Source organism: Streptosporangium sp. NPDC005286, assembly GCF_040607515.1.
Classification (GTDB): domain Bacteria; phylum Actinomycetota; class Actinomycetes; order Streptosporangiales; family Streptosporangiaceae; genus Streptosporangium.
In genome coordinates, this window is the sequence record NZ_JBEXGU010000010.1 from 54913 (window position 1) to 106471 (window position 51559).

Genomic DNA, 51559 nt, shown 5'->3' on the forward strand with positions numbered 1-51559 from the left:
AGGAGGCCGTCGAGTGGACCTCCCGCTTCCTGAAGATCCACCGGGATCACTGGGCGGGCTGGGAGGGCGAGGCCGACGTGCTGCGCGTCTTCGGCCCCGAGGACTTCGCCGCCCCCGCCTGATCCCACCACCGTGCACGAGCCCCCGGCCGGGAACCCCGGCCGGGGGTTCGTGCGTTTCCCGGCACCTTCGCGGCCGGACGTACTCACGGGCTGGACGCGTACACCGGGAGTCGTTCGCGGGATCGCCGGCAGGCGAGGTCGGGCGTCCCGGGGAAGGGAGCGCGCGGCCGTGACCTCCACCTGGGGCCATGGGATCCGGCTGATATCGTCTCCCGAGATCGGAAGGCGGACGATGGGTTTTGGCGAGTTGATCGTGCCTAGCGGACTGGAGCAGGTCATCGGTCCGGAGGAGCTCTTCTTCTCCACGACGGATCGGCACGGGTTGATCCGCAGCGGGAACTCCGTCTTCGTCCGGACCTCCCGGTTCTCCCTGGACGAGCTCACCGGGGCATCGCACAACATCGTGCGCCACCCCGACATGCCTGCCGGGGTCTTCCGGTTGCTGTGGGACCGCTTGCTCTCCGGGCGTCCAGCGGGAGCCTACGTGCGGAACCTGGCCAAGGACGGCAGCCACTACTGGGTTTTCGCCACCATGACGCCCTCGGCGGAGGGTTTCCTGTCGGTTCGGATGGCGCCGCGGTCCGAGCTGTTCGAGGAGGTCAAGCGCATATACAAGTATGTCGCCGACGTCGAGTTCGAGGCGGCCGAGCGCGGTCGGATGAACCGGCGTGACGTGGCGCTGTTCGGTAGGGAACAGATCGAACAGCTGCTGGGAGAGCGCGGATTCGGCTCGCATGACGACTTCCTCACCGAGGCGCTGACCGCCGAGGTCGCGGCGCGCGGCCGGTTGGCTTCCGCGACCTATGCCCGGTCCTGGGCGCGGGGACCGATCGCGGAGGTGCTGGCCGGGGTCGGAGCGCTGGAAACGCTGCTGACCGGCCTGGTGGAGCGGCTGGAGAGCTATCGGGTGTTCAGCGACCGGCTCATGCGGTCGTCCACCCAGGTGCTCGACGTCGCCCGCCGGCTCGACGAGGTGGTCGCCGGAGCCCAGGTCGCCTCCGAGACGGTCGCCGACACCGTACCGGTGCTGAGCAACGTCGCCCGGGTGATGGCCACGCCGACGCGCACTGCGATGGGCACGCTGGAGCGGCTGGTGCCCAGGCTCGCCGCGCTGCGCTCGTACGTCACGGACCTGCGCTTCCGGATCGTGCTGGCGAGCCTGCACAACGACATGGTCGCCGCGTTCGCCGCCGAGGTCGCGGACGGTATCGCGCCGCGTACCTCGCTGAGCGAGGTGCCCCGGCTCTGCGATGCCGTGCAGGAGAGCGTGCTGGAGATGTCGGCCAGGGCACAGCAGGTGAACCGGACACTGCGCGAGGTCGTCTCCGAGATCGCCGAGGCGGGCGAGCGGCTCACGGAGTTCCGCTGGTTCCTTGGGAAGTGGCGGATGCTCGTCCTGCGTCACCGGGTCGAGGGCGCACTCGGTGATCTGGTGCGGCCGATCGACGACGAGTTCGCCGCGATCTGGGACGGCCTGGACATGCTGCACGCGCTGGGCAGGAAGTTCGAGGCCTCGGCCGTGCCGTTCGATGTCCGGGAGCTGGAGGCGCAGGTGGACCGGATCAGGGCCGCGGCCACCGGGTACCGCGACGCGTTCTGAGCCGGGTCCGGCCGCGAGGTTCGCGCTGATCCTCATGAAGTAGGGCGCATAGGCCACAATCGGTCTCGTGCAGTTCGGGATCCTGGGGCCGTTGGAGGTGCGGACGGAGGAGGGGGAACCCGTCTCCGTCGGCGGCCCCCGGTCGCGTGCCCTGCTGGTGCTGCTCCTGCTCGACGCGGGCCGGCTGGTCAGCGTGGACCGGTTGATAGACGGGCAGTACGGTGACGATCCTCCGGCCGGTGCGGCCAACGCGATCCAGGCCCAGGTGTCCCGGCTCCGCCGCGGCCTGCCGCCCGGCCTGATCACGTTTCACCGGGCCGGATACCGGCTCGCGGTCGACCCCGATGACGTCGACGCGCACCGGTTCGAGCGGCTCGCGCGCGAGGGGCACAGGCTGCTGACCGCAGGCCGGCATGAGCATGCCGCGAGGGTGCTCAGCGAAGGACTGGCGCTGTGGCGAGGGCCCGCGCCGGCCGGCATGCCGCAGGCGGCCCGGCTGGAAGAGCTACGGCTGGCGGCGCGGGAGGACCTGGTCGAGGCCGAGCTCGCGCTCCCGGAGGGCACCTCGATAGCCGAGTTGCGGCAGTTGGCGGCCGAGAACCCGTTGCGCGAGCGGCTGTGGGGCCAGCTCATGCGGGCGCTGCACGCCTCCGGGCAGCAGGCCGCGGCGCTGGCCGTCTTCGACGAGGTCAGGCGGCTGCTGGCGGACGAGCTCGGCGCCGATCCGGCGCCGGAACTGGCGGCGCTTCACCTGGCGATCCTGCGCGGCGCGGAGAGGCCCGGGACGGTACGGCACCGGCTGCCCGCGCAGCTCACCGGCTTCGTGGGCCGCGAGGCCGAGCTGGACCGGATCGACTCGCTGCGGGACTCCCGTCTGATCACCCTGACCGGTACGGGCGGCACCGGCAAGACGAGGCTGGCCATCGAGGCGGCCCGCCGCCTGACGCGGGACGTGTGCTTCGTCGATCTGTCCCCGCTCGACGACGGAGGTCAGATCCCCCTGGCGGTGCTCGGCGCGCTCGGTCTGCGCGAGGCGGGGCTGCGGTCACCGGTGCCGGGCCGGCTCGACCCCACGGACCGGCTCGTGGCGGCCCTGGCAGACCAGGAGCTCCTGCTCGTCCTGGACAACTGCGAGCACGTGATCGCTCCGGCCGCGGCGCTCGTCCGGCGGCTGCTCGACGCCTGCCCGGAGCTGGCCGTGCTGGCCACCAGCCGCGAGCCGCTTGGGCTCACCGGCGAGATGCTCGTCCCGCTCTCGCCGCTGGCCGTACCGCCCCCCGGCACGGATCTCGACGACGCACTCGGCTATCCCTCGGTGCGGCTGTTCATGGAGCGAGCCGCCGCCGTACGTCCCGGCTCCGTCATGAGAGCCGAGGTCGCCGAGATCTGCGGCATGCTGGACGGGCTGCCGCTGGCCATCGAGCTGGCGGCGGCGAGGCTGAGGTCGTTCACCGTCGAGGAGATCGTCGCGCGCCTGAAGGAGTACGGCCGGTTCACGCTGCTGTCCCGCGGTGATCGCACCGCGGCGGCACGGCATCGGACGCTGTACGCGGTGGTGGACTGGAGCTGGAGCCTGCTCAGCCCCGAGGAGCAGGCGCTGGCCGCGCGGTTCTCGGTGTTCTCGGGCAGCTCGTCCCTGGAGGCCGTCGAACGGATCTGCGGATCCGGCGAGGTGCTGGCCGGCCTGGTGGACAAGTCACTCATCGAGGCAGGCGACGGCCGCTACCGGATGCTCGACACGATCCGCCTGTTCTGTGCGGAGCGGCTGGCCGAGGCGGGGGAGCGGGAGCGGGTGCGTGCCGGGCACGCCGCCTACTTCCTGGAGCTGGCACAGCGCGCCGATCCGTGGTTGCGCCGGGCCGAGCAGCTCGAATGGCTGGCCCTGCTCTCCGCCGAGCAGAGCAACCTGCGGGCCGCGCTGGGCCGTGCCGTACCGGATGACCCGGAGACGGCGCTGCGGCTGATCGCGGCCCTGGCGGCGTACCAGTGGCTGAGCGGGCGGCGGGAACAGGCGGTCTCGTCGGCGCGCCGGCTGCTCGAACGGTTCGGCACCGAGCCGCCCGAAGGGCTGGAGGAGGAGTACGTCCTGTGCGTGTTGCAGGCCGTACCGCATATCCTGCCGGCGCAGTGGGCGCGGGCCGAGGAGATCATGCGGTCGCTGGACCGGGAGCTGCGCTACCCCTTCACGTCCGTTCTGTGGGGCATGGTCGCGGGGCCACCGGCTCCCGGGGCCGGCCTGATGCGGGAGCGGCTGCTCGGCTCCGACCCGTGGAGCCGAGCCGTGGCCATGCTCGGGGCGTCCCTGATGCACCTGCTTGACGGCCACGTGGCCGATGCCGAGGGAGAGCTGGAGTCGACACTGGCGAGCTTCCGCTCCGTGGGCGAGCGCTGGGGGATGGCGCAGGGGCTCGAATGGCTGGGAGTGATCGCCGGCTGGCGGGGGGACTGGGCGCGGGCCAGGCGGCTGTGGGGGGAGGCACTGGATCTGCACGAACAGCTCGGCGCTCTGGACGAGATGGTGGACGTGCTCTGCCGGAGGGCCGACGGGCTGCTGCGCGAGGGCGATGTTCCCGCGGCCCGCGCCGACCTGCGGCGCGCCACCGAGCTGGCGCGCGAGACGAGCGCGTCACACCGGTCGTCGCCGATCGAGCTGGGCTGGGGTGAACTCGCCCGGCGGTGCCGCGATCACGCACGGGCGCGCGAACACTACGCGGCGGCGCTGGACGCCGTCGGCCCAGGCGGTTACGTCACCGAGAGCATCGCGTCGCTCGTGCTCACCGCGCTGGGACGGCTGGCCGAGGCAGAGGGCGACCACGCGGAGGCCGGGCGCCGTCACGGCGAGGCGCTCGCGCTGGCGCGCACGTCACCGGCGGTGACGATGGATCTCGCCCAGGTCACCGAGGGGTACGCGGGGCTTGCCCTGCTCGAAGGCGCGGCGGAGCGGGCCGCGTTCCTGCTCGGTGTGGGGGTGGCGTTGCGCGGTGCGGCCGTCACCGGCGACCCTGATGTCGCGAGGGTCGCCGCGGGCGCCACGGAGCTCATCGGCGCGGAGGCCTTCGCCGCGGAGTTCGCCAGGGGCGCCGCGCTGAGCCGGGACGATGCGCTGACAGCCATCTCCTGACTGTCAGCCGGCTGTCACCGGCCTGTCAGCGCTCCCGGTGAGGCTCGGGGACATGAGGAACAGCAACGTCCTGATCTCCGGCGCCAGTATCGGCGGCCCCGCTCTCGCCTACTGGCTCAACCGCTACGGCCACACCGTGACCGTGGTCGAGAAGGCCCCCGCCCTGCGCCTCGGAGGCCAGGCGGTCGACTTCAAAGGCGAGACCCACCTGTCGGTGCTGGAGCGGATGGGCATCCTGGAGGACGTACGGCGGTTGCAGACCGGCGGGACCGACCAGGAGATCGTTGACGCGAACGGCCGCAGGCTGGCGGTGATGCCCGGCGAGTTCACCGGTGGCGAGCTGGAGATCCCGCGCGGGGAGTTGTCCCGGCTGCTGTACGACAGGACGCTCGCCGCCGGGTGCCGGTACGTCTTCGGCGACTCCATCACCTCGCTCACCGAGACCGAGGGCGGTGTCCACGTCACGTTCGAGCACGGCGCTCCGCGGGTCTTCGACCTGGTGGTGGGCGCGGACGGCATCCACTCCAACGTTCGCCGGCTGGCCTTCGGCCCCGAGGCCGACCATGTCCGCTTCCTCGGCCACTACTACGCCCTGGCCGACCTTCCGCAGCGCTTCGGGAAGATCGCGAAAATGTACAACGAGCCCGGCAGGCTGGTCGCCATCGGGGGGCCCGGAGCCGATGCCTTCTTCGCCTTCGCCTCGCCGCCGCTCGACTACGACCGCTACGACGTGGAGGCGATGAAGCGGATCGTGATCGACGCCTATGCCGGGATGGGCTGGCAGACCCCCGCGGTCCTCGACGCGGTACGGCAGGCGGACGACTTCTACCTCGACTCGATCAGCCAGGTCCGGATGGAGCACTACGCCAGGGGCCGTGTCGTGCTGCTCGGTGACGCCGCCTACGGCAACACGCTGGGCGGTTTCGGCACCGGCCTGGCCATGGTCGGCGCGTACGTCCTGGCCGGAGAGCTCGCGGCGGCGGACGGGGACCATCAGATCGCCTTCCGGCGCTACGAGGAGGGGTTCCGCGGCTACGCCAGGATCGCCAGGAACGGCAACGCCGGTCCCTTCCTCGCCCCCGGCACCCCGGGCCGGATCCGGATGCGCAACTGGATTTTCCGCTACGGATTCCTGCTGAAGCTGATGCTGAGGCTGACCGACAGGTTCGCGACCAACATAACCCTCAAGGACTACCCGTCGATGGTGCGCCGCTGACCCGGCGCGGGTCAGGACGCCGGTCATCGGCGGGCTCCTTCAGGTGGAGGGTGTCGGGGCGCGCTCGCGGTCGAGCGGCGCGTACATCGCGCTCCGCCTGTCGAAGAGTCCCACCGTGGCGAAGTAGACGTTGGCGATCACCATGAGCGTGATCGACGTGCCGGCGTACAGAGCGGTGCCGAGCGCGGGGACGGCGTCGACCGGCAGCGTGTAGGCCATGACCACGCGCGCCGCGGAGTCGAGGAGGGTGCCGGCGCCCCACAGGACGGTCGTGACCCGCCAGGCCCTGCGGAAGCGGGGGATCCGCTCCCACAGCACATCCCACGTCTCGCCGGTGCCGCGGACCGGGAACCTGTGCTCCAGCAGCGGCCGGCTGAACAGGAAGGTGAGCGGCATCCCGACCCGCAGGCTGGCCAGGAACCAGAGCCCGACGGCGGCCGTCAGCCACCCTTCCCTGGCGAGCAGGAACCGCTCGTTGCCGCTGATCAGCGACGCCCCCACGCCCAGCACCATCATGGCCGTCATGAAAACGGAGAGCCCGTCGACCCTGCGCTCCCTGACCAGCGTGTAGGTGCCCATGGCCGCGGGCACCACGCTCGTGACGAGCAGGGACAGGTAGACGCTCATCCCGGCCGAGCGCAGCACGTAGTACAGGGCGGCCGGTACGAGCAGGTCGGCCAGCAGGCGCAGCAGCGTGCGCCGCCCGCTCGGGGCGCTCACGGCTCGCTCCTGGTCGCCAGGTCGAACAGCGTCACCAGTTCCTCGGCACAGGCGGTGAGGTCGAGATCGGGTCTGGCCTCCAGCAGGAACGGCAGGCCGTCCAGGGCGCGCTGCACGGTCGCCGCCATGACGAAGGTGTCGAAGTCGCGGAACTCGCCGCCGCGCTGCCCGTCGCGCAGGATGCGCTGGAGGTGGCCGAGGACCTCGTTCTCGTCGCCCTCGTCGTAGGAGCGGCTCGCTCCGCCCTCATCGCGGAAGTTGAGGAAGATCTCCATCATCGCCCGCATTCGTGGGCGGTTGTCCGCGATATACGCGACCAGCGCGGTGATGTAGGTGCGCAGCGCGTCACGGGCACAGGTCACGCCGGCCATCCGCTCGGCCATGAACCGTCCGATGTGATCGTAGAACTCGGCGACGGCCGCGCTCATCAGCTCGTCCTTGCCGGCGAAGTGGTACGAGATCAGGCGGGTGCTGCTCAGCCCCGCCCGTTCGGCGATCCGGGCGAAGGACGCCTGGCCGTAGCCGAGCTCGGCGATCGTCTCGATGGTCGCCTCGATGATCTGGGCGCGCCTGGCCGCGCCGGTGAAGGAGCGCTCGGCGGGTGTTTCCCTGCCCTGACTTACTTGCATGAGTAAAAAATACGTCATACGAGTAATGCGGGCAAGCGTGCCGGGCCCGGTAAGGCCGGCTGTCCCGTCCGATTCGGGTGCCGCTCGCCGGCCGGTGAGCGGCACGCGTTCCGTGCGCGCCCGCGTCGTGTCCGGGGGCCTCGGGCGACGGGATCGAAAGGTGCCGCGAGTGCGGGCGGGATGGTTGGATCGGGAGGCATGGCGGTTGGTGATCCTCATCGGGTGGTCGAGGCGGTCTGGCGGATCGAGTCCGCGCGGGTGATCGCGGGGCTTGCCCGGATGGTGCGCGATGTCGGCCTGGCCGAGGAGCTCGCGCAGGACGCCCTGGTCCTGGCGCTTGAGCAGTGGCCGAAATCCGGCGTACCGGATAATCCCGGAGCCTGGCTCATGCTGACCGCCAAGCACCGGGCGATCGACCTGCTCCGCCGCAGGACCCGTTACGAGCACAAGCTCGAAGAGGTCGGCCGGGACATGGAGATCCGTCAGGAGGCGGCCGAGGCCGAGCTGGACGACGCCCTCGACGACCACATCGGTGACGACGTGCTGCGCCTGCTCTTCACCGCCTGCCATCCGGTGCTGTCCACCGAGGGGCGCCTGGCGCTCACCCTGCGCCTGCTCGGCGGCCTGACCACCGAGGAGATCGCGCGTGCCTTCCTGGTGCCGGAACCGACGGTCGGGCAGCGGATCTTCCGGGCCAAGCGCACCCTCGCCGAGAAGCGGGTGCGCATCGAGCTGCCCGCCCCGGCCGAGCTGGGCGAGCGTCTCGCATCGGTGCTGGAGGTCGTCTATCTCATCTTCAACGAGGGCTACTCGGCGACCGCCGGTGACGACTGGATGCGCCCCTCGCTCTGCGAGGAGGCGCTGCGCCTGGGCCGGATCCTGGCGGGCCTGATGCCGCGGGAGGCCGAGGCGCACGGCCTCGTCGCCCTGATGGAGATCCAGGCGTCGCGCCTCCGGGCCAGGACGGGGCCGGGCGGCGAGCCGGTCCTGCTCCCCGACCAGGACCGGAGGCTGTGGGACCGGCTACTGATCCGCCGGGGGCTGGAGGCGCTCGAACGTGCCGAGGCGCTCGGCACGCTCGGTCCCTACGGCCTGCAGGCCGCGATCGCGGCCTGCCACGCCCGCGCGCGGTCCACCGACGACACCGACTGGGAACGGATGGCCGCCCTCTACCGGGTGCTCGCCCACCTCGCCCCCTCACCCGTGGTGGAGTTGAACCGCGCGGTCGCGGTGAGCAGGGCGTACGGCCCGGCGCGGGGCCTGGAGATCGTGGACGGGCTGGCGGCGGAGCGCGCGCTGAGGGGCTATCCGCAACTGCCCGCCGTACGGGGTGATCTGCTCGTGAGACTGGGCCGCCTCGACGAGGCGCGCGAGGAGTTCGAACGGGCCGCCGAACTCACCCGCAACGAGCGCGAGCGGACCCTCTTCCTCGCCCGGGCGGCCGCCACCCACGGGTGAGCGAAAGCGGAACCCCCGTCGGGCGATGTCAGGGGCGGTCCGTGGCCTCGAACCTGCTCCTGCCCTCCCGCTCCAGCCAGGTGGCGAAAATTACGAGCAGCTGCTGGCAGTCGCCAGGGAGGCCTTCGCCGAACACGGGACCGACGTCTCGCTCCGGGACGTCGCACGCCGGGCGGGCGTCGGCATCGGTGAACTCCTCGCCCTCGTGGCGGGCATCGCCTGGGCGAGTGAGCAGTCGACCGGCCACGACCTGATCGAGCGCCTGCTCTCCCTGTCCGCCACGGGCTTCGCCGCGGACCGGTCGCCGGACTCCGCTCCGGCCTGACCTCACCCGGGGGCGTCCCTGGTGTTCGACGGGCTCTGGCCGGTCGGCACGGTCGGGCTGAACCGTACGGGCAGGGCCTCCAGGCTGCGAACCCACAGCGAAGGGCGCCATCGTAGCGCGTCCGGTTTCACGGTGAGATAGACGTCGGGCAACCGGTCGAGGAGGACCTCCACGGCCGTCTTGGCGATGATCTCGCCGAGCTCGGGCGCAGGGAAGGGGCAACCGTACTCGCCGTGGCTGAAGGACATGTGCGCCCGGTTGGCGCCGGAGCCGGCATGGGCGGCCGGTTGCACCTGCGGATCGGCGTTGGCCGCGGCGACGCCGAGCACCAGCATGTCGCCCCGGCGGATGCGCCGCCCGGCCAGCTCGCAGTCCTGCACGGCCCAGCGTGAGGGCAGGTTCGGCGAGGGAGGATCCTTCCACAGCACCTCGTTCAGCGCCTCGCCGACGCTGCTGCGGCCACCCTGCAGGCTCATCGAGAAGTGGTCGTCCACCAGCATCAGCCGCAGGGTGTTGCCGATCCAGTTGGCGCTGCTGTCGTGGGAGGCGATCATCAACACGATCAGGTCCTGGACGATCTCCTCGTCGGTGAGCCGTGCGGCGTGTGCCAGCAGATGCGAGGTGATGTCGTGGCCCGGCAGGGTGCGCCTGTCGGCTATAAGCCGGCCTATTTTGTCCAGAATTCGGGGAAGCGCCGAGGCGGCCTCCTCGCTCCCGCCCAGCACGTGGTTGACGTCCTTGACCAGGTCCGGCAGGTCGGTCTCCGACAGCCCGAACAGCCGGGTGACGACCTGAGCCGGAATCCGGTAGGCGTACTGGGAGATCAGGTCGGTCTGGCCGTCCCCTGAGAACCCGTCGATCGCGAGGTCGGCGACCTGCTCGCAGATCAGGGTCAGCTCGGTGCGGTCGACGGTGTCCAGCGCGTCGCTGATGGCGCCACTCCGCCGCTGGTGCTCGACCCCCTCGGAGTACATCACGGACGGCTGCCATGTCACGTACGGGAGCGACGGCCAGTCCGGGGGGAGGTGATTCCGCATGTTCCAGCGCCTGGGGTCGCGGCCGAACAACTGTGGCTGGCTGGTGACATGGTGCAGCTCGCGGTAACCGATCACGAACCAGGCGGGCATGTCGTCGAGGAGAATGGGGACGAGGGGCCCGTGCTCGCGGCGCATCTCCTGGAATATCGCGGCCGGATCGTCGTCGATCAGCGACGCGTGCAGCCGTACGGCATCGGCGTGGTCGGTGTATCCCTCCAGCGGCCCTCGTCTCGGCTCGGGATTCTGAGATGTGGGCGAGGCGGCGGACGGGGCTGTGGAGTCGGGCGGGGGAGGGGAGTTCGTCACGGCATGCTCTCTCAGGCGGGCGACTGGTCGTGGGTGCGGGTGAGGTGCTCCATGAGCGTGATCAGCACGTGCTTGCACGAGGACCGCTCTCTCGCGTCGCAGTCGATGAGCGGGACCTCGGGCGACAGCGCCAGCGCCTCGCGCACCGAATCCAGGGTGGGCCCGTCGGTGAAGCGGTTGACTGCGACGACGAACGGGGTCCGGTGGTGCTCCAGCCGGTCGATGGAGTACCAGGAATCCTCCAGGCGGCGGGCGTCCACCAGCACGACCGCGCCCAGGCTGCCGGCGAACAACTGGTCCCACACGAACCAGAACCGCTGCTGACCGGGTGCGCCGAACAGGTAAAGCACCATGCTCGCGTTCAGCGTGATCCGGCCGAAGTCGAAGGCCACCGTGGTGGTCGTCTTGGTCCGTACCCGGCTGGCGTCGTCGATGCCCACGCTCGCCTGGGTCATGACCTCCTCGGTGCTCAGCGGGCGGATCTCGCTCACCGAGCCGACCATGGTCGTCTTGCCCACCCCGAACCCGCCGACGATCACGATTTTCAGGGCGTCCGCGGCGGTCGTGCGTAGCGGCGTTCGCACGGCGGCCGCCATCTGGTCAGAGGTTGTGGAGTGCAACGAGCACCTGCCTCAGGATTTCGGGATCCGGTCGTTCGGCATGTGCGGCGATCGACGGATGACGGACGGTGATGCGACCGGTGTCCAGCAGGTCGCGCAGCAGGATCTTCACCACGCTGACCGGCAGTCGCAGCTCCGCCGAGATCTCCACCACCGCCGTCGGCCGCTGGGCCATCCGCAGGATCTTGATGTGCTCGGACTGCATACCGGGGGTGGGGGCGCACTCGCTGACGATGAGGGAGACGGAGTCGAAGGTTTTCTCATCGGCGCTGGTACGCCCCCCGGTGACCGTGTAGAGCCGGTCCGGGTCTTCTCGGTCGATGGCTCGCCGTGTCATCCGCGGTCGTCGCTGTTCTCCGTTTGCCGAGGTGCCGCGGTGAGGTACACCCCGATCTGCTCCACCAGTTCGTTCATGTTGTGCGCGATAAGCCCCACCTCGCCGTCCTCCTCGGCCACCACGGCCAGGTGGGCGCCGTCCCCGGCCGGCACGATGAGCAGCAGCCCGCCGGCGAACTCCACCATCGCCTGCCCCGCTCCGATGCCGTCCCCGAACTCGGCGGAGGCGCTCAGCGAGAGGCTCTGGATCCCGGCGGCCAGGGCGGAGAGCTGGTCGGCCCCGTCCCGGCCGAGGCCGGCGGTGAAGCACATCTTCAGGCCGTCCCTGGTCAGCACCAGCACATGCCTGATCCCCGGGGTCTTCTCCTTGAGGTTCTCCAGTAGCCAGTCGAAGTCACGATCGGTGGTGTGCGAAGCGTCGGTTGTGCTCATAGAAACGACGGGGTGCCCCTTCGGCGCGGGCGCGGGAGGGACGGCCCCTGCCTCCTCATCTGTGAATCCAAAGATGTCCGGTGGTCGGCGGACGCGTGTCAGGAGTCGCCCGGGGCCGGGGAAGGGGCCGAAGAAGAAGTACGCCCACGGCCGCCGGCTTGGCGGAACGCGGCGAACCTCGCCGCCGAGTCACGCCCCTCGCGCGCGGGCTTGGTCGGCGATGTCTGCCGCGCCCTGGTCGCCTCAGCCAGCGTCTGCCCCCGCCGCCGCCTGGGCAGCAGATCCTCGGACTCGTCGGCCGGCCCCTCCTGCGCGGGTAGGGCCGGTGCCGGTACGGCGGCCTTCACGGGGCGGCGGACCGACGACTCGACGACGGGCGGCACGGTGGCCGACAGGGGCTGCGTGATCAGCAGGCGCGGGATCAGCATCACGACCCCCATGCCACCACGGGCGGACGACCGGAAGCTGACCGTCAGGCCGTACTTGTCGACCAGGCGTCCCACGACCGCCAGGCCCAGCCGGGTACCGGACAGCGTCCGCAGGTCGAGCGGCTCGGATACGAGCCTGGTGGCGTGCTGCCGCTCGCGCGGGCGCATCCCCAGACCACTGTCCTCGACCGTGATCACGACGCCGGCGTCCTCCTCGTCCACGTACACGTGGACCTCGGTGCCGTGCGCCGAGAACGTGGCGGCGTTGTCCATCACCTCGGCCAGCGCGTGCATCACGCCCTCGGCCGCGTACCCCGCGACGGCGACGGTGCTGGTGGAGTGCAGCCGGATGCGCCGGTAGGCGCCGATGCGGCCCATCGCGCCGCGCAGGACGCTCTCCATGACGATCGGCCGGGTCCATCGCCGCCCGGAACGGCCGCCGCTCAGCAGCGCGACGTTGTCCGCCAGCCGGCTCATCTGGGAGATGCGGTGGTCCAGGTCCAGCAGGTCGGCGAAGATCTCCTCGTGCTCGCCGTACTGCTCCTCCAGTTCGCGCAGCCGGGCGAGCAGGCTGGTGGCCTGTGCCTGCACCCGGGCCGCGGCCCCGGCGCACGCCGCCATCACGGCGGTGCCCCTGCGCTCGCTCTCGGAGAGCTGCCGCGCCGTCTCGCGCAGCAGGTCGCGCAGCGGGTCGTGCCCCGGCTGGTGTATCTCGGCCAGTGCGGCGCTCACCGACATCCGGTTCGTCTGGATCCGCCTGACCAGCTCCGGCAGCGTGTCGTCGATCAGCCGGGAGATCTCGTGCTCGGTCGCCTCACGGGACACCTGGGCGATGGCGCGCTCGCGTTCGAGCAGTTCGAGCTCGTGCCCGGCCGCGTTGAGCAGGTGCCGCAGCGGGCCGTCCGGAGGCTGCGGCACCTGGGAGAGCGCGTCGGCGACCGAGGCGCCGTCCCGCACCTGACGCCCCAGCGAGGGCAGCGACTCCTCGGCCATTCGCAGCGCTTCCCGCTCCAGCCAGGTGAACCGCGCGCCGGCCCACTCGGCCTGCTCACGCAGCCGGCGACCGGTGCCGGAATAGTGGACGATGGCCGCGGCGGCGCCGGACAGCAGTACGGCCGAGACCCCGCCGACGAGCGCCATCAGCTCTCTGGCCTCGTAAGGGGCGGCGGACATCGCCCACAACCACGCGCAGACCGTAATGATCATGGTGCCGAGAGAGGCGAGGACCGCCAGTTCCCCCGGTGAAAACCTTCTCTGCGCCCGGCGGGGTACATCTACTGACATCGGCGTCCTCGGGGGTGGCGGCAGAGCATGACAAGGCCGCGTCGAACCTGCTGTTCCCCCTGCGAGACAGGACGGCCATGCGGTGCCGTTTCACAGCAGAGCGTGAACAGGCACATACCGTAGCACCATGCCTACGACTAAGAACAGACAGTCACTCTCGAACCATGTGTTTCAGTTTTAATCAACCACGAGTCAATGCTTCCATTGACCAATGCTAGCCATTCGGACATTTATGGATATGTGGTGATGATTTTCCGTGGGGGTTCGAGGTGCGCGGCCTTGCCGCCTCGATGGAGACGGGGGTGGGGGCTGTTCTGCTCTCGCGTCGGGAATGGGGCCGCCGGTTCGCCGCGCTTTTCCCCGTCGCTCATCCGGGTCCAAGTATCCGCCTGAAAAAAGGACAATCATTTCTATATCGTACATTTGGCTTATTGTGAGCCGTTGGGTTGTGTGGCCCGGGACTCTCCCCGGTCCCGACGGTTCGGCGCTCCGTCGCCACGCCGAAGCCGTGGGCCTCCCTGCGACAGCGGAGACCCACGGCGTGGGGGTGAAGCGCCTGATCAGCGAGGAGAGCGCGTTGACCACCGCTGATCAGGCGGGCTCAGAGTGCCTCAGGGGTAGGAGACGAGCTTGGACGGGATCGTGGCCGTGCCGAAGGCGGGGCCGCCGGTGCCGTTGATCACGTGGTTGATCCGCCCGTTGCCGCCGAGGGAGACGGTGAGCAGGCTGTGGAACTTGACGCCGGGCTTCACCGGGGTCTCGAACGCGTTCTCCACCTCGATCGTCGGGTCGACGTTGAAGTAGACGTAGCTGCCGAGACCCCAGCCCTCATGGGTGTTGACCGCGGGGCCGACCTTGTAGGCGGCCCAGCCCTTGGTGCTGCCGTTCATGTAGGCCGCCTGGTTCGGCGGGTCGTACGCCTTCTCGTTCTGGAAGAAGATCGTCCGGCCGCGCTCGCCGTACCACTCGACGTCGTACTTGCGGTAGTGCTCGACGAACAGGCCGGTCGCCAGGACGTCGTCGCCGTTGACGATCAGGCCGGTCTCGGCGGTGTTGACGTTCCAGCCGATGCCGTCGCCGTGGTCACCGCGCCACAGCCAGGTGTGGTCGATGATCACGTCGTCGCTGTTGACGACCACGCTGGTGGTGGCGTTGCCGGCGAAGGCGCCGCCGATCCGGACGAACACGTCCTGCAGCGTGGTCGGGTTGGCGGCGTGGTCGGCGCTCGACCCCGGCGGGCCGACCTCGATGAGCACGTCGGACTTCTGCGGGCCCGCGTCGACCAGGAAGCCGGCGAGCCGCACGCCGTCCACGTCGGCGACCTTGACCGCGCTGACGCCGCCGTCGGGGATGATCGTGGCCAGGCCGAGACCCAGGACCACGGTGTTCGCCCTGGTCACGTTGATCGGCTGGTTGACGTGGTAGATGCCGGGGGTGAGCAGCAGGTGCAGGCCCTGGCTGAGCGCGGCGTTGATGGTCGCTGCCGTGTCACCGGGCTTGGCGACGTAGAACTGGCCGAGCGGGATCGAGGTTCCGGGGGTGGCGCCGTTCGCCCAGCTCACGCCGCGCGCGTCGGTCCGCTTGGCCGGGACGAACACCCGGTACTCGTTGCCGGAGACGTAGAGGTACGGCTTCTCGCGGCTGATCGGGGTGTTGTCCAGCGTGGTGTAGGACTTGTCGGCGAAGGCGGTGGCGGGAGCGCCCTGCACCCCGGAGAACACCATGTTCCACACGCCGTTGACCCAGCCGCCGACGGAGCTGTCCCGGGTGTACCACTGCTGCTGCGAGTACGGGCCGACGGCGCCGTCGATCTTACTGTCGGCGATGTAGCCGCCGCTGGCCCAGCCGTAGCCGGTGGGGGCCAGGTTGAGCGCGCCCTTGATGTGCATGCGACGGAACGGCGCGGCCTGGGAGACGGCCCACTGGTTGGTACCGCCGGGCGGCTGGACCGACAGGTTCTCCGTCGAGCGCCAGAAGTTCTGGGTCGCGTTGCCGCCGAACCAGCCCGCGTCGACGGTCACGCCGTTGACGGTGACGTCGTCGGGGGACTGCCCCAGACCCATGATCGAGGTGTAGAAGCCGACCTTGGCGTTCACGTTGTAGGTGCCCGGCTTGAACAGGAAGGCGTGGCGCCCGGTGCCGAACTGGGCCGACTCCTGCTGCTGGAAGACGGCGTCGAGCTGGCTCTGGATGCCGGCGCTGGACATGGACGGGTCGAAGACGTGAACGTTCGGTCCCAGATCCCCGCCGCCGGGGATCACCGGACCGTCAGACGTGGTGTAAACGGCGAACTCCCACAGTGAGTATCCGTAGCCGGTGGCTCGGGTGGTGCCCTGCATCCGGACGTACCGGGCGGAGCCGCTCACCTCGTGCGACTGAACGCCGCCGGTGGCGCCCGTGACGGTCTTCAGGTCGGTCCAGGTGGTGCCGTTGGTCGACCCCTGGAGCTTGAACGCGCTCGCGTACGCGGCCTCCCAGCGCAGGTCGATCTTGCAGATGGTCTGGGGCGAGCCCAGGTCCACCTGGATCCACTGCGGGTCGCTGGCCGCGCTGGACCAGCGGGTCCCGTTGTTGCCGTCGAAGGCGGCGCTCGCGGGGGTTCCGCCGTTCTCGGTGGACGACGCGGTTGAGGGCTTGTTCAACGCGGCGTTGGTGGTCCCGCACTGGCCCACGGGGTTCGAGCCGCCACCGAAGACCTGGAACTCCCACAGTGAGTATCCGTAGCCGGTGGCCCTCGTGACGCCCTGCATCCGGACATACCGGCCGCTGCCGGTGACGTCCCAGGTGTCGATTCCGCCGTCACCTCCGGTGACGGTCTTCAGGTCCGTCCACGTGGTCCCGTTCTCGGACACCTGGATCTTGTATCCGCTGCCGTACGCGGCCTCCCAGTTCAGCACGACCCTGCTGATGCTGGACGAGGCGCCCAGGTCCACCTGGAGCCACTGGGAGTCGCCGACCGCGCTGGACCAGCGGGTGCTGGTGTCGCCGTCGACCGCGGCGGCCGGCGGGGTTCCGCCGTTCTCGGTCGAGGAGGCCGTCGCGGTCTTGCCCTGCGACAACAACGTGTCGGCGAAGGCCGGGCTCGACGGTACTGCGAGCAGAGCCGCCACGACTGCCGTGGCAGTCCATAAGGCGGCAGGACGGAACAGACCTCTCATGCTTGTCTCCACAGTGGATCCGGGGGGTGGAAGGTCCGACAGCAGATGAGGCGCGACTACGGCACTCGTAAATCAACGCCTTATTTCTACACTTAATTTAACTCGTCGGAAACATGGGGTCAATAGGTCACGCGTCACGGATGGGGCGGATCGGGGCTCCGTCCCCGCGCGTGGGAGACGCCTTGGGCTGCCGAGGTCTGTGCGCTGTCCCCGCGGGTCCCCTGGGCTCCGCCGGATCCCGCCGCCGTGTCCGATCCCCGCGGGCCGGTCTACAAGATCACGTACTGGGTGCCGGTCGAGGGTGTCCCGCCGAGCACCCCGCGGCGGCGGACTCCGAGGATGCTGGCTCAATTAATGAGATTAAGTGATATAAGTGCGGATTAATTATTTATCTATAGGAATTCTGATATGCGGGATATTTGTGGTGCTATGAAAGCTTTCGCGTTGTCCACCGCGGCTGTCGCGGTTCTTGTCGCCGTCATCGGCTGCCTGGGGGCCATCGACGCCCGGAGCACCTTCTCCGCCTCCGCCGCGAGTTCCGCCGCCGGCGTGGACGGGCAGGCGGCCGGGACCTCGGCGGCCAAGCGGGTGGTCAGGACCTCGGTGGTGAGGGCCGGCGGGAAGTCCTACCTCAGGGTGCGGGTGACCAGCGGGTACGGCAGCACCAGGCGGTTCGCCGTGAAGCAGCGCGTCTGCGGGAAGGGGGCGTGCCGGACGGTCACGACCACCCTGTCGGTGCAGGCAGGCCGGACGGCCTGGCAGGAGAGGTATCTCGGCACCGGCACCTACCGGAGAAGCGGTGCGTTCTCCACGTCGGTGACGGTGCCGCCGGTGGCACGCTCGACCCCCGCGGCCAGGGTGACGGTCACCGCGACGCCCTCGGTGACCCCGACCGTGCACACCACGGTCACGGTGAGCACGACGGTGACCACCACTGCCACCGTGACAGCCACCGCCACGGCCACCGCCACAGTGACCGCCACGGTGACCGTGACCGCCACCCCGACCGTGACCGCCACCGTGACCGCCACCCCCACGCTGCCCGCACTGCCGACCGGCCCGCTCTGCGGAGCACCCGCCAACGCCTACGGGTTCACCTTCTGTGACACGGGGAGCAAGGTTCACCAGCCCGCGGACGACGCCTGCGCGGTTTTCCCGTGCATCGAGAACTTCCGCGACGGGACGGGCTATCTGGTCATGTGCAATGACGGCATGGTGAGCATGTCGGGCGGGATCCAGGGGGTCTGCTCCTCCCACAGCGGGTGGCAGCGGGACGTGTACCGCAACACCGTTTAGGTGGACACGCGCACGATCGTCACGCCGGCAGGCCCCCTCGCCTGCCGGTGAATCGGAGCGTTCAGACGCGGGGCACGACGTGGCCGAAGCGGAACACCCGGGCCGGGTCGTAGTGGTCCTTGAGGGCGTTGAGCCTGCGCAGTGTCGGCTCCGGCCAGGCGCGGGCCAGGTCCTCGGGGGCGAGCATCGGCCCGTGGAAGTTGAGCTGCGTCCCGCCGGTCTGCCAGGGAGCCAGGGCGGCGAGCACGGCACCGCCCACGGCCGGGATGACCGTGTCGAGCAGTTCGGGAACGGGGGCGCCGATCACCATCACGCCGAAGGCGGCGTCCCGCCCGCCCACGGCGTTCGGCCGGCGCGGCTCGCGGCCCAGCGCCCCGCCCAGCTGGCGCACCTCCACGACGGCCAGCGGCACGTCGGCCGTCGGGCCGGCCGCCGCCAGGAGCGCTTCCACGGTCTCCGCGCCGAGCTCGTGCAGCAGGGCACCGCGATCCCAGCTCGGCATGGGGTGCACCGGGTCCCGGTGCACGGAGTCGATCGCGCTGAACGGCATCTGCGCGATCTCGCCGAAGATCGGCTCGGCGACGGCCCGCATCGGGGCGAGGAGGGCCTCCGCCTTGTGGGCGTCGCCGAGGTGGGCGAAGCGCAGGTGGGTCACGAAGCGGCCACGCAGCTGCGGGGGGAGCTCGGGCACCGGGGGCAGGCGCAGCATCGCCACCGAGGTGGTCGTGGCCTCCGGCAGCGTGCCGGCCCAGGTCCGGTAGGCGTGCAGGACGGCGGGGGTGTCCTCGGCGCTGAAGTAGAGGCCGCCCCCGTACAGGGTCGACACCGGGAACAGGTCGATGACCATGGAGGTGACCACGCCGAAGCTGCCCTTGCCGCCGCGCAGTCCCCAGAACAGGTCGGGTTCGGTGTCCGGGTCCGTCACCCGGACCAGGCCGTCCGCGGTCACCACGGTGATCTCCCGTACGTGGTCGGCGGCGAAGCCGAAGGTCCGTGAGATCGGGCCGATGCCGCCGCCCAGCGTGTAGCCCACCGCCCCCACGCCCGAGGACGAGCCGCTCAGAGGCGCCAGGCCGTACGGGGTCGTCTGCGCGATGACGTCCGCCCAGCGGCAGCCCGCGCTGACCCGCGCGGTGCGGCTGGACGAGTCGACGGTGACCTCGCGCATCCTGGAGGTGTTGATCAGCAGTGCCCCGTCGGAGGCCTGGACGGCGCCGTGCCCGGTGGCCTGCACGGCGACGGGAAGGGAGTGGTGGACCGCGAAGCGGACCGCCGCCATGACGTCCGCGGTGCGGGTGGCGCCCACGACGACGGCCGGGCGGTGCCGGACCGCGGTGTTGAAACCCGCGGTCTCCTCGTCGTAGCCGTCCTGACCAGGAGACAGGACAGGGCCGGCGACCTGGCCTCGCAGGACTTCCAGCTCTCCGCCGAGCTGCTCGGCTGTGGAAAAGGCGGTACTCATGAGGGTTCTCCCGATGGTGTGAGACGACTCGCGGCGTGGGGCGAGGTCGCAGGGCCTCGGTCGGCCCGGTCCTCCAGTTATCGCAGCCGGCACTAGGAGACGGCTGGGTTGTTACTGGGCGCCCGGCGGCCACGGCGATCGGAGTGGTGCCGCCGGTCCCGGCCGAGGGCCTAGAGGTCTCCTAGCCGTTTCCTAGACGGCCGTGGGACGCTGCGCGCATGTCGTCGCCACTGGAGTCCCAGCCCTCCAGCACCCTGCTGTTGCGGGAGGTCCTGGCATACGTGGGTGCGACGGGTCCCGATCTGCTCGACGAGGCCCTGGCGGAGGCCCTGTCCGAGGTGTCGGTCGCTCGCTGCCGGGTGTACGTGCTGGTCGATCTGGCACGGCCGGTGGACGATCCACCGGTGGCCGGTGCCCTCGTCGAGCTGGGGCAGCCCGCCCGGGACGCCCGGCTGCGAGCCCTGGCCGTCGCGCTGCCACACCGGGGACGGGGGCTCGGCCGGAGGCTGCTGGGTGACCTGCTGACGGAGATGCGCGCGGACGGCGTCCAACGGGTGCGCTACCGGGTGGCGGCGGCGGATCCGGGAACGTTCTCACTCCTTGGCTCCTTCGGTTTCGTCGCCGCGGACAGAACCCCCATCGCGGCCTGCCGATACGATGAACCCGCGATCGAGGCATTGGCGGTCGCGTGGCTCGTGCGGGAGTTGTGATGCTCGCGAACGGTGGCGAAGCACCGGATACCGTCCAGGCTGTGGCATGCCTGGATTTCCGCATCCTCGGACCGGTGGAGGTGGCCGACGGCACCGGTGCGCTCCTCGACCTCGGATCCCGCAAGCAGCGGGCCGTGCTGACGCTCCTGGTGCTCAACGCGCCCCATGTCGCACCCCTCGACCAGATGATCGACCGGCTCTGGGCGGACGAGCCGCCGTCCAGCGCGACCGGAACGCTCCAGGCGTACATCTCCCAGCTCCGTAGGATCCTCGAACCGCTGCGCAGCCCTCGGTCCCCCGCTCGCGTCCTGCGGACCCGGGAGCCTGGGTACCTGCTGGACATCTCGCCCGATCAGGTGGATGCCAACCGCTTCAGCCGGGCCGTCGAGGAGGCGCAGGCCGCCCTGGCCGATGGGCGGGCGTGGGAGGCCGAGCGGTCTCTGGACGCGGCACTCGGCACCTGGCGAGGTGAGCCGCTCGCCGACTTCTCCGACCGCTCCTTCGTGGGGCCCACCGTGGCCCGCCTCACCGAGGCGCGCCTGTCGGCGCTGTCCACGCGGGCCGAGGCGTGGCTGCTGCTCGGCAGGTTCAGCGAGGCCGCCGTCGAGGCCGGGCATCTGCTCGATCTCGATCCCTACCGGGAGGGGTCCTGGGCGCTGCTCATGCGTGCCCTGTACCGCGACCGCAGGCAGGCCGAGGCGCTGGCCGCCTACCAGCGCTGCCGCACCCTCCTCGGTGACGAACTCGGGCTCGATCCCAGCCTTGAGCTGCGCCGTCTCGAACAGGCCATCCTCGACCAGGACGAGTCTCTCGAAGGCTCCTGGCCGTCGATCGCGCGCGGGGAGGAGATCTCGCCCGCGCGCGGGGACGGATCGTCTCGCGGAGAAGACGTCGTGGCTCCCCGGGCGGCAAGGGAGTGGCGCGCCCCAGCTCCGCGCGGGCGCAGGCTCGTGGGCAGGGAGCCCCACCTGCACCGGATCCGGGAGCGGGTGCGGGACACGGCCCGTGGTGCGGGAGGTGTGCTGCTGGTCAGCGGTGAGTCCGGCGTCGGCAAGACCCGTCTGGCGGAGGCCGCGGCCGAGATCGCCGGGGAACTGGGCGTCACCCCGGTGTGGAGCCGGTGCGTCGAAGGGCGTGGCGCGCCCGCGTTCTGGCCGTGGATCCAGGTGCTGACCGCCCTCGAAGAAGAGGCGGAGGCCGGAGCCGGAGGGCTTGAGGCTGTGCCCCGGGAGGCAGCGGAGGTCGAGAACGTGATCCGCCGGTTGACGGGCGCGGACGGGGCCTCGGTCGCGGATGATCCCGACACCGCGCGCTTCCTGCTGTACGACGCGGTGGCCAGGGCGCTGTCACGACGGGCGGGCGCGGCACCGGTGCTCATCCTCATGGAGGACGTCCACTGGGCGGACGCCGCGTCCCTGAAGCTGCTGACCTTCCTCGGCGGCGACCTGCACCGGGTGCCGTTGCTCGTGCTGGCGACCCTGCGCCCCGAGGCCGCCGAGGCGCGGCCGGCGCTGACGGACGCGCTCGGCGATCTGGTCCGACAGCGCGGTACCGAGCGGATGAACGTCACCGCGTTCACGCGGGAGCAGGTCGCCGACTACCTGGACGACGCGGGCCCTGACGATCCGGGCCGGTCCGGCCGTGCGGACATCGGCCCCGACCCGGCCCTGGCCCGCGCGCTGCACGACCGTACCGGTGGCAACCCCTTCTTCCTCGGCGAGGTGCTCCGCCTGCTGGACAGCGTCTCGCCCCTGGACCAGGTCGCCGCCGCGGACGTCACCTCCCTCTCCGTCCCCGAGGGGGTGCGCGACGTCATCACCCAGCGGGTCTCGCGGCTGCCCGAGGACTCCCAGACGCTCCTGCGGGCAGCCGCGGTGATCGGCAGGGACGTCGACGCGGACGTGCTGGAAGCCGCCACCGGGATCGGCGGCGCCCGGATGATGATGCTGCTCGAACCCGCGGTGGCGACCGGCCTGCTCACCGAGGTGGCCGGAGGCTGGGACTATCGCTTCTCGCACGCGCTCGTCCGCGAGGCTCTCTACACGGGGCTGAGCCGGCTGCAGCGGGCGCAGATCCACGGGCGGGTGGGCGAGGCGGTCGAGAATCTTCACCCGGGAAACCTGGAGCCGCGGTTGCCCGTGCTCGCCCACCACTTCGGTATGGCGGCCAGGATCGGCCACTCGGCCAAGGCGATGTCGTACGCCGTCAGGGCGGCGGTACAGGCGGCGGCCCGCCTCGCCTACGACGAGGCGGTCATGTTCTGGGAGCAGGCGCTCGCGGCGCTCGATCCGCAGTCCGCAGATTCGGCGTTCAGCCGCGGTGCCCTGCTCATCGAGCTGGGACGGGCGCGCAGGGTGGCCGGCGACGTGATCGCGGCGCACACCGCCCTGGACGAGGCCGTGACCCTCGCCACCCGTATGGGCGACGACGCGGCGGTGATCGAGGCGGCGACGGTCTTCGGCGGGGTGACGCTCTGGCACTGGCGGGCCTACGGCGTGGCGGACACGCGCATGATCGACGTGCTGGAGGACCAGCTGGGCCGGTTGCCGCCAGGGCGGGAGGCGGTCAGAGCCGAACTGCTGGGAACCCTCGGAGTGGAGCTCTACTACAGCGAACGGCGCCAGGAGGGAGCGCGTCTCGCCGCCGAGGCGGTCGCGCTCGCCCGGCGGACCGGTGACCACCGCCTGCTCGCGCGCACGCTCAACAACTTCGTCATCGCCTCATGGACCCCGGAGAACGAGGAGGAGCGCTACCGGGCGGCGGAGGAGACCCTGTCCCTTCCCGACCTGCCCCGGGCCGCCGAGATCATCGCCCGGCTGCACCGGATGCCGACCTTCCTGCGCGAGGGAAGGCTGGCCGACTACGACGCCGAGCTGGCCCGCTGCCTGCGCCTGACCGGTGAGGTGCGGATGCCGGAGATCGAGATGCAGGTGATCTACACCGCGACCGCGCGGGCGATGCTCGACGGCCGCTGGGAGGAGGCGGATAGGCTTGCCGCGACCGGCGCCGAGAGCTACCGGCGCATCAGCCTCTGGGGCCCGGAGTTCGTCCATCTTCTCTGCGCCTTCTTCTCATCCTGGGCCCAGGGCCGACACGGGGTGCTGCTGCCGGAACTGCTTGAGGCCGCCGAGGACGACTCCAACAGCCTGCTTCGCCCCACCGCCGTACTGGCGGTGATCGAGGCGGGGGACGAGGCGCTCGCCCACCGTCTGATCGACCGGTGGGGCGTCGCCGTCGAGCGTGACTGGGCGTGGCAGTTCGTCACCTGGCAGTGGGGTCTCGTCGCGGCCAGGATCGGCCGTCCCGATCCGTACGGGCTGCTGGAGAAGCTGGAACCCATCGCCGGACAGCTGGTGATATTGGGAACGGGGTGCGTCTCCTGGGGGGTGATCCACGACGTGGTCGCCCAGCTGCTCCACAGGACCGGTCGCGTTGAGGACGCCCTGGCGCACGCCGAGCGAGCGCGGGAGATCCACCGCCGCCTCGGGCTGCGGCACCTGGAACACCGCAGCGCCGCGCTGGCCAGGGAGATCCGCGAAAGCTGATCCCTCCGGCCGGAGCCCTCACATCGGCGCCGAGGCGGGCGGGCGGCACCCCATAGTCGCTCTCACAAGATCTTCCGATGGGTGGGCTCCGTCCCGCCGGTGTCGGATCCGGCGCCGGTGGATTTCGCGGGACGGTCGCCGGGCTACCCTGCACGGCATGATTGAAGTGGAGTTGCGTGGATGGCGACCCGACGACATGTGGGTCGTGCTCGACGCGTTCAGCTCCCCGGACATGGCCGAGCAGGCGGCCCGGCCCATCGACACGGCTCAGGCGGCGCTGGAGTGGATGGGGGTCTGGGGCTTCCGCGATGACGCGCGGGCGTTCGCCGTGGTGTCCAACGGCGAGGTCGTGGGGAACGTCGCCGTGAGCAACATCGACGCGCACGAGACCGGCTGGGTGTCCTACTGGACGATCCCGCGTGCCAGGGGACGGGGCGTGGCCGTGGCCGCCGCCAGGAAGATGGCCGAGTGGGCGTTCAGGGAACGGGGGCTGTTCCGCCTGGAGCTGGGACACCGGGTCAGCAACGCGGCCTCCTGTGCGGTGGCCATCAGGGCCGGATTCCGGTCCGAGGGGGTTGAGCGGGCCAAGCTGAGTTACCAGGGCGTCCGCTATGACGTGGAGCGGCATGCTCGCCTGGCCACCGACTGAGCGGTGATGCTCGGCGCACAGGTGTAACGCGGGCTCAGAGGGCTTTGTGTGCGGTGGCCATCAGGGCCGGATTCCGGTCCGAGGGGGTTGAGCGGGCCAAGCTGAGTCACCAGGGCGTCCGCTATGACGTGGAGCGGCACGCTCGCCTGGCCACCGACTGAGCGGTGATGCTCGGCGCACAGGCGTAACGCGGGCTCAGAGGGCTTTGAGCCCGGCGAGGAGGTCGCGGAGCAGGTTCTCGCGGGGGATCGCGGAGGGAGCCGCGGGGAGCCGTACGGTGATCAGGTCGTGGTCGCGCAGGTCGCCGAGGAGCACCCGGAGCACTCCGACGGCCAGGCCGGTCTCCCCGGCCAGCTCGGCGACGGAGATCGGCGCGCGGCAGGCGTTCAGGATCGACATGTGCTCGGGCGGCAGGTCCCGGCGCGGGGCCCTGACCGCCACCACCATGGCCATCAGGTCGAAATGAGCCCCCGCGGCCCTGGTCCTGCCGCGGGTCATCGTGTAGGGGCGGACGATCGGACCGGCCTCCCGGTCGAGCCAGCGCTCGGTCATCAGGGCCCACCCTCCTGCCCGGTGCGCCGCCGTTCGTCGCGGAACGACGCGAGCACGCCGCTCGGGACGGCTCCCCTGCTCTCCGGGGTGGTCTCCGCGGCGGGGTCGCCGGAGGCGGCCCGTTCGGCGGGTACGGTCTGGCGCACCCGTTTGGGGAGGCCGTTGCCGGAGGGCAGCCTTTCGACCTCGACCGAGTAGGTGAACCGGGGATCGAGCGGTTCGACCACCAGCTCGCCCGGGAGCAGCACGATCGCCGTGGTACCGCCGAAGGGGGAGGTGCGCAGGGAGACGCGGATGCCGTGCCGGATGGCGAGCTGCGCGACGACGAACAGGCCGAGCCGGTCGCTGTCGGCCAGGTCGAACTCCGGCGGGTCGGCCAGCCGCGCGTTGAGCCGGGCCATCTCCTCGGCGGGGATGCCGAGCCCCCGATCCTCGACCTCGATGGCGTAGCCCTTGGCGACCGTCTCGCCGTGCACGCGTACCGAGGTGTGCGGGGGAGAGAACATGGCGGCGTTCTCGACCAGCTCGGCGACCAGGTGGATCACGTCGGTGACGACCGCGCCGATCACGGACGGGCCGTGCGGAACGCTGATCGTCACGCGCGGATAGTCCTCGATCTCCTCGACCGCGGCGCGGACCACGTCGTAGATCGTGACCGGTGTCCGCCAGCCCCGTCCGGGGACGGCGCCGGACAGGATGATCAGGCCCTCGGAGTGGCGGCGCATCCGGGTGGTCAGGTGGTCCAGGCCGAACAGATCCTCAAGGGTCTCCGGGTCACGGGCCCGCCCTTCCATGGTCTCCAGCATGGCCAGCTGCCGGTGCAGCAGGGACTGGCTGCGCCTGGCCAGGTTCACGAAGACCTTGTTGACGCCCTTGCGCATCTCGGCCTGACCGACGGCGGCCTCGACGGCGGTCCGTTGCACGGAGGAGAACGCCTCGCCGACCCTGGCGACCTCGGTGGTGCTGCCGACGTTGATCTCGGGTGCCTCCGAGCAGACGTCCTCGCCCCGGCGCAGCCGCCGGACCACGTCGGGCAGCCGCCTGTCGGCCAGGTCGAGGGCCGCCTGCTGGAGGTCGACGAGCTCGCCGCCCAGCCGCCGGCCGAACCGTACCGAGACGAAGACGGACAGTCCGACCGCGACCAGGCCCAGCCCGCCGGCGAGGCCGATCTGGGTCAGGATTCCGGTGGCGAGCGGCGTGGACCGCTCGCTGATGCGTTCGCTGACCTTTCCGGCGCGGCTGTCGAAGCCGTCGGAGAGACGGGTGGCGACCTCGGCCCAGGCGGGGGCCGGGACCGCCGACGTGGCGATGGCGTTCTCGATCCCCTCGAACGAGGAGTAGTCGGGGGAGTCGTGCAGGGGGGTGTAGAGGGCCTGGAACTCGGCGTCGAACTGGTCGAAGCCCAGGGAGTAGAGGAGCCTGCGGCCGGTGACCAGCTCGCTGAACCTGGCACGTTCCGAGGGGCTCATGGCCCCCTCGACCACGGCTCCGGAAATCAGGGCGGCCTGCTGGCTGAGGATCTCGCGGCTCCGCCCGACCATGACGACGGCCCGCGCCTGGTCGGTCAACTCGATGTCGGTGGATATCCGCACCTTCTCGTAGACGTCAAAGGCGGCCTCGATGATCCCGGTGTAGGCGTCGAGCGTCTGCAGCCGGGTGTCGGTGCGGGTGTCGACGCCGCTGCGGATCTCGGTGAGCCGGTCCATGGTGCGAAGGAGCCGGTTCAGCCGCTCCCAGGTGCCCGGGACGAGGTCGGAACGGGCCTCGGTGATCAGCCGCTCCAGCTCGGCTCGCGCGGCGTTCGTACGGACGCGCTGGGCGTCCAGTTCCGCACGTGAGACGTCGATGTCTCCCAGGACGGACAGCGACAGCAGCCGTTCGTGCTGGAGCGCGGTGGTCACCGTTCTGGCGGGCAGGACCGCGTACGCGTAGCCGTCGCGGATCTTGAGGAGTTCCTGGCCGCTCTGGACCGTCAGGCTGGCAGCAAACGCCCAAATGACTACAAGGGATATAATTGGTACCAGAAGTAAGGTAAAAATTTTCACCCTGATTGAGTATTTTCGGCCAGCCATAATACCTCGCACTACTGAGATGCGTGGTCAACAGTCGCCAAACATAGCAATGCGGGTCACTTGGTGCTAGATGTGCATGTGAGTCACGTTGGGATGATTTATCGTGCTGTATCGGTTTGGAACCTTCCATACCTCAGATACGTCTCTTTAGGTAGGAGGGGAGCATTCAATGCAAACGATTGCGGAGCTGGTCAAAGCCGAGGCTGAGCGGGCGGGACAGTCGGCGCGGGCCCAGGGCGGCACGCTGGCGGTGCAGTTGGTCCGTTTCAGTCCGCGGTTGGTGACGGCCGAGGTCGACGAGGGTGCCGCGTGCGTCGAGTTCCGGATCGTCGACGAGACGCTGGACTGGCGCTGCAGCTGTCCCGAGGGTCGTGGCGGTGCCTTCTGTGCGCACTGCGTGGCGACGGCTCAGTCGGTCAGCACGAGAACGGACAGGAAGGACTCTCCGGGTGTGTCATCGGCGACCGCCTCGGTGAGGACGGTCCGGATGGCGTCGTAGGTCTGGCGGTCCTCGCTCCGAAGCGTCGACGGCTCCGACCAGAGCAGCAGGTGCTCGCCCGGTGGCAGCCACGACAGGTCGGTCAGCACGTCATAAAGCGAGTCGAGGGTGTGCCCGAAACGATCGGGCAGGTCGAGGGCCTCGGCGATCGCGTCCATCGCCTCGGCCGAAGTGGTGATCTTCGCGCCGTTCAGCGGGTGCGGCGTCGCGGTGCCGAGCATGGACTCGACCTCCTTCGCCGACCCCTGGCGGAACGTTCCCCTGGACAACGCGATCATCCCCGCCCGTCGCAGCGGAGGGGTGCGCGGCGGCCGTCGTCCCGGCTCACCGTCGACCACACGCCCTGAGCTGCTGGTTCGCACTGCTTCTCGGACATCTCACCTCGCCGAACTACCCGCGCGCGCCCGCTGGAAAACGGGACGGCGGCGTGTCTTCCCGCCGCTCGCTGGAATGACATTGTCTGATTGTCAGACAATATGCCTACAATCGCCCCATGAAACTCGCCGTGATCGGAGCCGCCGTGCTCTGGGGGACCGCGGGAACCGCGGGCCTGCTCGTCACCGGGGTCGATCCCGTCTCCATGGCCGCCGCACGCCTGGTGATCGGTGGCCTGGTCCTCGCCGCCGTCACCGGCCCCGCGCGGCTCCTGCGTCTCCCCCGCGGCCCGCTCCCGGCGCGTGGGCGCCGCCTTCCGGCGCGCCTCGGCCCGCTCGCGGCGGCCGCGATGGCCGTGGCGGCGTACCAGTTGTGCTTCTTCGCCGCGGTCAGCAGAACCGGAGTGGCCGTCGGCACGGTGGTCGCCATCGGCAGCGGTCCGGTTTTCACCGGGCTGCTGTCCTGGCTGCTCGACCGCGTGCGGCCCAGCCGCCGCTGGGCGACGGCGACCGCGGTGGCGATCGCCGGCTGTGCCGTACTCACCGGAGGGGGAGGCGAGGTGCGGGCCGACGGTGTCACCGACGGTGTCACCGACGGTGTCCTGTTCGCGCTGTTCGGCGGCCTGCTGTACGCCTTCTACGCGGTCACCGCCGCGCGGACGATCAGCGCGGGGGCGCCCTCCGACGCGGTGATGGGGCTGATGTTCGGCGGGGCGGCGGTCGTCATGGTGCCCGTCCTGCTGTGGACCGGCACCGGCTGGCTCGCCGAGCCGCGCGGCCTGCTCACCGCCCTCTACCTGGGCTGTGCCACCACCGCGCTGGCCTACCTGCTGTACGGAAGGGGCCTGCGCACCACCCCGGTCGCGACCGCCGCCACCCTCGCGCTGGCCGAGCCCGCGGTGGCGACGCTGCTCGGCGTCGTCGTGCTCGGCGAGCGGCTCGGGCCCGTCTCGGTCACCGGCCTGCTGTTGCTCGGCGCCAGTCTGGTCGCGGTCTCCCTGCCCGAGCGCGTCTCTCCTTCTGGCCGGGACAGAAGGGCAATAGGGTCGTCGGCGTGACCCTCCCGCTCCATCCCGTCTCCGCCGTCGGCGCGCTCGCCGACGCCCTGCGCCGGCGGGTGCTGTCCGGCGAGATCGACCCGGGCACCACGCTGCCGGAACAGGAGCTCTCGGCCCTGTACGGGGTGGCTCGCCCGACGGTCCGCGAGGCGCTCGCCGTGCTCGTGCACGAGGGGCTGCTCAGGCGCGAGCGGCACCGTAGCGCCCAGGTGGCCGAGGTGACCGTGGCCGACCTGGACGACCTGATGTTCGTCCGGCGCCCGCTTGAGGAACTGACGGCCACCGCGCTGGCCGGCCGGCGGGTCGGGGAGGCGGACGCGGCACTGGCGCGGATGGCCGCGCTGCCCGCGGACGCCCCCTGGTCGGACATGGTGGCCGAGCACATGGCGCTGCACCAGGCGCTGGTCGTCGCGGTGGGCAGTCCCCGGCTGGAGCGGCTCTACGGCATGCTGGCCGTGGAGACCAGGCTCGGCCTGGTGAGGCTGCGCGCCGTCTACTCCGACCGGCACGTGCTGGTCGCCGAGCACCGGAACCTGCTCGACGCGATCGGCAGCGGCCCCGCGGAGGCCGCCAGGGAGGCGGTCGCCGCGCATCTCGATCACGGCTGGGGCGATCATTAGGCACTGACTTGCACGGTTCTATTGCACGCGGAGCCCCGGAGTGGTCACAATCGCGCCCATGCACGGCAACTCAGTGCCGGACTCCTACGTGTATGTCACCGAAGAAGGCGTGACCCGTCACTACGAGGACGGCAGCGTTGACGCCCTCGCGTGGGAGGACGTCGTCGAGGTGCGGGTAGTGGGCGATACGGACTCGGACATCCTGTACATCCTTCTTGATCGAGGGGGCCAGGGGTGCGTGGTGCCCAGCTCGGCGACCGACGCGACCTTCCTCGCCCGTCTCCGGTATCTCCCGGATTTCGATCTCGATCGGCTCGGTGCGGCGGTGGAGGCCGCGCGCGACGACTACGTCGTCGTATGGCGCAGTCCAGAACCACCTTCCGCTCTTCCGGATTTTGAATACGACTAATTTCACATTATTGACAAATAATAAGCGGTCAAACGTACACGTTTGAACCGCTCCGTCAAGATGTCATCTCCGTTGCACTTCGGCCAATAGTGGACAGTGGCCGGTATTCCCCTGCCCAATGGTGATCACTAGGATTTCCATGGGTATCCACGCTCCTGATGCATTAGGGAATACTGTCAACTATTGAAATGAGATGCGTGGCACCTTATCCGGACGAGTCGGGGCATCTTGGGTGGGGTGGTATGAGAGTGGGAACTGAGGAGCTCGTCATCGGGCTCCTTAAGAGTCCAGTGCGCACTTCTCCGAGTATTTGGACACGCCCTTATGTGCGTATTCTCCTGGTCGGAGATGTCGCGTGTTCGGTGGTCGCTTGCGGAGTCGTTCTCGGAATTCGAATCTGGTTCGGTGCTTTCATTCCCGAGACGGAGGCGCTGCTCGGACTGGGGCTCGCCCTGGTGTGGCCACTGGCCCTGGCCGCGGGGGGCGCCTATCGCAAGCGCACCTACGGTGAGGGAACGGATGAGTTCCGGACGGTCTTCAACGGCGCCGCGGGCCTGACGGCCACCGTCGCGATCGGGGCCTACGTCACGCAGACACCCATTGCCCGCAGCTTCGTCATGGCGATGTTCCCGCTGGCCTTCATCCTCAACGCCGTCTTCCGCCACCGGATGCGCAAGCGGCTCCACCGCAGGCGCATCCGCGGTGACCACATGCGCCAGGTGGTCGCCGTCGGCCACCGGGAGTCGGTGCTCGACCTGGTGATACAGCTGCGCGGGCAGCCGCACCACGGCATGCTCGTCGTCGCCGTGTGCCTGCCCGCCGGCCCCGACATGGTCGATGTCGACGGGATCCCGGTCCTCGGGGGCTTCTCCGACGTCGCCGCGGTGGTGGCCAAGGTCAACGCCGACGCCGTCGCCGTGCTGGCCTGCCCGGAGTTGGACGGCGCTGCGCTGCGCAGGCTCGCCTGGGGCCTGGAGGACGCCCGTACCGACCTGTTCGTGGCACCCGCGCTGATGGACGTGGCCGGCCCGCGGATCAGCATCAGCCCGGTCGCGGGCATGCCGCTCCTGCACGTCGAACACCCCGACTTCCGCGGTGCCAGGCGGCTGGCGAAGAGCCTGTTCGACCGGATGGGGGCGGGCCTGGCCCTCCTGGTGCTGGGCGTGCCCATGCTGGTGATCGCCGCGCTGATCCGCGCGACGAGCCCGGGGCCCGCGCTCTTCCGCCAGGTCAGGGTGGGCAAGGGCGGGGTGGAGTTCCAGGTGGTGAAGTTCCGCACGATGGTCGTCGACGCGGAACGGCTCAAGATCGACCTGGAACGTGACAACGAGTTCGACGGCGTCCTGTTCAAGATTAGGAACGATCCAAGGATCACCCGGGTGGGCGCCTTCCTGCGCCGATACTCCATCGACGAGCTGCCACAGCTGCTCAACGTGCTGCGCGGTGAGATGTCCCTCGTCGGCCCGCGGCCGCCGCTGCCCGACGAGGTCAGGCAGTACGGCGCCGACGTGCGCCGCCGCCTGGTCGTCCACCCCGGCATGACCGGCCTGTGGCAGGTCAGCGGACGTTCGGACCTGACCTGGGAGGAGTCGGTCCGGCTGGACCTCCGCTACGTGGAGAACTGGTCGCTCTTCCTGGACCTGCAGATCCTCTGGAAGACCTGGAGCGCCGTGATCGGCGGAGAAGGGGCCTACTAGTGAAAGCACTCGTGCTCGCCGGAGGGGCGGGCACCCGGTTGCGGCCGATCACCCACACCTCGGCCAAGCAGCTCGTACCGGTGGCCAACAAGCCCGTGCTCTTCTACGGTCTTGAGGCCATCGCCGCCGCGGGCATCCGTGAGATCGGGATCGTGGTGGGCGACACGCACGCCGAGATCGAGGCGGCCGTCGGCGACGGCCGCGCGTTCGGCCTGGAGGTGACGTACATCCGCCAGCGGGCGCCGCTGGGCCTGGCCCACGCGGTGCTCGTCGCCCGCGACTACCTCGGTGCCGACGACTTCGTCATGTATCTCGGCGACAACTTCATCGTCGGCGGCATCAACGGGGTCGTCGAGAGTTTCGCCCGCGAGCGGCCCGCCGCCCACATCATGCTCACCAGGGTCGGCGATCCCCGGCAGTTCGGGGTCGCCGAGCTCGACGAGGCGGGCCGGGTGATCGGGCTTGAGGAGAAGCCGCCGGTCCCCAAGAGCGATCTCGCGCTGGTCGGCGTCTACCTGTTCAGCGCCGCGATCCACGAGGCGGTGGCCGAGCTCAAGCCCTCCTGGCGGGGCGAGCTGGAGATCACCGACGCCATCCACTGGCTGATCGCCGACGGGCGGCCGGTCGCCTCCACGGTCATCTCCGGCTACTGGAAGGACACCGGGAACGTCACGGACATGCTGGAGGTCAACCGGCTGGTGCTGGAGTCCCTGGAGCCCCGGGTGGACGGCCTGGTCGACGGCGCCAGCCAGCTGATCGGCCGGGTGGTCGTCGAGGCCGGCGCCGAGATCGAGAGGTCCCGCATCGTCGGGCCGGCGATCATCGGCTCCGGAGCCCGGGTCCGCGACAGCTACATCGGCCCCTTCACCTCGATCGCGACAGGCTGCGCGATCAGCGGCAGCGAGATCGAGTACTCGATCGTCCTGCCCAGGTCCTCGATCGCCGGAGTCTCGCGGATCGAGGCGTCCCTCATCGGCCACGACGTCGAGGTCACCCCCGCCCCCAACACCCCCAGAGCCCACCGCCTCGTGCTGGGCGATCACAGCAAGGTGCAGATCAGCTCATGACAACCTGCAGGCTGTGCGGCTCGACGAGCCTCGCCAGCGTCGTCGACCTCGGGGCGACACCGCCCTGCGAACGATTCCTCACCGAACGGCAGCTGGCGGAGCCGGAGGTCACCTACCCGCTGCACCTGCGGGTCTGCACCGGCTGCTGGCTGGTGCAGATCCCGCCGATGATCACGCCCGAGGAGACCTTCACCGAGTACGCCTACTTCTCCTCGTACTCGACGTCGTGGGTGGAGCACGCGCGGGAGTTCGTGAGCGGGGCGGCCGACCGGCTCGGGCTGGGCGGTGACTCGTTCGTGGTCGAGGTGGCCAGCAACGACGGGTACCTGCTGCGGCACGTCGTCGAGCGGGGCATCCGCTGCCTGGGCGTCGAGCCTTCCGAGAACGTCGGCCAGGCGGCCAGGGACGCCGGGGTGCCGACTCACACCGCCTTCCTCGACGAGCGGACCGGCGCCTCGGTGCGCGCGGAGCACGGGCCGGCCGACCTGGTGGTGGCCAACAACGTCTACGCCCACATCCCGGACGTCATCGGGTTCACCCGGGGACTGCGCGCCCTGGTGGCCGACGACGGCTGGGTCTCCATCGAGGTCCAGCACCTGCTCACCCTGATGGAGCACAACCAGTACGACACGATCTATCACGAGCACTTCCAGTACTACACGGTCGCCTCCGCGCGGAGCGCCCTGGCGAGCGGCGGCCTTCGTCTCGTGGACGTCGAGTCGCTGCCCACGCACGGCGGCTCGATCCGCCTGTGGGCCCGGCCGGCGGAGATCGCGGGCGAGCCGGGCGAGCGGGTGGCCGCGCTGCTCGCCACGGAGAAGGCCGCGGGCCTGCACGAGCTGTCGGGGTACACCGAGTTCGGCGCGCGGGTGGCGCGGGTGCGAAGGGACCTGCTGACCTTCCTCCTCGACGCCGCCCGCCAGGGCCGGACCGTCGCCGGCTACGGGGCGCCCGGCAAGGGCAACACCCTGCTCAACCACTGCGGGATCCGGCCCGACCTGCTCCCCTTCACCGTCGACCGCAATCCGTACAAGCACGGCAGGTTCACCCCCGGCACCCGCGTACCGATCCTGCCGCCCGAGCGGCTCGCCGAGGAGCGGCCCGACTACGTGCTGGTCCTGCCGTGGAACCTCCGCGAGGAACTCGTCGAGCAGCTGTCCTTCGTACACGCCTGGGGAGGCCGGCTGGTCTTCCCCATCCCCAACCTGGAGATCGTCGAGGTGAACCCGTGAAGGTCGTCCTCTTCTGCGGCGGATACGGCACCAGGATGCGCACCGGCACCCCCGGTGACGCGCCCAAGCCCATGCAGCTCGTGGGGCCTCGGCCGCTCATCTGGCATGTGATGCGCTACTACGCGCACTTCGGGCACACCGAGTTCATCCTCTGCCTCGGCTACGGTGCGCACCACATCAAGGACTTCTTCCTGAACTATCAGGAGACGACCTCCAACGACTTCGTGCTGCGCGGCGGCAGGGTCGAACTGCTGTCCACCGACATCTCCGACTGGTCGATCTCGTTCGTGCAGACCGGGATCGCCTCCCCGATCGGCGAGCGGCTGCGCCGGGTCCGCGACCATCTGGACGGCGAGGAGATGTTCCTGGCCAACTACGCGGACGTGCTCACCGACGCGCCACTGCCGGAGATCGTCGACCGCTTCACCCTCTCGGGCGCGGGCGCGTCGATGATGGTGGTGCCGCCCTCGGACACCTTCCACTGCATCGAGCTGGGCGAGCGCGGCACGGTCGGCGGGATCACCCCGGTCAGCGAGATGCCGCTCTGGGTCAACGGCGGATACTTCGTGCTCCGCCAGGAGATCTTCGACCACATCCCGGCAGGCGGTGACCTGGTCGCGGACGGCTGCGCCGAGCTGGCCAAGCGCGGCAGGCTGCTGGCCTACCCGCACCGCGGCTACTGGCGGCCGACGGACACGGTCAAGGAGCGGGTCGCCCTCGACGAGGCGTACTCGCGCGGCGACCGCCCCTGGGCGCTCTGGGAGCGCGAGCACCTGGCGGTGCCGGCCACGTGATCCGCTTCAGACCGGCCCAGGCGGGCCGGATCGCGCTGCTCGCCGCGCACTGCGACGACCTCGCCATCGGGGCGGGCGGCAGCCTGCTGACCCTCTGCGCCGCGCGCCCCGGCATCCGGGTGGACGCCCTGGTGCTCTCCGGCGGCGGGACCGAGCGCCAGGACGAGGAGCACGCGGCGCTGACCGCCTTCTGTCCGGGCGCGGACCTGCGGCTCACCGTGCTCAAGCTGCCCGACGGGCGGCTGCCCGCGCGCTGGGAGGAGGCCAAGGAGGCGGTGGAGGAGCTGCGCGCGCGCACCGACCCCGGCCTGCTGTTCGCGCCGCACCCCGCCGACGCCCACCAGGACCACCGGACGCTGGCCGAGCTGGTGCCCACGGCCTTCCGCGACCACCAGGTGCTCGGCTACGAGATCGCCAAATGGGACGGCGACCTCGGGCGCCCCTCGGTCTACCAGCCGCTCGCGCCCGAGGTGGCCGAGGCGAAGGTGAGCCTGCTCCAGCGCCACTACCCCTCGCAGCGCCACCGCCCCTGGTACGACCGCGAGGCGTTCCTCGGGCTGGCCCGCATCCGCGGGATCGAATGCCACGCCCGCTACGCCGAGGCGTTCCACGTCAACAAGCTGACCCTTGACCTGTCTGGAGGTTGAACCGGATGCGTGTGCTGCTGACCGGGCACCAGGGCTACCTGGGGAGTGTGATGGCCCCGGTGCTCGTCGCCGCGGGCCACGAGGTGACCGGGCTCGACTCCGGGCTCTTCGCCGGATGCCTGCTGGGTCCCGCGCCCGGCGACCCGCCAGGACACGCGGTCGACCTGCGGGACGTCACCCCCGAGCTCCTGGCGGGGGTGGACGCGGTGGTGCACCTCGCCGCGCTCTCCAACGACCCGCTGGGCGCGCTGGCGCCCGAGCTGACCTACGACATCAACCACCGCGCCGCGGTGCGTCTGGCGAGGCTGGCCCGGGACGCGGGCGTGCGCCGGTTCCTGTACGCCTCCACCTGCTCGGTCTACGGCGCCTCAGGCGATGACCTGGTCGACGAGGACGCGCCGCTGCGCCCGGTGACCCCCTACGCCGACTCCAAGGTCAGGGTCGAGAGCGACCTGTTCAAGCTGGCCGACGGGGACTTCAGCCCGGTGTTCCTGCGCAACGCCACCGCCTTCGGGTTCTCGCCCAGGTTGCGCGCGGACATCGTGCTGAACAACCTCGCCGGGCACGCGCTGCTGTCCGGGGAGGTCAGGGTGCTGTCCGACGGCACCCCGTGGCGCCCGCTGGTGCACGCCGCCGACATCGCGAACGCCTTCGCCATGGCGCTGGCCGCCCCGCGCGACGCCGTCCACGCCAGGGCGTTCAACGTCGGCTCAGAGGAGAACAACCTGACGGTGGCCCAGATCGCCGCCGAGGTCGCCGAGGCGGTGCCGGAGGCCCGGGTCGTGATCACCGGGGAGACCGGGGCCGACCCGCGCTCCTACCGGGTCGACTTCTCCCGCATCCGCGACGCGCTCCCCGGCTACCAGGCGCTGTGGACGATCAAGGCGGGCGCGCTCCAGCTGGTCGAGGCGTACCGGTGGTTCGGCCTGACGGCGGACGACTTTCAGCGCCGCTTCACCAGGCTGGCCTGGCTGTCCGCCCGGCGCGAGGCGGGCACCGTCGACGGCGCGCTGCGCCCGTGCCAAGTGGCGGGGGCGGTGGACGATGACCGATGACGGCGAGGGGCGCGGGATGCACGCCCTGGTGGAGCGGCTCTATCCGCTCTGCCGGAGCATCACCGGCGACGGCGTGCGCCGCACCCTGGAGATCGTCGCGGAGTCCGTCAGCCTGCAGGTCCACGAGGTGCCGACGGGGACCCAGGTCCTGGACTGGACGGTGCCCAGGGAGTGGAACATCCGCGACGCCTACGTCAAGGACGCCTCCGGTGCCAGGGTCGTCGACTTCGCCGCGTCGAACCTGCACGTGGTCGGCTACAGCGTCCCGGTGTCGGCCACCATGACCCTGGACGAGCTCCGGCCCCACCTGCACACGCTGCCCGAGCAGCCGGGGCTGATCCCGTACCGGACCGGCTACTACGCACAGACGTGGGGCTTCTGCCTGGCCCACGACACCCTTGCGGGCCTGGCCGGCGGGCGGTACGAGGTCATGATCGACTCCACGCTCGCCGACGGCCACCTGACCTACGGCGAGCACGTGGTGCCGGGCAGGGTCGATGAGGAGGTGCTCGTCTCTTGCCACGTGTGCCACCCCTCGCTGGCCAACGACAACCTGGCGGGCGTCGCCGTGGCGGTCGGGCTCGCGCGGCGGCTGGCCGAGGCCGACCCGTGGTACACCTACCGCTTCCTGTTCGCTCCCGGCACCATCGGCGCGATCACCTGGCTGGCGCGCAACCGGGAACGCGCGGGGCGGATCAGGCACGGCCTGGTGCTGGCCTGCGCGGGGGATCGCGGCCCGCTGACCTACAAGTGCAGCAGGCGGGGCGACGCCGAGATCGACCGCGCCGTGCGGCACGTCCTGCGGACCTCGGGGCGTGACCACACGGTCGTGGACTTCTCCCCCTACGGCTACGACGAGCGGCAGTTCTGCTCGCCGGGCTTCGACCTGCCCGTCGGCTCGCTCACCAGGACCCCCTACGCGGGCTACCCGGAATATCACACCTCCGCCGACAATCCGGACTTCGTCTCCCCGGAGGCGATGGCCGACACCCTGCAGACCTGCTGGGAGGTCACCCGGGTGCTTGAGGGCAACCGCGCCTATCTCAACCTCAGCCCCCACGGAGAGCCTCAGCTGGGCAGGCGTGGCCTGTACGGGGCACTGGGCGGGCGCAGCGACACGCAGGAGGCCCAGATGGCGATGTTGTGGGTGCTGAACCTCTCCGACGGGGAGCACAGCCTCCTGGACATCGCGGAACGATCCGATCTGCCCTTCGCCGCGGTGGCCGACGCGGCACGGGCACTGTGCGGCGCGGGACTGCTCAAGGAGTGCGGGAAATGACACTGCAACGGGCCGGCATGGGTTCTGGAACGCTCGACCTCCGGGTCGGCGAGACGGTGGAGGTGCTCGGCGAGGCCGAGATCATGGCCACCCTGGACGAGCGGGGAGAGCTGGACGCGCTGCCCTTCATGCCGGAGATGCTGGCCTTCTGCGGGCGGCGGCTCACCGTGCACAAGGTGGCGCACAAGCTCTGCGACACGATCAGCGGCAGCGGCATGCGGCGGATGGAGCGGGCGGTCCACCTGACCGGGGCCCGCTGCGACGGGCAGGCGCACGGCGGCTGCCAGACGGCCTGCCAGTTCTACTGGAAGGAGTCCTGGCTCAAGCGGGTGGATCCGGACTCCCCCCTCACCCCGGTCACCGAGCACGACCTCGCCGCGGGCCGGCCCCTGCTGCCGATCCTGCAGGCCGCGACCAGGAAGGAGCCGGGACCGGGCGGGGAGGAGCGCTTCTCCTGCCAGGCGACCGAACTGCTCCGCGCCGCGCCCACCTGCCTGCCGCTCAAGGACGTCGGGCAGTACGTCGCCGACGTGCGGACGGGGAACGTGGGCGTGCCCTGGATGCTGCGCTCGTTCCTCGTCGGGCTGTTCAACCGCTTCCAGCAGGCCAGCAGGCGGGTCCTGCCCAGGTGGCTGTGGATCAGGGGCGGGCTGCGCTGGGGGTTCGTCAGGGGCAAGGCCGGACCCACCACTCCGACGCGGACCCTGGACCTGCGTCCAGGGGAGCTGGTCCGGGTCAGGTCCAAGGAGGAGATCCTCCAGACGCTCAACGACGACCTGCTCAACCGCGGCATGGGGTTCGAGGAGGAGATGTCGCGGTACTGCGGGCACGTCGCGCGGGTGAGCGCCCGCGTCGAGCGGTGCCTGGACGAGAAGACCGGCCGGATGCTGCACATGAAGAACCCCTGCATCGTCCTGGACGGCGTCATCTGCGCGGGCGCGTACAACGTCAGCTGCCCGCGCGAGTTCGTGCCGTTCTGGCGGGAGATCTGGCTCGAACGCGTCGAGGAGCCCAGCTGAGCCGATCACCCCACGAGACAGGCGGAAGGCACGGATGAACCAGCGACAGGGCGGGGACGCCGGCGATCGCGGCGAAACCGGTGTGGTCGGCACGGCCGACGAGACCGGTGCCGGCGACGCGACCGGAACGGCCGGTGAGCAGGTCGGGACGATCGGCAGGAAGGCCGGCCGCGGGTTGCGCTGGAGTCTGCTGGGCAACCTGGGGACCAAGGTGACGACCTTCGTCATGGGGCTGGTGCTCGCCAGGCTGCTCGTGCCGGAGGACTTCGGCCTCTACGCCATCGCGCTCGCCGCGACCACCTTCGTCATGCACGTCAACGACGTCGGCATCATCGCCGCCACCGTGCAGTGGCGGGGCCGGGTCGAGGAGATGGCGCCGACGGCGACGGTCATGGCCCTGGCGTTCAGCACCGGGATATACGGGATCTTCTGGGTGGTGGCTCCGTACTTCGCGGAGCTGGCGGGCAGCGCGGAGGCCACCCCGGTGGTCCGGCTGCTCACCGCGATCATCCTCATCGACGGTGCCACCGCGGTGCGGGCCGGCTCGCTGATGCGCGGGTTCGGGCACGACAGGCTGACCAAGGCCAACATCGCGGGCTCGCTGGTCAACGCGGCGGTGGCCGTCACGCTCGCCGCGAACGGCGCCGGAGCCTACAGCTTCGCCTGCGGGCAGGTCGCGGCCAACGCGGTCACCGGCGCGCTGGTGCTCGCCTGGGCGGGGCTGCCGTTCCGCCTCGGCTTCGACCGGGAGGTCGCGGCCAGGCTGCTGCGGTTCGGCGCGCCGCTGGCCCTGGGTCTCGGCATCGAGGCGGTGCTGATGAACGCCGACTACGTCATCGTCGGCGCCGTGCTCGGCCCCGCCGCGCTCGGCTTCTACCTGCTGGCCTTCAACGTCTCCAGCTGGGTGCCCAGCGTGATCGGGACCGCCCTGCGCTACGTCACGGTGCCCAGCTTCTCCAGGCTGGCCGAGCAGCGGCCCGAGTCGCTCTCGCTGGGGGTGCAGCGCTCGGTGCCGCTGCTGGTCGCGTTCGTGCTCCCGGTCGCCGTCGTGACGGCCACGCTGGCGCCGGAGATCGTGGCGTTCCTCTACGGCGAGAAATGGGCACCGGCCGCCGGGGTCCTGGCGCTGCTCGCGGTCCTGCTGGTCGTGCGGATGCTCACCTCCCTCGCCTTCGACATCCTCACCTCGGCGGGTGCGACCAGGGCCACCGTGTGGATGAACCTCGGCTGGGCCGTGGCGCTGGTGCCCGCGCTGTGGGCGGGGACGCACTGGTACGGCATCCGCGGCGCGGCGATCGGTCACGCGCTGGCCGGCCTCCTGGTCGCCCTGCCGATGGCGGTGCTGATGCTGAGCCGCGCGGGGGTGCGTCTGGCGCCGGTGCTTCCGGCCCTGGTCCGCCCGCTGCTGGGCGCCGTGCTCGCGGCGGCGGTGACCGTGGCGCTCGCCGTGCTGGTCGGCGGGGTGACGGCCGCCCCGCTCGTCCGGCTCTGCGTGGCCGGCGCCGGGGGGCTGCTCGCCTACGTCCTGCTCGCCGTACCCGCGGCGCGGCTCAGAGAGCTCGGCGCGCGGGCCGTTCCCGCCCGTGCCCGCTGAACCGCCGACCAGAGCCCGCCGAACCATCACCGAGAGGGAGAAGACCGGATGCCGAACTCCGACACGCTGGTGTCCATCGTGCTTCCCGTGCGCGACGGTGCCGGGCGGATCGAGGGCGCGGTCCGCTCGGTCCTCGGCCAGGACCACGAGCACCTCCAGCTGGTGATCTCCGACAACGCGTCCACGGACGGCACCGAGGAGATCTGCCGTGACCTGGCCGCGACCGACAGCCGGATCGTCTACCGCAGGCATCCGGAGAACGTGGGCCTGTTCGACAACTTCGTCCGTACCGTCGAGCTGGTCGAGGGCGAGTTCTTCCGCTGGGTCGGCGACGACGACCGGCTGGAGCCCGGGTGCGTCTCCCGCTCCCTGCGGGCCTTCGCCGAGGACGACCGGCTCGTCCTGGTCACCACGCAGGTCGCCTACACCGGGCCCGACGGGATGGCCGCGACCGCACCTCTGGAGGGCTCGGGGCTGGCCTCGGACGACCCGGTCGAGCGGTTCGCCGAGATGCTGCGGCTGCTCAATGAGAGCCACCTGCTCATCGACCCGCTGTACGGCCTGTTGCGGCGCGAGCCGCTGGCGCGAATCCCCCGGCGGAACATGCTCCGCGAGGACGAGGTGTTCGCGGCGAAGCTGGCGCTGGCCGGACCGTGGGGGCACGTTCCCGAGGTCCTCGCCCACCGCAACTGGAAGCACGACACCCTGTCCGCGATCGCCCGCCGCCTCGACGTGCCGCCCTGGCGGGCCCGCTGCTCCACCCTCCTGCAGTGCCGGGAGCTGCTGGGCTGGCTGCGGGGGGCCGGCCTCACCGGCGAGCAGCACCGTCGCGCCCGCGCGGCCGTCCTCGGCATGTACGCGCGCCGCCAGCGGCTCACCGCGGCCCGCCGGGGCCGCAGGCTCGCCCTGATCGCCTCGGGGCTGGTTCCCGGCATCCGCTCCAGTGACCCGCTTCAGTGACTCACAGAAAGGCGAACCACCGTGACCACCGTCTTCTCCAACAGCGTGGTGGACGACGACACTCGCAGGGAACTGCTCTACCAGGGGCAGGTCTTCGTCTACTCGGCGACGCCCGCCTCCACCCTGCTGGCGGCCTTCGCCCGGGAGATGACCGCCGAGGCGTTCGGCGGGCGCGACCCGGAGACCGCACAGTTCGACATGCCGGTCGAGGAGTTCGCCGACCTGCTGGCCCGGCTCAAGCCACGGTTCATCCACCATCCCCGGTGCAAGGAACTGCTGCCCGCGGTTCTGCGGGAGCTGGGCTGCGACCTGGAGCGGACCTACTTCGACGTGCCCCGGCTGCGCACCTCCACCTCCCACGACTACCTCACCTCCGGGATCTCCTACGCCTTCCACCCCCATCGGGACTGCTGGTACTCGGCCCCTTTCAACCAGCTCAACTGGTGGATCCCGGTCTACGAGGTGGTCCCGGAGAACGTGATGGCCTTCCATCCCCAGTACTTCGGCAGCCCGGTGCGCAACGGCAGTGCGCGCTACGACTACGCCGAGTGGAACAGGACAAGCCGGCTCACCGCGGCCCGGCACGTGCGCGGCGACACCAGGGAGCAGCCCAGGCCGGAGGAGAACGTCGTGCTCGACCCGCAGGTGCGGGTGGTGCCCGAGCCGGGGGGCGTCATGGTGTTCTCCGGCGCCCAGCTGCACTCCACGGTGCCCAACACCTCGGGCAGGACCCGCTTCAGCATCGACTTCCGCACCGTGCACATCGACGACGTGCGCGCCCGCCGCGGCGCGCGCAACGTGGACGCGGCGTGCACCGGCACCACCCTGCGCGACTTCGTGCGCTGCGCCGACCTCGACCCGATGCCGGAGGAACTGGCGCTGGAGTACGAGGCGGAGGCGCTGGCCAGGGTCGGGTGAGCGCGGACTCCCGGCCACCGACACACCGCAGTAGTGACAAGGAGTTCGTGTGCCGCGACCAATACGCATCGTGTCCCGGGCGTCCGGCGCGCTCGGGGGAGCGGGGAAGACGTAGTGGAGTTCTGGAGGACCATTCTCGACCTCGCCAGAAGGAAGCGGGTCGGGTTTCCACTGGTCGGCCTGGCGCTGCTCGGCGCCGCGGCCGTCTTCTTCCTGGTGCCCCCGCGCTACCTGGCGAGCACCTCCATGGTGCTGACCACGCCCCCCGCGGGAGGGACGACGGACCCGGCCAAGCCACTGGGGCGGAGCAACCCGCTGCTGCAGTTCAGCGACGGCCTCCGGACCACGGCGGGCATCCTCATCCTGTCCATGAACACCGAGGCGGTCGCGGCCGAGCTGGGTGTCGTGAAGGACGGCCCCATCGAGCTGACGATCAACGACGGGCGGACCAACCCCGGCATGCTGGGCATCCTCATGAACGGCCCGTTCGTGTACGTGGAGGTGAGGAGCGACTCCGCCGACCTCTCCCGTGCCGTCATGGCCAGGACCCAGTCCCGCCTGCGGGCCGAGCTGATCCGCAGGCAGGAGACGCTCGGCGCCCCTGTCTCCACCTTCATCGGGCTCGTCGAGGTGGTGCCGCCTGCCTATCCCGTGGTGGACCGGAGCGGCACCTGGAAGGCCATGGGCGGGGCGGCGTTCCTCGTCGTCGTTCTCGGCCTCGGCGCCGCGTACGCCGTGGAGCGCCGCAGGGTGTTCCGGCAGAGGTCCGGTGGCGGGCGGTCGGCAGAGCCGTCCCCGGCCACGGTGGAGATCCCGGCCGGCCGGGACGACGGGGCGGACCACGATGACCACGATGACCACGGTGACCACGGCGAGCGCGGGGGAGAGCCCGAGAGCGGTGAGGGGTGCGAGGGGCGGGAGGAACAGACGGTGTAAGAAGCGGGCGAGGCAAGCGGTAGAGGACCTGGTCACCGGCCGGGGAACCGTGCGGTTCTCCGGCCAGGCGGCCTCCATCCGGCCAGGAAGGGAAAGGCGTGGACTTCTGGGGGACAGTGCTCATCGTGTTGAGGCGCTGGTACGTCGCCCTGCCGGCGTTCCTGCTCTCCATAGGTGCCGCGGCGGGCGTCTACTCGTCGATTCCGACGCTCTACGTCTCGAACGCGGTGCTCGTGCTGACCATCCCGCCCACCGGCGGAAGCCTGCCGAGCGATCCCGGTCGCCCCAACGGGCTGACCAACCCCCTGCTGAACTTCGACTGGGGCCTGAGCATGTCCGCCTCGATCCTCGTCCAGGTGATCAGCGCGCCGGAGACCGTGGAGTCGCTCGGTGTGCGGCCCGAGGGCGACACCACCTTCACGGTCACCAACGGCAGCACCAACCCGGAGTCGCTGGACGGCGGGCCCTTCGTGTACATCGAGGGCACGAGCAGGTCGCCGTCCGGGGCCCGGGACATCGTGACGCGGGTCAGGGACCGGGCGAGGATCGAGCTGGCCGTTCGCCAGCGGCAGTTGAACGCGCCCCCGGCGACCTACATCACGATGAACGAGATGGTGCCGCCGACGGAGCCGCAGCCCCAGCGCACCGGGAAGACCCGGGGGGCCGCCGCGGCCCTGCTGCTCGGGGTGCTCGCCGGCCTCGCCGCGGTGTTCTCCCTGGAGAGCTTCCTCGACGCCCGGAGGCGGAGGGGCCGGGTGCCCCCGGCGCCGCCGTCCGGGCTGCCCGCCGAGCCCTCCCTGCTGCGACGTTGAGAGCCTCCGTGGTCCCCGCCTCCCTTGACCGCCCCGGTCTGCGCAGCGCCGACGGGGCGACCCTGGCCGCCGCGTTCGTCGTGGTCCTGATGCTGGTTCCGGCGCGGCTGGTCTTCCGCGGCGTGCCCTTCTCGCTCACACCGGCCGACGCGGTCGGCCTGTTCGCCGCGCTCTGGTGGTTCTGCGCGCACCTCACCACCACGCTCGGCGCGGCCAAGGGCCCCAACCCCGTGCGCACCGCGCTGTTCGGGTACGCGGTCGCGATGCTGGTCACCTACGGGTACGCCGGTGCCGGGTACCTGCCGCCCGACGAGCTCAACATGGCCGACCACGGCATCGTGCTCGTGGTGGCGACGGTGGGCATCGGGCTTGGGGCGTGCGACGGCATCCGGGGCCGGGAGCGGCTCGACTTCGTCCTGAAGTGTCTCGTGGTCTGTGGCGCGGCCGTCGGGGTGATCGCGGCGCTCCAGTTCGTGCTCGAATTCGACCTGACCAAATATCTGGCCCTTCCCGGCTTCCGATTCACCGCGGAGCTGCCCGCGATCCTCGAACGGAACACCCTGCGCCGGGTCGCGGGTACCACGGGGCACCCCATCGAGCTCGGGGTCGTCTGCGCGATGATCACTCCCGTCGCGCTGCACTACGCGTTCGGCGCCCGCGATCGGGGCGAGCCCTCCCTGCGCTGGTGGATCTGCTCCGCGCTGATCGGTGCCGGGCTGATGTTCTCCGTGTCGCGGTCGGCGGTCCTCGGGATAGCCGTCGTCGGCGCGGTGCTCCTCGCGGGCTGGCCCGCACGCAGGCGGCTGTGGGCGGCTGTGGGCGGCGCCGGATTCCTGGTGGCGATGAAGGTGGCCGTGCCCGGCCTGCTCAGCGTGTTCCTCGGATTGTTCACCAGCCTGTCCAGCGATTCGAGCATCCAGTACCGGACCCACGACTACGCGGTGGCGGCCACCGAGATCGGGAACCACCCCTGGGTCGGCAGGGGACTGGGCACCTGGTACGCGCCGAAGCACCTGATCTTCGACAACCAGTACATCCTGTCGCTGGTGGAGACCGGGATCATCGGCCTGGTCACCTTTTCCGGGATCTTCCTGACCGGTCTCTGGGCGGCGCTGCGCGTCCGCCGCCTCAGCTCCGACCCCGCCGTGCGGGACCTGGGACTTGCCCTGGCCGCCTGCCTGGTCGTCCCCCTGGTCGGGGCGGCCACGTTCGACCTGCGCTCGTTCGCGACCGTGACCGGCCTGTCGTTCCTGATCATCGGAGCCGCGGGCTCGCTGCTGCGCGGCACCCGGCTGCCCGAGAAGCCCGTCGAGAAGCCCGTCGAGAAGCCCGGTGAGGAGGTCAGCCGACCAGCCGCGCGCGCAGGTCCGCCCAGGAACCCGCGGCCAGATCGCGCTCGCTGATCGCGGTGACCGGCATCGGCCACTGGATGCCGAGATCGGGGTCGTCATAGCGGACCGAGAGGTCCTCGGCGGGGTCGTGCTCCCGGTCGATCCGGTAGCAGACGTCCGCCTGATCGGTCAGTGCCTGATAACCGTGCAACAAGCCAGGAGGAACGTAGAGGTGGACGAACATCTCATCGTCGAGCACCACCGACATCTGGCGGCCGAAGGTCGCCGAGCCCGGCCGGGCGTCGACGAGCACGTCGTGCACGGCGCCCCGGGCGCACCTGACGAGCTTGGCCTCCCCTCGTCCGCTCCGGCCGTGCAGCGCCCTGATCGTCCCCAGACGGGACCGCGACTGGCTGTCCTGGACGAACTCGGCGGGCCGCAGCCCGTGGGCGGCGGCGAGCGCGGCGTCGAAGGTACGGGTGAACAGCCCGCGGTCGTCCCTGCGCTGGGTCGGGATGAACAACAGGACACCGTCAAGCTCGCCTTGTTCGACTCTCATGTGCCCATCTTCCAGATTCCCCGATCTTCCGGCCATCCAGAAGAGGAAAACGGTGCCGATCGTAATGTGCCGGAGAGCGTACTCTCCGTGGGCGGGCCGTCAGGCTCCGTGGCACCCCCGGTGACACCCGGGGAGACCCGGGGCCAGAACGGTTCGGCCAAGCCCACGGGCGGTGGCAGGGCCGGGTTCACGCGTGTCAGGGTCGGGTTCACGCGTGTCAGGGTCGGCGCGGTCGAGGTCATGGCGATCAGTGAAACCGAGCTGCTCGACCACGTGGCGGCGGAATGGCGGCGGGGACGTGGCGGCGCGATCGTCACCGCGAACGTCGACATCGTCCGCGCCGCCACGCGCGATCCCGACCTGGCCGACCTGGTCGCCCGCTCCGAGATCGTGGTCGCCGACGGCATGCCGGTGGTCTGGGCCGCAGGGCTCGCCGGACCGGCTCTGCCCTGCCGGATCACCGGGGCCTCGCTCGTGCACTCCCTGGCCGGGCGCGCCGCGCGCGAGAACCGCTCGGTCTACCTGCTCGGCGGAGAGCCCGGCGTACCGGAGGCCGCGGCCCGAGTCCTCGCCGGACGCTGCCCCGGACTGCGCGTGGCGGGCACCTGCTCGCCGCCCTTCGGGTTCGACTCCTCGCCGGAGGGGGTGCGTGAGGTGGTCGCCGAGGTGGTCGCCGCCGCACCGGACCTCGTCCTCGCCGGACTGGGCTTCCCCAAGCAGGAGAGGATCATCGCAGCCCTCCGCACCGAGCTGCCCGACGCCTGGTACCTCGGCTGCGGAGCCGGGATCCCGATGGCGGCCGGGCGGTTTCGCCGCGCTCCGGGGCCGGTCCAGCGGGTGGGCGCCGAGTGGCTGTACCGGCTCGCCCTGGAACCGCGCCGGCTGGCCCGCCGCTACCTGCGGGACGACGTGCCGTTCGCGGTCGCCCTCCTCATCGGTGCCCTGCGCACCCGCCTGACATCGAGACACCGCGCATGACCGGCGCGACCATCCCTCCCTCCCGCACCGGAAACGGCTCCGACATGGCTGTCCCCGCCCGGCCCCGGCTCGCCGTAGTGATCGTCACGTATTCGAGTGGTCAGGTCGTCGAGGGGTGCCTGCGCTCACTCGACGCGGCGCTGGCCGGCGCCGGTCCGGCACGGGTCGTGGTGGTGGACAACGCCTCGGCGGACGACACCGTCGAGCGGGTACGCGAGGCCGCGCCGGAGGCCGAGGTGATCCAGACCGGGCGCAACGCCGGCTTCGCCGCCGGGGTGAACGCGGGCATCGCCGCCGCGGACGGCTGTGACGTGCTGGTGCTGAACCCGGACATCCGGCTCGCGCCCGGTTCGGTGCTCCTGCTCAGGCAGGCGCTCGCCGTGCCGGGGACCGGGATAGCGGCCCCCCACCTCACCGCCGAGACGGGAGAGCTCCACCTCTCCCTGCGCAGGCGGCCCACCGTGCTGAGGGCGCTGGGTGAGGCGCTGCTCGGCGGCCACCGGGCCGGGCGGTTCCACCCGCTCGGCGAGCTGGTCGTGGAGCCGTCCGCCTACGGCAGGCCGCACACCGTCGACTGGGTGACCGGTGCGGCCTGGATGGTCTCCCGAGCCTGCCTGGACGCCCTGGGCCCCCTCGACGAGCGCTACTTCCTCTATTCGGAGGAGACCGAGTACATGCTCAGGGCCGGGGAGGCGGGGTTCGCGGTCCGGTACGAACCCCGGGCCGTGGCCGTGCATCTCGGTGGCGAGCAGTCCACCTCAAGCCGGCTGTGGGCACTGTCGGCGGCCAACCGGGTCCGGATGCACCGCGAGCGGTACGGTCGCCCGCGCGGGCAGCTGATGCGGCTGGCCGTCGGGCTCAACGAGCTGGTCCGCGCGGTGGCCAGGGGCGGCGCGGGCGGGAGAAGGCATCGGGCCGCCCTGCGCCAGCTGGTCGCGATGCGCGAGTGGCCACCCAGGCCCGGCGAGGCGGCGGGCCTCCCGGCCCGGGAGGCGGCACCCTCGGCCCGTGAGGAGGCGGTTTTCACGGCCCGCGGGACGATCCCTCCGGCCCGGGAGGCGGCACCCCCGGCCCGCGAGGAGGTACCCGTCCAGAAGGCGGACTCCCCCGGCTACGTGTGCTTCTCCGCGCAGGACTGGTGGTACCACAACCGGGCGCACTCGGACTTCCAGCTCATGCGCTCGATCGCCGCCCACCGGAAGGTCCTCGTGGTCAACAGCATCGGGATGCGGATGCCGACACCGGGCAGGTCCACGCAGGTGCTGCGGCGCGTCGGGCGCAAGCTGCGCAGCGTCGCGATGCTCGTCAGGAGGCCGCTGCGCGAGCTGCCCGGCTTCTACGTGATGTCCCCGCTGCCGCTGCCCTTCTACGGATCGCCGCTGGCCCGGCGGGTGAACGCGCTGCTGGTCCGGGCACAGGTGCTGGCGGTCTCGCGGGCACTGGGGCTGCACCGGCCCGTGATCATGGTGACCATCCCCACGGCGTGGGACGTGGTGCGCCCGATGCGCAGGCAGGCGCTGGTGTTCAACCGTTCCGACCGGCACTCGTCGTTCCCCGAGTCCGACCGGCCGACCATCGAGGCGCTGGAACGCGGTCTGCTGGAGCGTTCCGACCACGTGCTCTACGTCAGCACCGCGCTGATGGACGAGGAGCGCCGGATGACCGGCGACCGCGCGTACTTCCTCGACCACGGTGTGGACACCGACCACTTCCGGCGGCGCCCGGAGAGCGAGCAGCCCGCCGACATTCGCGCGATTCCCGGGCCGAGGGTGGGTTTCTTCGGCGCGCTTGACGACTATCTGGTGGATTTCGACCTTCTCGAACGGATAGCCGGGGAACTGCCCGACGTGTCGCTGGTTCTGATCGGTGACGCGACGGTCCCGATGGAACGGCTCACCCGCCATCCGAATGTGCACTGGCTCGGATTCAGGCCGTACGAAACGATTCCCGGCTACGGATCGGGGTTCGATGTCGCGATCATGCCATGGCTGGACAACCCATGGATAAAGCATTCGAACCCCATCAAACTCAAGGAATACCTCGCGCTGGGCCTGCCGGTGGTCAGCACCGATTTCCAGGAACTCGTGAACTATGCCGATCGAGTGAGAATCGCCGCGAGCGGTGACCTTTTCCTGGACGCTGTCCGTGCGACATTGCGTGAGGGGGGCCCGCGGCCGGCCGACGACCTGCGGGGGTCCGTGCTCGGCGCGTCCTGGTCGTCGCGTGCGGCACAACTGATGGCGCTCGCCGAGCCGTCATCGGATCCGCGTTGAGGAGGACGAGGTCATGGGGGCTGGAAGGCGCGGACGGGTGAGGGGGCGTCGCCCCGGGCGGTCGCTGCCGGTGCTGGCCGGGGTGGGGGCCGCCTCGGTGACGATGGCGATGCTCGGGTTCTGCTCGGTCGACGCGCCCGCCGACCAGGCCGGACGCCCGCTCGCGGACACGTCGGCCGGCGCCCCGCCACCGGGCGACGTGCCGCAGGGGAGAGCGCCGGGGGGCTCCGCCCAGTCCGCCGGCCACGCGTGGTCGGCCCAGGGCCCTCCCGCGACGGCCGCGCGGGTGCCGTGGGAGGGCGGTCCCGCCTACTACGGGCGGTTCGCCGCGCCCGCCGCGGCGGGCTGGACGAGCCCGTCGTTCTTCCCGGTCGGCGTCTGGTTCGAGTCCGTGATCAGCCAGGCCGATGTGAACAGGGACCGGGCCGCGGGGATCAACACGTACGTGGAGCTGACCGAGACCAGCGACATGGCACTGGTGCGGAAGAACGGGATGTCGGCGCTGACGAACGTCCCCCTGCCCGGCTACGGCAGCGAGACGGTGGGCTGGCTGCTCGACGACGAGGTGGACATGTGGGCGAAGGCGGGGGACGCGCGGTGGACCGGCAACCACCCCGGCGAGGGCCCCCTGTGCGTCCCGGAGGAGCGGGGATGCGGTTTCACGGTGCTACGCGCCCAGCAGGACCGGCTCCCGAAGGGCGACGGAAGGCTCCACTACGCCAACTACGGCAAGGGCGTGATGATGTGGGAGAAGGACGCGGACGCCGCCGCGTTCGTCAACCGCTTCACCGACGCCGTCTCGACCGACGTCTACTGGTACACCAGCGCGAGCGTCTGTCTGGACGGGCAGAACTTCCTGGCACTGCCGGCCGCCAGGTGCCGCAGGGCCGCCAACTACGGCGCCGTCATCGACCGCCAGCGCGAGCTGGACGCGCTGGACGGCCGCCGCCAGCCGATCTACGGTTTCGTCGAGGTCGGCTGGCCGGCCGAGAACGACACCCGGGCGATCCAGCCGGACCAGGTGACGGGCGCGGTGATGAACTCGCTGATCCACGAGGCTCGGGGCATCATCTACTTCAACCACAACTTCGGCGGCCCCTGCCACTCCCAGCACGTGCTGCGCGAGGGGTGCGGGAAGGAGGTCAGGCCCGCGGTGGCCGAGATCAACCGGCGGATCAGGAAGCTGGCCCCCGTGCTGAACACCCAGTCGTACGCGCACCGCTTCGGCCCCGGCCTCGACACCATGCTGAAATACCACCGGGGCTCGTACTACGTCTTCGCGATGCCCGGCGGGAAGGCGGCGCCGGGCAGGCGCACGTTCACACTGCCGCGCGGGGTGCGGGCCGCGCGCGCCGAGGTCCTCTTCGAGAACCGGACGGTCCGCGTCGACGGCAAGGGCCGCTTCACCGACTCCTTCGCCGCCGAGCACTCCCACCACATCTACCGGATCACTCCCTGAGCCCCGTCACGGGCGCCGGGTTCGCGGAGGGTTCTCGCCGGGACTCCGCTGCGATCGGACGGCCGGCTCACCATCGAGTCCCTCGCTGAGGAAGCCGGCCTCAGGCGCAACAAGCCGGCGCACAAGCCACTCGGATGAACGCCCTCGTGAAGGCGCAGGACTCCCGGCCCGTTGCGGCGGTCAGCCGAGCCAGCGGCCGTCGCGCATGAGGTCGCGTCCCCGCAGTTCGTTCGCCTCACGCCAGGCCTGGATGCGCCGCGGCCGGATCAGGAAGTACTGGTAGGGCTCGTCGAGCTCGCGCGGGTCGAAACCGGTCCTGGCCGCGAACGCGTCACCCGTCTCGGGGGCGAGGTCGGCGAGGTCCACCGGCTCGGCGGTGCCCTCGACGACGACGACGTCGCGGGTCGGCCCGAGGCTGAGGCGCACCCGGCCGTCCGCCAGCAGGTTGCGGCCGGTGACCGAGGCGCGCGGCGTCGAGATGAGGAACGCGGTCCCGTCCCAGAGGTACGAGAGCGGGATGAGGTGGACGCCGTCCGGGGAACCCGACGTCGCGACCCAGAGATCGACGTCGCTCTCCAGTTTCGCGCGAGTGTCCCGCAGCCTCTCCTCAAGTCCACGCGGCGGCGCGCCCGTCATGCTTCCTCCAGTCACTTCGTGGAGAGCCCTTCTCAGGGGACGGGCTCCGTCGGTCATCGGCCGGTTCACCGGGGCCGCTTCGATGGATGCCATGGCCATCACGCTGGTTGCGGCTCTGCGACCGGCGCTTCTTGATTCCTGACCGGTCTGGTCACCTGTTTCGCCACGCACGGCGGCATCCCCGCCGTCGCGCGCGCCGCGTGGTGCCGGTAGGTGCTGGGCGGCATGCCGACCAGTTCGGTGAAGCGGGTGCTGAAGGTGCCCAGCGACGAGCA

General features: G+C 70.8%; 44 protein-coding genes and 1 pseudogene (1 of these 45 cut by a window edge). 30 read left to right on the plus strand and 15 right to left on the minus strand.

All coding sequences use genetic code 11. The features are described 5' to 3' along the window. The 4 genes from ABZU75_RS06250 to ABZU75_RS06265 form a co-directional block, all read left to right on the plus strand. Nucleotides 1-122 carry the end of a YciI family protein gene (locus tag ABZU75_RS06250; protein ID WP_355550060.1) on the plus strand. It extends 244 nt beyond the left edge of the window, so the window shows 122 of its 366 coding nt (coding positions 245-366); the start codon falls outside the window, past its left edge; it ends in the stop codon at nucleotides 120-122. Between the two features lie 253 nt (nucleotides 123-375). Further along, the gene (locus ABZU75_RS06255; RefSeq protein WP_355550062.1) at nucleotides 376-1722 is read left to right on the plus strand and encodes a PAS domain-containing protein; all 1347 of its coding nucleotides are present in this window, start codon (nucleotides 376-378) and stop codon (nucleotides 1720-1722) included. Nucleotides 1723-1789: 67 nt separating this feature from the next. Then, nucleotides 1790-4843, plus strand: coding sequence for a BTAD domain-containing putative transcriptional regulator (locus ABZU75_RS06260; protein ID WP_355550064.1), 3054 nt, complete (start codon nucleotides 1790-1792; stop codon nucleotides 4841-4843). A gap of 52 nt (nucleotides 4844-4895) precedes the next feature. Continuing rightward, nucleotides 4896-6059 (plus strand): FAD-dependent monooxygenase, encoded by a 1164-nt coding sequence (locus tag ABZU75_RS06265; RefSeq protein WP_355550066.1) that lies wholly within the window; start codon nucleotides 4896-4898, stop codon nucleotides 6057-6059. Between the two features lie 39 nt (nucleotides 6060-6098). Here the strand turns inward: ABZU75_RS06265 and ABZU75_RS06270 are convergent, their stop codons facing one another. Continuing rightward, a complete protein-coding gene (locus ABZU75_RS06270; RefSeq protein ID WP_355550068.1) occupies nucleotides 6099-6779 on the minus strand; it encodes a VC0807 family protein in 681 nt (226 codons plus the stop codon). Beyond that, nucleotides 6776-7408, minus strand: a complete 633-nt coding sequence (locus ABZU75_RS06275) for a TetR/AcrR family transcriptional regulator (RefSeq protein WP_355550070.1) — start codon at nucleotides 7406-7408, stop codon at nucleotides 6776-6778. The genes ABZU75_RS06270 and ABZU75_RS06275 overlap by 4 nt, the downstream gene beginning before the upstream one ends. Before the next feature lie 198 nt (nucleotides 7409-7606). On the opposite strand from ABZU75_RS06275, the gene ABZU75_RS06280 reads away from it, so the two are divergent. Both ABZU75_RS06280 and ABZU75_RS06285 read left to right on the plus strand, forming a co-directional pair. After that, nucleotides 7607-8866: an RNA polymerase sigma factor gene (locus ABZU75_RS06280; RefSeq protein ID WP_355550072.1), complete on the plus strand. Its 1260-nt coding sequence runs from the start codon at nucleotides 7607-7609 to the stop codon at nucleotides 8864-8866. A gap of 25 nt (nucleotides 8867-8891) precedes the next feature. Beyond that, nucleotides 8892-9191 (plus strand): TetR family transcriptional regulator, encoded by a 300-nt coding sequence (locus tag ABZU75_RS06285; protein ID WP_355550074.1) that lies wholly within the window; start codon nucleotides 8892-8894, stop codon nucleotides 9189-9191. A 2-nt stretch (nucleotides 9192-9193) separates the two neighbouring features. Here ABZU75_RS06285 and ABZU75_RS06290 read toward each other — a convergent pair whose 3' ends face one another. The 6 genes from ABZU75_RS06290 to ABZU75_RS06315 form a co-directional block, all read right to left on the minus strand. After that, nucleotides 9194-10534, minus strand: a complete 1341-nt coding sequence (locus tag ABZU75_RS06290) for a cytochrome P450 (RefSeq protein WP_355550076.1) — start codon at nucleotides 10532-10534, stop codon at nucleotides 9194-9196. A gap of 11 nt (nucleotides 10535-10545) precedes the next feature. Beyond that, on the minus strand, nucleotides 10546-11130 hold the full coding sequence (locus ABZU75_RS06295; protein ID WP_355550078.1) for an ATP/GTP-binding protein: 585 nt from the start codon (nucleotides 11128-11130) through the stop codon (nucleotides 10546-10548). Between the two features lie 4 nt (nucleotides 11131-11134). Further along, a complete protein-coding gene (locus ABZU75_RS06300; RefSeq protein WP_355550080.1) occupies nucleotides 11135-11491 on the minus strand; it encodes a DUF742 domain-containing protein in 357 nt (118 codons plus the stop codon). After that, nucleotides 11488-11922, minus strand: a complete 435-nt coding sequence (locus tag ABZU75_RS06305) for a roadblock/LC7 domain-containing protein (protein WP_355550082.1) — start codon at nucleotides 11920-11922, stop codon at nucleotides 11488-11490. Before ABZU75_RS06305 ends, ABZU75_RS06300 begins: the two co-directional genes overlap by 4 nt. A gap of 98 nt (nucleotides 11923-12020) precedes the next feature. Continuing rightward, complete coding sequence (locus ABZU75_RS06310; RefSeq protein WP_355550084.1) at nucleotides 12021-13523, minus strand: ATP-binding protein; 1503 nt, start codon at nucleotides 13521-13523, stop codon at nucleotides 12021-12023. A gap of 722 nt (nucleotides 13524-14245) precedes the next feature. Next, nucleotides 14246-16744 (minus strand): discoidin domain-containing protein, encoded by a 2499-nt coding sequence (locus ABZU75_RS06315; protein WP_355550086.1) that lies wholly within the window; start codon nucleotides 16742-16744, stop codon nucleotides 14246-14248. A 492-nt stretch (nucleotides 16745-17236) separates the two neighbouring features. Between ABZU75_RS06315 and ABZU75_RS06320 the strand changes: the two genes are divergently transcribed. After that, the gene (locus tag ABZU75_RS06320; protein ID WP_355550088.1) at nucleotides 17237-18088 is read left to right on the plus strand and encodes a hypothetical protein; all 852 of its coding nucleotides are present in this window, start codon (nucleotides 17237-17239) and stop codon (nucleotides 18086-18088) included. Between the two features lie 61 nt (nucleotides 18089-18149). Here ABZU75_RS06320 and ABZU75_RS06325 read toward each other — a convergent pair whose 3' ends face one another. Next, a complete protein-coding gene (locus ABZU75_RS06325; protein WP_355550090.1) occupies nucleotides 18150-19550 on the minus strand; it encodes an FAD-binding oxidoreductase in 1401 nt (466 codons plus the stop codon). 218 nt (nucleotides 19551-19768) lie between these two features. On the opposite strand from ABZU75_RS06325, the gene ABZU75_RS06330 reads away from it, so the two are divergent. The 3 genes from ABZU75_RS06330 (at nucleotide 19769) to ABZU75_RS06340 (ending at nucleotide 24454) form a co-directional block, all read left to right on the plus strand. Next, complete coding sequence (locus ABZU75_RS06330) at nucleotides 19769-20260, plus strand: GNAT family N-acetyltransferase (RefSeq protein ID WP_355550093.1); 492 nt, start codon at nucleotides 19769-19771, stop codon at nucleotides 20258-20260. A 41-nt stretch (nucleotides 20261-20301) separates the two neighbouring features. Further along, nucleotides 20302-23805, plus strand: a complete 3504-nt coding sequence (locus tag ABZU75_RS06335; protein WP_355550095.1) for a BTAD domain-containing putative transcriptional regulator — start codon at nucleotides 20302-20304, stop codon at nucleotides 23803-23805. Between the two features lie 157 nt (nucleotides 23806-23962). Then, nucleotides 23963-24454 carry a GNAT family protein gene (locus tag ABZU75_RS06340; protein ID WP_355550097.1) on the plus strand — a complete coding sequence of 164 codons (492 nt, stop codon included), beginning with the start codon at nucleotides 23963-23965 and terminating at the stop codon, nucleotides 24452-24454. 195 nt (nucleotides 24455-24649) lie between these two features. Here ABZU75_RS06340 and ABZU75_RS06345 read toward each other — a convergent pair whose 3' ends face one another. The 3 genes from ABZU75_RS06345 to ABZU75_RS06355 all read right to left on the minus strand — a co-directional run bounded on the left by ABZU75_RS06345 (nucleotide 24650) and on the right by ABZU75_RS06355 (nucleotide 27846). Beyond that, complete coding sequence (locus ABZU75_RS06345; RefSeq protein WP_355550099.1) at nucleotides 24650-25006, minus strand: DUF742 domain-containing protein; 357 nt, start codon at nucleotides 25004-25006, stop codon at nucleotides 24650-24652. After that, nucleotides 25006-27051 (minus strand): nitrate- and nitrite sensing domain-containing protein, encoded by a 2046-nt coding sequence (locus ABZU75_RS06350; protein ID WP_355550101.1) that lies wholly within the window; start codon nucleotides 27049-27051, stop codon nucleotides 25006-25008. Before ABZU75_RS06350 ends, ABZU75_RS06345 begins: the two co-directional genes overlap by 1 nt. 435 nt (nucleotides 27052-27486) lie before the next feature. After that, entirely contained in the window at nucleotides 27487-27846 is a 360-nt protein-coding gene (locus tag ABZU75_RS06355) for a barstar family protein (RefSeq protein ID WP_355550103.1), read from the minus strand. A 224-nt stretch (nucleotides 27847-28070) separates the two neighbouring features. Here ABZU75_RS06355 and ABZU75_RS06360 point away from each other — a divergent pair, with 224 nt between their 5' ends. The 17 genes from ABZU75_RS06360 to ABZU75_RS06440 all read left to right on the plus strand — a co-directional run bounded on the left by ABZU75_RS06360 (nucleotide 28071) and on the right by ABZU75_RS06440 (nucleotide 45451). After that, on the plus strand, nucleotides 28071-29009 hold the full coding sequence (locus tag ABZU75_RS06360; protein ID WP_355550105.1) for an EamA family transporter: 939 nt from the start codon (nucleotides 28071-28073) through the stop codon (nucleotides 29007-29009). Then, nucleotides 29006-29629 carry a GntR family transcriptional regulator gene (locus ABZU75_RS06365; protein WP_350918318.1) on the plus strand — a complete coding sequence of 208 codons (624 nt, stop codon included), beginning with the start codon at nucleotides 29006-29008 and terminating at the stop codon, nucleotides 29627-29629. Before ABZU75_RS06360 ends, ABZU75_RS06365 begins: the two co-directional genes overlap by 4 nt. A 58-nt stretch (nucleotides 29630-29687) precedes the next feature. Further along, nucleotides 29688-30038 carry a hypothetical protein gene (locus ABZU75_RS06370; protein ID WP_350955425.1) on the plus strand — a complete coding sequence of 117 codons (351 nt, stop codon included), beginning with the start codon at nucleotides 29688-29690 and terminating at the stop codon, nucleotides 30036-30038. A 242-nt stretch (nucleotides 30039-30280) separates the two neighbouring features. Further along, nucleotides 30281-31735 carry a sugar transferase gene (locus tag ABZU75_RS06375; RefSeq protein ID WP_355550108.1) on the plus strand — a complete coding sequence of 485 codons (1455 nt, stop codon included), beginning with the start codon at nucleotides 30281-30283 and terminating at the stop codon, nucleotides 31733-31735. Next, nucleotides 31735-32802, plus strand: coding sequence for a glucose-1-phosphate thymidylyltransferase (locus ABZU75_RS06380; protein ID WP_355550110.1), 1068 nt, complete (start codon nucleotides 31735-31737; stop codon nucleotides 32800-32802). Before ABZU75_RS06375 ends, ABZU75_RS06380 begins: the two co-directional genes overlap by 1 nt. After that, nucleotides 32799-34034 (plus strand): class I SAM-dependent methyltransferase, encoded by a 1236-nt coding sequence (locus tag ABZU75_RS06385; protein ID WP_355550112.1) that lies wholly within the window; start codon nucleotides 32799-32801, stop codon nucleotides 34032-34034. The genes ABZU75_RS06380 and ABZU75_RS06385 overlap by 4 nt, the downstream gene beginning before the upstream one ends. Then, entirely contained in the window at nucleotides 34031-34828 is a 798-nt protein-coding gene (locus ABZU75_RS06390) for a sugar phosphate nucleotidyltransferase (RefSeq protein WP_326634945.1), read from the plus strand. The genes ABZU75_RS06385 and ABZU75_RS06390 overlap by 4 nt, the downstream gene beginning before the upstream one ends. After that, nucleotides 34825-35475 carry a PIG-L deacetylase family protein gene (locus tag ABZU75_RS06395; protein ID WP_355550115.1) on the plus strand — a complete coding sequence of 217 codons (651 nt, stop codon included), beginning with the start codon at nucleotides 34825-34827 and terminating at the stop codon, nucleotides 35473-35475. Before ABZU75_RS06390 ends, ABZU75_RS06395 begins: the two co-directional genes overlap by 4 nt. A 5-nt stretch (nucleotides 35476-35480) precedes the next feature. Further along, a complete protein-coding gene (locus ABZU75_RS06400; protein WP_355550117.1) occupies nucleotides 35481-36530 on the plus strand; it encodes an SDR family oxidoreductase in 1050 nt (349 codons plus the stop codon). Continuing rightward, on the plus strand, nucleotides 36520-37809 hold the full coding sequence (locus tag ABZU75_RS06405) for a DUF4910 domain-containing protein (protein ID WP_355550119.1): 1290 nt from the start codon (nucleotides 36520-36522) through the stop codon (nucleotides 37807-37809). Before ABZU75_RS06400 ends, ABZU75_RS06405 begins: the two co-directional genes overlap by 11 nt. Then, entirely contained in the window at nucleotides 37806-38828 is a 1023-nt protein-coding gene (locus tag ABZU75_RS06410) for a hypothetical protein (protein WP_355550121.1), read from the plus strand. The genes ABZU75_RS06405 and ABZU75_RS06410 overlap by 4 nt, the downstream gene beginning before the upstream one ends. A gap of 34 nt (nucleotides 38829-38862) precedes the next feature. Next, nucleotides 38863-40422, plus strand: a complete 1560-nt coding sequence (locus ABZU75_RS06415; RefSeq protein ID WP_355550123.1) for a lipopolysaccharide biosynthesis protein — start codon at nucleotides 38863-38865, stop codon at nucleotides 40420-40422. 48 nt (nucleotides 40423-40470) lie between these two features. After that, nucleotides 40471-41382, plus strand: a complete 912-nt coding sequence (locus ABZU75_RS06420; protein WP_355550125.1) for a glycosyltransferase family 2 protein — start codon at nucleotides 40471-40473, stop codon at nucleotides 41380-41382. 21 nt (nucleotides 41383-41403) lie between these two features. Next, nucleotides 41404-42300, plus strand: a complete 897-nt coding sequence (locus tag ABZU75_RS06425; RefSeq protein ID WP_355550127.1) for a hypothetical protein — start codon at nucleotides 41404-41406, stop codon at nucleotides 42298-42300. 114 nt (nucleotides 42301-42414) lie between these two features. Then, nucleotides 42415-43236, plus strand: a complete 822-nt coding sequence (locus tag ABZU75_RS06430; protein ID WP_355550129.1) for a hypothetical protein — start codon at nucleotides 42415-42417, stop codon at nucleotides 43234-43236. A 125-nt stretch (nucleotides 43237-43361) separates the two neighbouring features. Next, complete coding sequence (locus ABZU75_RS06435) at nucleotides 43362-44048, plus strand: hypothetical protein (protein WP_355550131.1); 687 nt, start codon at nucleotides 43362-43364, stop codon at nucleotides 44046-44048. Further along, nucleotides 44045-45451, plus strand: coding sequence for an O-antigen ligase family protein (locus ABZU75_RS06440; protein ID WP_355550133.1), 1407 nt, complete (start codon nucleotides 44045-44047; stop codon nucleotides 45449-45451). Before ABZU75_RS06435 ends, ABZU75_RS06440 begins: the two co-directional genes overlap by 4 nt. On the opposite strand, the gene rfbC is transcribed toward ABZU75_RS06440, so the two are convergent. After that, complete coding sequence (rfbC, locus tag ABZU75_RS06445) at nucleotides 45390-45938, minus strand: dTDP-4-dehydrorhamnose 3,5-epimerase (RefSeq protein ID WP_355550135.1); 549 nt, start codon at nucleotides 45936-45938, stop codon at nucleotides 45390-45392. The genes ABZU75_RS06440 and rfbC overlap by 62 nt on opposite strands. A gap of 240 nt (nucleotides 45939-46178) precedes the next feature. Between rfbC and ABZU75_RS06450 the strand changes: the two genes are divergently transcribed. Genes ABZU75_RS06450 through ABZU75_RS06460 form a run of 3 tightly spaced genes read left to right on the plus strand, consistent with a single transcriptional unit; the run spans nucleotide 46179 to nucleotide 50648 of the window. Continuing rightward, nucleotides 46179-46916, plus strand: a complete 738-nt coding sequence (locus tag ABZU75_RS06450) for a WecB/TagA/CpsF family glycosyltransferase (RefSeq protein WP_355550137.1) — start codon at nucleotides 46179-46181, stop codon at nucleotides 46914-46916. Continuing rightward, nucleotides 46913-49189, plus strand: a complete 2277-nt coding sequence (locus tag ABZU75_RS06455) for a glycosyltransferase (protein WP_355550139.1) — start codon at nucleotides 46913-46915, stop codon at nucleotides 49187-49189. Before ABZU75_RS06450 ends, ABZU75_RS06455 begins: the two co-directional genes overlap by 4 nt. 37 nt (nucleotides 49190-49226) lie before the next feature. Next, on the plus strand, nucleotides 49227-50648 hold the full coding sequence (locus ABZU75_RS06460) for a hypothetical protein (RefSeq protein WP_355550141.1): 1422 nt from the start codon (nucleotides 49227-49229) through the stop codon (nucleotides 50646-50648). A 180-nt stretch (nucleotides 50649-50828) separates the two neighbouring features. On the opposite strand, the gene ABZU75_RS06465 is transcribed toward ABZU75_RS06460, so the two are convergent. Continuing rightward, nucleotides 50829-51284, minus strand: coding sequence for a pyridoxamine 5'-phosphate oxidase family protein (locus ABZU75_RS06465; RefSeq protein WP_355550143.1), 456 nt, complete (start codon nucleotides 51282-51284; stop codon nucleotides 50829-50831). 98 nt (nucleotides 51285-51382) lie between these two features. Continuing rightward, nucleotides 51383-51559 (minus strand): annotated as a pseudogene (locus ABZU75_RS06470) (AraC family transcriptional regulator); the annotation flags it as partial.

Excerpts from the sequence above, each read along its gene's own strand:
- ABZU75_RS06265 (WP_355550066.1), top strand. The coding sequence starts at position 4,896 with ATGAGGAACAGCAACGTCCTGATCTCCGGCGCCAGTATCGGCGGCCCC.
- ABZU75_RS06275 (WP_355550070.1), bottom strand. The coding sequence starts at position 7,408 with ATGCAAGTAAGTCAGGGCAGGGAAACACCCGCCGAGCGCTCCTTCACC.
- ABZU75_RS06280 (WP_355550072.1), top strand. The coding sequence starts at position 7,607 with ATGGCGGTTGGTGATCCTCATCGGGTGGTCGAGGCGGTCTGGCGGATC.
- ABZU75_RS06285 (WP_355550074.1), top strand. The coding sequence starts at position 8,892 with ATGTCAGGGGCGGTCCGTGGCCTCGAACCTGCTCCTGCCCTCCCGCTC.
- ABZU75_RS06295 (WP_355550078.1), bottom strand. The coding sequence starts at position 11,130 with ATGGCGGCCGCCGTGCGAACGCCGCTACGCACGACCGCCGCGGACGCC.
- ABZU75_RS06300 (WP_355550080.1), bottom strand. The coding sequence starts at position 11,491 with ATGACACGGCGAGCCATCGACCGAGAAGACCCGGACCGGCTCTACACG.
- ABZU75_RS06305 (WP_355550082.1), bottom strand. The coding sequence starts at position 11,922 with ATGAGCACAACCGACGCTTCGCACACCACCGATCGTGACTTCGACTGG.
- ABZU75_RS06310 (WP_355550084.1), bottom strand. The coding sequence starts at position 13,523 with ATGTCCGCCGCCCCTTACGAGGCCAGAGAGCTGATGGCGCTCGTCGGC.
- ABZU75_RS06325 (WP_355550090.1), bottom strand. The coding sequence starts at position 19,550 with ATGAGTACCGCCTTTTCCACAGCCGAGCAGCTCGGCGGAGAGCTGGAA.
- ABZU75_RS06330 (WP_355550093.1), top strand. The coding sequence starts at position 19,769 with ATGTCGTCGCCACTGGAGTCCCAGCCCTCCAGCACCCTGCTGTTGCGG.
- ABZU75_RS06340 (WP_355550097.1), top strand. The coding sequence starts at position 23,963 with ATGATTGAAGTGGAGTTGCGTGGATGGCGACCCGACGACATGTGGGTC.
- ABZU75_RS06345 (WP_355550099.1), bottom strand. The coding sequence starts at position 25,006 with ATGACCGAGCGCTGGCTCGACCGGGAGGCCGGTCCGATCGTCCGCCCC.
- ABZU75_RS06360 (WP_355550105.1), top strand. The coding sequence starts at position 28,071 with ATGAAACTCGCCGTGATCGGAGCCGCCGTGCTCTGGGGGACCGCGGGA.
- ABZU75_RS06370 (WP_350955425.1), top strand. The coding sequence starts at position 29,688 with ATGCACGGCAACTCAGTGCCGGACTCCTACGTGTATGTCACCGAAGAA.
- ABZU75_RS06375 (WP_355550108.1), top strand. The coding sequence starts at position 30,281 with ATGAGAGTGGGAACTGAGGAGCTCGTCATCGGGCTCCTTAAGAGTCCA.
- ABZU75_RS06385 (WP_355550112.1), top strand. The coding sequence starts at position 32,799 with ATGACAACCTGCAGGCTGTGCGGCTCGACGAGCCTCGCCAGCGTCGTC.
- ABZU75_RS06400 (WP_355550117.1), top strand. The coding sequence starts at position 35,481 with ATGCGTGTGCTGCTGACCGGGCACCAGGGCTACCTGGGGAGTGTGATG.
- ABZU75_RS06405 (WP_355550119.1), top strand. The coding sequence starts at position 36,520 with ATGACCGATGACGGCGAGGGGCGCGGGATGCACGCCCTGGTGGAGCGG.
- ABZU75_RS06410 (WP_355550121.1), top strand. The coding sequence starts at position 37,806 with ATGACACTGCAACGGGCCGGCATGGGTTCTGGAACGCTCGACCTCCGG.
- ABZU75_RS06415 (WP_355550123.1), top strand. The coding sequence starts at position 38,863 with ATGAACCAGCGACAGGGCGGGGACGCCGGCGATCGCGGCGAAACCGGT.
- ABZU75_RS06420 (WP_355550125.1), top strand. The coding sequence starts at position 40,471 with ATGCCGAACTCCGACACGCTGGTGTCCATCGTGCTTCCCGTGCGCGAC.
- rfbC (WP_355550135.1), bottom strand. The coding sequence starts at position 45,938 with ATGAGAGTCGAACAAGGCGAGCTTGACGGTGTCCTGTTGTTCATCCCG.
- ABZU75_RS06450 (WP_355550137.1), top strand. The coding sequence starts at position 46,179 with ATGGCGATCAGTGAAACCGAGCTGCTCGACCACGTGGCGGCGGAATGG.
- ABZU75_RS06455 (WP_355550139.1), top strand. The coding sequence starts at position 46,913 with ATGACCGGCGCGACCATCCCTCCCTCCCGCACCGGAAACGGCTCCGAC.
- ABZU75_RS06465 (WP_355550143.1), bottom strand. The coding sequence starts at position 51,284 with ATGACGGGCGCGCCGCCGCGTGGACTTGAGGAGAGGCTGCGGGACACT.